52 protein-coding genes, 2 tRNA genes and 1 pseudogene (2 of these 55 running past the window's edge) are annotated in these 56,393 nt (G+C 59.9%); 26 read left to right on the top strand and 29 right to left on the bottom strand.

From position 1 onward, the window contains the following. The 3 genes from HALTADL_RS16885 to HALTADL_RS16875 all read right to left on the bottom strand — a co-directional run. Positions 1-817 carry the 5' portion of a carbohydrate ABC transporter permease gene (locus HALTADL_RS16885; RefSeq protein WP_089673764.1) on the bottom strand. The gene continues 182 nt to the left of window position 1, outside the view, so 817 of the gene's 999 nt are visible here — the first part of the coding sequence; its start codon is at positions 815-817; its stop codon lies off the left edge, out of view. A 46-nt stretch (positions 818-863) separates the two neighbouring features. After that, the gene (locus tag HALTADL_RS16880) at positions 864-2,294 is read right to left on the bottom strand and encodes an extracellular solute-binding protein (RefSeq protein WP_089673765.1); all 1,431 of its coding nucleotides are present in this window, start codon (positions 2,292-2,294) and stop codon (positions 864-866) included. 69 nt (positions 2,295-2,363) lie between these two features. After that, positions 2,364-3,302, bottom strand: a complete 939-nt coding sequence (locus HALTADL_RS16875; protein ID WP_015911568.1) for a transposase — start codon at positions 3,300-3,302, stop codon at positions 2,364-2,366. A gap of 437 nt (positions 3,303-3,739) precedes the next feature. On the opposite strand from HALTADL_RS16875, the gene HALTADL_RS17500 reads away from it, so the two are divergent. The 3 genes and pseudogenes from HALTADL_RS17500 (at position 3,740) to HALTADL_RS16865 (ending at position 5,991) form a co-directional block, all read left to right on the top strand. After that, a complete protein-coding gene (locus HALTADL_RS17500) occupies positions 3,740-4,075 on the top strand; it encodes a hypothetical protein (protein WP_089673343.1) in 336 nt (111 codons plus the stop codon). Between the two features lie 17 nt (positions 4,076-4,092). After that, positions 4,093-4,350, top strand: a pseudogene (locus tag HALTADL_RS18090) (PAS domain-containing protein); the annotation flags it as partial. 12 nt (positions 4,351-4,362) lie between these two features. Then, a complete protein-coding gene (locus HALTADL_RS16865) occupies positions 4,363-5,991 on the top strand; it encodes a bacterio-opsin activator domain-containing protein (RefSeq protein WP_143054178.1) in 1,629 nt (542 codons plus the stop codon). Positions 5,992-6,410: 419 nt separating this feature from the next. Here the strand turns inward: HALTADL_RS16865 and HALTADL_RS16860 are convergent. Beyond that, a tRNA-His gene (locus HALTADL_RS16860) sits at positions 6,411-6,483 on the bottom strand. Positions 6,484-6,626: 143 nt separating this feature from the next. Here HALTADL_RS16860 and HALTADL_RS16855 point away from each other — a divergent pair. Then, positions 6,627-7,085 (top strand): DUF5814 domain-containing protein, encoded by a 459-nt coding sequence (locus HALTADL_RS16855; RefSeq protein WP_089673345.1) that lies wholly within the window; start codon positions 6,627-6,629, stop codon positions 7,083-7,085. Between the two features lie 16 nt (positions 7,086-7,101). Here HALTADL_RS16855 and HALTADL_RS16850 read toward each other — a convergent pair whose 3' ends face one another. From HALTADL_RS16850 to HALTADL_RS16840, 3 genes are all read right to left on the bottom strand, one after another. Further along, positions 7,102-7,506, bottom strand: a complete 405-nt coding sequence (locus tag HALTADL_RS16850; RefSeq protein ID WP_089673346.1) for a ribbon-helix-helix protein, CopG family — start codon at positions 7,504-7,506, stop codon at positions 7,102-7,104. A 121-nt stretch (positions 7,507-7,627) separates the two neighbouring features. After that, a complete protein-coding gene (locus HALTADL_RS16845) occupies positions 7,628-8,302 on the bottom strand; it encodes an RPA family protein (RefSeq protein WP_089673347.1) in 675 nt (224 codons plus the stop codon). Then, positions 8,299-9,231: a replication factor A gene (locus HALTADL_RS16840; protein ID WP_089673348.1), complete on the bottom strand. Its 933-nt coding sequence runs from the start codon at positions 9,229-9,231 to the stop codon at positions 8,299-8,301. The genes HALTADL_RS16845 and HALTADL_RS16840 overlap by 4 nt, the downstream gene beginning before the upstream one ends. Before the next feature lie 202 nt (positions 9,232-9,433). On the opposite strand from HALTADL_RS16840, the gene HALTADL_RS16835 reads away from it, so the two are divergent. Continuing rightward, positions 9,434-9,730 (top strand): DUF7091 family protein, encoded by a 297-nt coding sequence (locus HALTADL_RS16835; RefSeq protein ID WP_089673349.1) that lies wholly within the window; start codon positions 9,434-9,436, stop codon positions 9,728-9,730. 64 nt (positions 9,731-9,794) lie between these two features. Here HALTADL_RS16835 and HALTADL_RS16830 read toward each other — a convergent pair whose 3' ends face one another. Beyond that, the gene (locus HALTADL_RS16830; protein ID WP_089673350.1) at positions 9,795-10,307 is read right to left on the bottom strand and encodes a Tfx family DNA-binding protein; all 513 of its coding nucleotides are present in this window, start codon (positions 10,305-10,307) and stop codon (positions 9,795-9,797) included. Between the two features lie 78 nt (positions 10,308-10,385). After that, on the bottom strand, positions 10,386-10,874 hold the full coding sequence (locus HALTADL_RS16825; RefSeq protein ID WP_089673351.1) for a TRAM domain-containing protein: 489 nt from the start codon (positions 10,872-10,874) through the stop codon (positions 10,386-10,388). Between the two features lie 90 nt (positions 10,875-10,964). Between HALTADL_RS16825 and HALTADL_RS16820 the strand changes: the two genes are divergently transcribed. Both HALTADL_RS16820 and HALTADL_RS16815 read left to right on the top strand, forming a co-directional pair. Continuing rightward, on the top strand, positions 10,965-11,642 hold the full coding sequence (locus HALTADL_RS16820) for a hypothetical protein (RefSeq protein WP_089673352.1): 678 nt from the start codon (positions 10,965-10,967) through the stop codon (positions 11,640-11,642). A gap of 61 nt (positions 11,643-11,703) precedes the next feature. After that, positions 11,704-12,063 carry a response regulator gene (locus HALTADL_RS16815; RefSeq protein WP_089673353.1) on the top strand — a complete coding sequence of 120 codons (360 nt, stop codon included), beginning with the start codon at positions 11,704-11,706 and terminating at the stop codon, positions 12,061-12,063. A gap of 42 nt (positions 12,064-12,105) precedes the next feature. Here HALTADL_RS16815 and HALTADL_RS16810 read toward each other — a convergent pair whose 3' ends face one another. Continuing rightward, a complete protein-coding gene (locus tag HALTADL_RS16810) occupies positions 12,106-12,453 on the bottom strand; it encodes a metal-binding protein (RefSeq protein ID WP_177171947.1) in 348 nt (115 codons plus the stop codon). A gap of 100 nt (positions 12,454-12,553) precedes the next feature. On the opposite strand from HALTADL_RS16810, the gene HALTADL_RS16805 reads away from it, so the two are divergent. The 3 genes from HALTADL_RS16805 to HALTADL_RS16795 all read left to right on the top strand — a co-directional run bounded on the left by HALTADL_RS16805 (position 12,554) and on the right by HALTADL_RS16795 (position 16,089). Further along, positions 12,554-13,681 carry a tRNA (guanine(26)-N(2))-dimethyltransferase gene (locus tag HALTADL_RS16805; RefSeq protein ID WP_089673355.1) on the top strand — a complete coding sequence of 376 codons (1,128 nt, stop codon included), beginning with the start codon at positions 12,554-12,556 and terminating at the stop codon, positions 13,679-13,681. 128 nt (positions 13,682-13,809) lie between these two features. Beyond that, positions 13,810-15,159 (top strand): YihY/virulence factor BrkB family protein, encoded by a 1,350-nt coding sequence (locus tag HALTADL_RS16800; RefSeq protein WP_089673356.1) that lies wholly within the window; start codon positions 13,810-13,812, stop codon positions 15,157-15,159. 45 nt (positions 15,160-15,204) lie between these two features. Next, entirely contained in the window at positions 15,205-16,089 is an 885-nt protein-coding gene (locus HALTADL_RS16795) for a phosphatase PAP2 family protein (protein ID WP_162551748.1), read from the top strand. Positions 16,090-16,116: 27 nt separating this feature from the next. On the opposite strand, the gene glnA is transcribed toward HALTADL_RS16795, so the two are convergent. Continuing rightward, on the bottom strand, positions 16,117-17,487 hold the full coding sequence (gene glnA, locus HALTADL_RS16790; RefSeq protein ID WP_089673358.1) for a type I glutamate--ammonia ligase: 1,371 nt from the start codon (positions 17,485-17,487) through the stop codon (positions 16,117-16,119). A gap of 125 nt (positions 17,488-17,612) precedes the next feature. Here glnA and lrp point away from each other — a divergent pair, with 125 nt between their 5' ends. The 4 genes from lrp to HALTADL_RS16770 all read left to right on the top strand — a co-directional run bounded on the left by lrp (position 17,613) and on the right by HALTADL_RS16770 (position 22,255). Then, on the top strand, positions 17,613-18,077 hold the full coding sequence (gene lrp, locus HALTADL_RS16785) for an HTH-type transcriptional regulator Lrp (protein ID WP_089673359.1): 465 nt from the start codon (positions 17,613-17,615) through the stop codon (positions 18,075-18,077). Positions 18,078-18,189: 112 nt separating this feature from the next. After that, on the top strand, positions 18,190-19,980 hold the full coding sequence (locus HALTADL_RS16780) for an acyl-CoA carboxylase subunit beta (protein WP_089673360.1): 1,791 nt from the start codon (positions 18,190-18,192) through the stop codon (positions 19,978-19,980). 123 nt (positions 19,981-20,103) lie between these two features. After that, the gene (locus HALTADL_RS16775) at positions 20,104-21,252 is read left to right on the top strand and encodes a mechanosensitive ion channel family protein (RefSeq protein WP_162551747.1); all 1,149 of its coding nucleotides are present in this window, start codon (positions 20,104-20,106) and stop codon (positions 21,250-21,252) included. 91 nt (positions 21,253-21,343) lie between these two features. After that, positions 21,344-22,255, top strand: a complete 912-nt coding sequence (locus tag HALTADL_RS16770) for a cation diffusion facilitator family transporter (RefSeq protein ID WP_089673362.1) — start codon at positions 21,344-21,346, stop codon at positions 22,253-22,255. A 14-nt stretch (positions 22,256-22,269) separates the two neighbouring features. Here the strand turns inward: HALTADL_RS16770 and HALTADL_RS16765 are convergent, their stop codons facing one another. The 4 genes from HALTADL_RS16765 to HALTADL_RS16750 all read right to left on the bottom strand — a co-directional run bounded on the left by HALTADL_RS16765 (position 22,270) and on the right by HALTADL_RS16750 (position 24,499). Then, complete coding sequence (locus HALTADL_RS16765; RefSeq protein WP_089673363.1) at positions 22,270-22,818, bottom strand: PH domain-containing protein; 549 nt, start codon at positions 22,816-22,818, stop codon at positions 22,270-22,272. After that, on the bottom strand, positions 22,815-23,519 hold the full coding sequence (locus HALTADL_RS16760) for a PH domain-containing protein (RefSeq protein WP_089673364.1): 705 nt from the start codon (positions 23,517-23,519) through the stop codon (positions 22,815-22,817). Before HALTADL_RS16760 ends, HALTADL_RS16765 begins: the two co-directional genes overlap by 4 nt. 63 nt (positions 23,520-23,582) lie before the next feature. Next, positions 23,583-24,056, bottom strand: coding sequence for a MaoC family dehydratase (locus HALTADL_RS16755; protein WP_343123817.1), 474 nt, complete (start codon positions 24,054-24,056; stop codon positions 23,583-23,585). A 14-nt stretch (positions 24,057-24,070) separates the two neighbouring features. Beyond that, positions 24,071-24,499, bottom strand: a complete 429-nt coding sequence (locus tag HALTADL_RS16750) for a DUF5518 domain-containing protein (protein ID WP_089673366.1) — start codon at positions 24,497-24,499, stop codon at positions 24,071-24,073. 147 nt (positions 24,500-24,646) lie between these two features. Here HALTADL_RS16750 and HALTADL_RS16745 point away from each other — a divergent pair, with 147 nt between their 5' ends. After that, positions 24,647-26,536, top strand: coding sequence for a hybrid sensor histidine kinase/response regulator (locus HALTADL_RS16745; protein WP_089673367.1), 1,890 nt, complete (start codon positions 24,647-24,649; stop codon positions 26,534-26,536). 6 nt (positions 26,537-26,542) lie between these two features. Here HALTADL_RS16745 and HALTADL_RS16740 read toward each other — a convergent pair whose 3' ends face one another. After that, positions 26,543-27,457, bottom strand: a complete 915-nt coding sequence (locus tag HALTADL_RS16740) for a 1,4-dihydroxy-2-naphthoyl-CoA synthase (RefSeq protein ID WP_089673368.1) — start codon at positions 27,455-27,457, stop codon at positions 26,543-26,545. A 148-nt stretch (positions 27,458-27,605) separates the two neighbouring features. On the opposite strand from HALTADL_RS16740, the gene HALTADL_RS16735 reads away from it, so the two are divergent. Then, positions 27,606-29,198 carry a sensor histidine kinase gene (locus HALTADL_RS16735; RefSeq protein WP_089673369.1) on the top strand — a complete coding sequence of 531 codons (1,593 nt, stop codon included), beginning with the start codon at positions 27,606-27,608 and terminating at the stop codon, positions 29,196-29,198. 121 nt (positions 29,199-29,319) lie between these two features. Here the strand turns inward: HALTADL_RS16735 and HALTADL_RS16730 are convergent, their stop codons facing one another. Beyond that, the gene (locus HALTADL_RS16730; RefSeq protein ID WP_089673370.1) at positions 29,320-29,640 is read right to left on the bottom strand and encodes a hypothetical protein; all 321 of its coding nucleotides are present in this window, start codon (positions 29,638-29,640) and stop codon (positions 29,320-29,322) included. Positions 29,641-29,789: 149 nt separating this feature from the next. After that, positions 29,790-34,127: an Eco57I restriction-modification methylase domain-containing protein gene (locus HALTADL_RS16725; protein WP_089673371.1), complete on the bottom strand. Its 4,338-nt coding sequence runs from the start codon at positions 34,125-34,127 to the stop codon at positions 29,790-29,792. Positions 34,128-34,229: 102 nt separating this feature from the next. On the opposite strand from HALTADL_RS16725, the gene HALTADL_RS16720 reads away from it, so the two are divergent. Next, entirely contained in the window at positions 34,230-34,607 is a 378-nt protein-coding gene (locus HALTADL_RS16720) for an SHOCT domain-containing protein (RefSeq protein ID WP_089673372.1), read from the top strand. A gap of 13 nt (positions 34,608-34,620) precedes the next feature. Here the strand turns inward: HALTADL_RS16720 and HALTADL_RS16715 are convergent, their stop codons facing one another. From HALTADL_RS16715 to menD, 3 genes are all read right to left on the bottom strand, one after another. Beyond that, positions 34,621-35,853, bottom strand: coding sequence for an MFS transporter (locus HALTADL_RS16715; RefSeq protein ID WP_089673373.1), 1,233 nt, complete (start codon positions 35,851-35,853; stop codon positions 34,621-34,623). A gap of 92 nt (positions 35,854-35,945) precedes the next feature. Continuing rightward, positions 35,946-36,215, bottom strand: a complete 270-nt coding sequence (locus HALTADL_RS16710; RefSeq protein WP_089673374.1) for a DUF7553 family protein — start codon at positions 36,213-36,215, stop codon at positions 35,946-35,948. Between the two features lie 107 nt (positions 36,216-36,322). After that, the gene (menD, locus tag HALTADL_RS16705; protein WP_089673375.1) at positions 36,323-38,077 is read right to left on the bottom strand and encodes a 2-succinyl-5-enolpyruvyl-6-hydroxy-3-cyclohexene-1-carboxylic-acid synthase; all 1,755 of its coding nucleotides are present in this window, start codon (positions 38,075-38,077) and stop codon (positions 36,323-36,325) included. 228 nt (positions 38,078-38,305) lie between these two features. Here menD and HALTADL_RS16700 point away from each other — a divergent pair, with 228 nt between their 5' ends. Beyond that, complete coding sequence (locus HALTADL_RS16700) at positions 38,306-39,244, top strand: transposase (RefSeq protein ID WP_015911568.1); 939 nt, start codon at positions 38,306-38,308, stop codon at positions 39,242-39,244. A gap of 33 nt (positions 39,245-39,277) precedes the next feature. Then, the gene (locus HALTADL_RS16695) at positions 39,278-39,895 is read left to right on the top strand and encodes an ArsR/SmtB family transcription factor (protein ID WP_089673988.1); all 618 of its coding nucleotides are present in this window, start codon (positions 39,278-39,280) and stop codon (positions 39,893-39,895) included. Between the two features lie 15 nt (positions 39,896-39,910). Here HALTADL_RS16695 and HALTADL_RS16690 read toward each other — a convergent pair whose 3' ends face one another. Beyond that, positions 39,911-41,098 (bottom strand): M50 family metallopeptidase, encoded by a 1,188-nt coding sequence (locus HALTADL_RS16690; RefSeq protein ID WP_089673987.1) that lies wholly within the window; start codon positions 41,096-41,098, stop codon positions 39,911-39,913. A gap of 112 nt (positions 41,099-41,210) precedes the next feature. Between HALTADL_RS16690 and HALTADL_RS16685 the strand changes: the two genes are divergently transcribed. The 3 genes from HALTADL_RS16685 (at position 41,211) to HALTADL_RS16675 (ending at position 45,399) form a co-directional block, all read left to right on the top strand. Further along, positions 41,211-43,271 (top strand): DEAD/DEAH box helicase, encoded by a 2,061-nt coding sequence (locus HALTADL_RS16685; RefSeq protein ID WP_089673986.1) that lies wholly within the window; start codon positions 41,211-41,213, stop codon positions 43,269-43,271. A gap of 497 nt (positions 43,272-43,768) precedes the next feature. Continuing rightward, entirely contained in the window at positions 43,769-44,539 is a 771-nt protein-coding gene (locus HALTADL_RS16680; protein ID WP_089673985.1) for a helix-turn-helix domain-containing protein, read from the top strand. After that, the gene (locus HALTADL_RS16675) at positions 44,539-45,399 is read left to right on the top strand and encodes a sulfurtransferase (RefSeq protein ID WP_089673984.1); all 861 of its coding nucleotides are present in this window, start codon (positions 44,539-44,541) and stop codon (positions 45,397-45,399) included. Before HALTADL_RS16680 ends, HALTADL_RS16675 begins: the two co-directional genes overlap by 1 nt. Before the next feature lie 17 nt (positions 45,400-45,416). On the opposite strand, the gene HALTADL_RS16670 is transcribed toward HALTADL_RS16675, so the two are convergent. The 3 genes from HALTADL_RS16670 to HALTADL_RS16660 all read right to left on the bottom strand — a co-directional run bounded on the left by HALTADL_RS16670 (position 45,417) and on the right by HALTADL_RS16660 (position 49,425). Next, positions 45,417-47,192, bottom strand: a complete 1,776-nt coding sequence (locus HALTADL_RS16670; protein WP_100190902.1) for a cbb3-type cytochrome c oxidase subunit I — start codon at positions 47,190-47,192, stop codon at positions 45,417-45,419. 382 nt (positions 47,193-47,574) lie between these two features. Next, positions 47,575-48,636, bottom strand: a complete 1,062-nt coding sequence (locus HALTADL_RS16665; RefSeq protein WP_089673474.1) for a Gfo/Idh/MocA family protein — start codon at positions 48,634-48,636, stop codon at positions 47,575-47,577. A gap of 198 nt (positions 48,637-48,834) precedes the next feature. After that, positions 48,835-49,425 (bottom strand): MogA/MoaB family molybdenum cofactor biosynthesis protein, encoded by a 591-nt coding sequence (locus HALTADL_RS16660; protein WP_089673475.1) that lies wholly within the window; start codon positions 49,423-49,425, stop codon positions 48,835-48,837. 504 nt (positions 49,426-49,929) lie between these two features. Here HALTADL_RS16660 and HALTADL_RS16655 point away from each other — a divergent pair. Together HALTADL_RS16655 and HALTADL_RS16650 are read left to right on the top strand one after the other, a co-directional pair. Then, positions 49,930-50,427, top strand: coding sequence for a J domain-containing protein (locus HALTADL_RS16655; RefSeq protein WP_089673476.1), 498 nt, complete (start codon positions 49,930-49,932; stop codon positions 50,425-50,427). A gap of 149 nt (positions 50,428-50,576) precedes the next feature. Further along, a complete protein-coding gene (locus tag HALTADL_RS16650; protein WP_089673477.1) occupies positions 50,577-52,181 on the top strand; it encodes a GTPBP1 family GTP-binding protein in 1,605 nt (534 codons plus the stop codon). Positions 52,182-52,230: 49 nt separating this feature from the next. On the opposite strand, the gene HALTADL_RS16645 is transcribed toward HALTADL_RS16650, so the two are convergent. Genes HALTADL_RS16645 through HALTADL_RS16635 form a run of 3 tightly spaced genes read right to left on the bottom strand, consistent with a single transcriptional unit; the run spans position 52,231 to position 54,030 of the window. After that, positions 52,231-52,725: a hypothetical protein gene (locus HALTADL_RS16645; RefSeq protein WP_089673478.1), complete on the bottom strand. Its 495-nt coding sequence runs from the start codon at positions 52,723-52,725 to the stop codon at positions 52,231-52,233. After that, complete coding sequence (mch, locus tag HALTADL_RS16640; RefSeq protein WP_089673479.1) at positions 52,726-53,661, bottom strand: methenyltetrahydromethanopterin cyclohydrolase; 936 nt, start codon at positions 53,659-53,661, stop codon at positions 52,726-52,728. A 60-nt stretch (positions 53,662-53,721) separates the two neighbouring features. Further along, entirely contained in the window at positions 53,722-54,030 is a 309-nt protein-coding gene (locus HALTADL_RS16635; RefSeq protein ID WP_089673480.1) for an MTH1187 family thiamine-binding protein, read from the bottom strand. Between the two features lie 116 nt (positions 54,031-54,146). On the opposite strand from HALTADL_RS16635, the gene HALTADL_RS16630 reads away from it, so the two are divergent. Beyond that, the gene (locus tag HALTADL_RS16630; RefSeq protein WP_089673481.1) at positions 54,147-54,545 is read left to right on the top strand and encodes a disulfide bond formation protein B; all 399 of its coding nucleotides are present in this window, start codon (positions 54,147-54,149) and stop codon (positions 54,543-54,545) included. 88 nt (positions 54,546-54,633) lie between these two features. On the opposite strand, the gene HALTADL_RS16625 is transcribed toward HALTADL_RS16630, so the two are convergent. Then, positions 54,634-54,704 (bottom strand) — tRNA-Gly (locus HALTADL_RS16625). A gap of 528 nt (positions 54,705-55,232) precedes the next feature. Here HALTADL_RS16625 and HALTADL_RS16620 point away from each other — a divergent pair. Then, positions 55,233-56,393 carry the 5' portion of a PGF-CTERM sorting domain-containing protein gene (locus HALTADL_RS16620; RefSeq protein WP_162551746.1) on the top strand. The gene runs 9 nt beyond the window's last position, so only the first 1,161 of its 1,170 coding nucleotides appear in the window; it begins with the start codon at positions 55,233-55,235; its stop codon lies beyond the right edge, outside the window.

The raw sequence follows: 56,393 nt of genomic DNA, 5'->3' as shown, positions 1-56,393 counted from the left end.
AGGCTTCGATGATCCCGTAGATTCGCATGGCGTCGATGGTCCGGAACAGCATCGCGACCATCAGCGCCGGGAAGATCAGGGGGAGTGTGATGTGACGGAACCGCTGCCACGGCGACGCACCGGCGACCTCGGCGACATCGTAGAGGCTTTTGTCGATACTTTGCATTCCCGCAAGAATCAGCAGCGCCATGAACGCCGATGTCTTCCAGATGTCGGCGACGGTGACGATCACGAACGCGTTCGTGCTGCTGGTCAGTGGGTTCGCGCCGAACAGTCCAATCGCTTGGAGTGGATCCGAGAGGAACCCAACTGAGGGGTTGAACAGCAGGAAGAACAACATCCCCTGAATCACGATGGGGATCGCCCACGGGAGGATAATCGAGACCCGAACCCAGCGTCGACCGCGGTACTCTTTGGACATGATGTAGGCCTGTCCGAAGCCGATCAGCGTCTCGAAGACGACGCTGATGACCGCAAATGCGAGGGTAACCAACAGTGCCTGGCGGAAAAACGGCGTGCCGCCGGTGAAGTCGATCAGGGGTCGTGACAGCAGTGGGTTCTGGTTGGTGAGGACGTCGACGTAGTTCGCGAGGCCGACGAACTCGCCGGTTTTGGCTGCGCCGAAGAGGTTGTCGGCGAACAGTGAGACTCTGAACGTTCGCCACAGCGGCCAGAGTGCGATTATCGTCAACACCAGAAACGCCGGTGCCAAGAGGAGATAGGCGTAGGCCTCCTCGCTTAAGTTCTCCATCCAGTTGAGAACGCGTGTGACTGGATTCCAGCCGTGGCCCTGTTGGCGTCGCTGTTCAGTTGCCATGTTCGCCTCCGTGTGCTTGTCTTGGGTGCATAGTTGTGGATTGTGTCTAGATGTTCTCCAAGTCGACGAGCGCACTTTCTAAGTCACCCATCGCTTCCGTCGGCTGTTTTCTGCCTTGGAGGGCGTCGTTGATCTCTTGGTAGGCCTGCTGGGACTGCTGTGACCACACCGGCGTCACCGGTCGCGCGACGGTGTTGTCGCCGGCGATCCGCAACGATTCGGAGTAGTCGCCGAACGCCGGATGGTCGCCAGCGAGACTCTCGACGAGATCGGGCTGGTGGGGGATGAAGCCGGGACCATTCAGCTGTGCGGCTTGGACTTCCTCCGAGTGGAACGCCTGGAGGACCTCCAGCGTCGACTCTAGATCGGTGGTGTTGGGATTAGCTGCTACCAGCCACCCACCCAGTGCCGCGGTCGTGCCACCGAGCCCCTCGTTGGCGGCCTCGCTTTCCGGGACACCGTAGGGCATCGGCATCACACCCAACTCTTGGCCGCCGGTGAACTGCTCGTCGGCCATCGGAATCGTGTAGGTCCAGTTGCGCATCGCCACCGCGTTGGTGTCGCCGACAAATGCGCCGTCGGTCTCCTGTTCGGTCCAGCCGAAGACGACGTTGGGTGAGCACTGGGCGATCTCTTGGCTGGCTGCACTGCTGCCGGTGACCATATCTCGGGCGACGTTGAGCGCCTCGATGACCGGTGGCTCCTCGACGGTGATCGGACGCTCACCGACGGGGCCGAAGAGGGTCTCAAGCCCGCCGAAGTACGCGCCGCCGTAGCTCGACATGAGTTCGTTGAACGTACAACACGAGAGGCCGGGATAGCTGTCGGCCTGCCAGACGTAGCCGTAGTCGACATCGGCGTTGTTGTGGACCTCCGCGACACTGGCGCTCCACTCGGCCCACGAGGGTGGGTCGGTCGACCACGTGTCGAACTCGCTGTCGGCGTAGCCAGCGTCCCGAAACAGATCCTTCCGGTACTGCATCGTCGGAAAGTCCGGGAAGAAGGGGATCGCCCACAGCTCGCCGGTGTCGGGATGGCTCCCCGTCTCGACGAGCATGTCGAAGCTCTCGGATTTGACCTCCTCGATGAACCCGTTGTCCATCTCTGCTTCGAGATTGACGACACTCTCTCGGACAATAAACGGGATCGTCCACCCGTTGTCCATCACCATGATGTCCGGGCTCTCCTGTTGGGCATCGAGCAACGTCACGAACTCCTCGGCCCGCGCGTCGGTATCCTCCGGCCCAGCGGTGATCTCGATCCCGATATCCTCCGAGACACCAGCGTCGTAAAACGCCTGGATATCCATGCTTTGGGCGAGGTTCTGGTTGCCCAGAATCTCGACTCCCTCGGAGCCACTGGCGCTGTAACAGCCCGCTATTGAGGCCATTCCGGTGACTCCCGCTACCTGAACGAACCGGCGTCTGGATACTGGCCCTGTAGCTGATTTTTGATTCTTTTTTCTTTCCTGTGCCATATGAACAGATGTTCCTCATGATTAATCATAAATATTTTTGCCATCAGTGAGGGTGTCATAGAATAGTTCTCATAGCGTGATGACGGTGCTTCCTGGATTGTCTCCGCGTTCGTCGTTGGTGATCGCAATAACGAGACGAAGGCACAGCGCGAGGAACACTTGTGCTCGTGCGTGGACGCGGCCTCGGGCGCGAACGTGCCCGAGGCCGCAGTCCTTGACGGCGTCGTTGGTTCGTTCGACTCCACTCCGGCGGTTGTACGTCTCGTCTAGCGTCGATTGCTTCAGCTGAACGTCCTCGCTGTGTTCGTCGATGCGGGCTTCGACCCTGTACTCGATGTCTTTCGGATCGTCGGTGTTTCGTGCGTTGTACGGAGCGACTGGCACGACCCCTGCGGCCAGCAGGTGGTCGTGCCAGCCGAGCGTGTCGTAGGCGCTGTCTCCAAGCATCCAGATCGGTTTCTCGACGGCGAGCGCGTCACACGTGACGCGCATCGCCGTCTCCTCTGGCGCTTGCTTGCTCTCGGTGAACTCCGCGGCAATCGGGATCTTTTGCCCGGTCGAGACGATCGTACAGCCGTAGCCGTGGTAGTACTCTTCGGCGGTTGGATCGTAGCCTTTCGACGCGTCTTGGTCGGCGGGCATCGTCCTCACGTCGGTGGAATCGATGGAGTAGGTCAAGTCGAGCAGGCCGCGGCAGGCGGCCTGCTCGACGAGGCGGTCGAAGACCTCGTCGACGACGTGTTCGAGGTCGGTGAGGAAGCGATCGACCGCGTCTCTCGACGGCGGTCGATCGAAGCCACAGCTGAGCCAGACGACCGTGTTCTGGAGTTCTCGCGTGACTGGACGGATGCCGTAGACGTTCTTGTAGTAGCAGTGCAGGAACGCTCGGAAGAGTGCTGGTGGGTGATGATCTCGTGTTCGCCCCCGGCGAGCGGGGGCGAACACATCGAATTCTTCGAGAAAGTCGAACTCAAGATGCTCGAACAACGCGAGCGTCTCGGTCGCCATTACATTGAAGAACTCGTCGATAGAAGTCTCCTCTTGCAGGATGCTGGCGCTCGTAGACACAGTTCCAACATCCTGCGTCTTCGTGTGTGACGCTTTCTATGACACCCTCGACGTATAGAGAACTATTAATCAACTGTGGTGAGTGTTGTGGTGAGTGAAACAGCGACTGTACCGGTGCTGTGTTTGCCAACTGTTGACACAATATCTACTCTCGTATGGTAGTGGTGCGGCCGCCACGGATGGTGGATCGAACACCGATGGCTGTCAACTGCGAGCCGAAGCCTCCAACGCAGTCAAGAGATCGTATCCAGATACACGTCGACAGCTAGTCTGTACGAACAGGTAGATGCATATAATCGACCGATAAGAGCCGAATACGGCCGGCTCACCCTCCACCGACGGAGAGTTGATACACCGCACCCCACCTATATCAGCCGATGTCCAGTGTACCGATCACGGAGTCGCTTCGGGAAACGCTCGCCGTGTTCACTGTTCGGGGTGAACCGCTGACGACACCGGAGGTGGCCCAACAGCTCGATCTCGGTCGACGGAGCACCTACGAACGACTCCAGCGACTCGTCGCCGCCGACTGGCTCGAAACCAAGAAGGTGGGAGCCAGCGCGCGGGTGTGGTGGCAGCCACCGTCGGCCTCAACCTCGGAGGCAGACAGCACTAATCAAAAAGATGGTCCCAGAGCCAGTACACGGAGTTCGAATCACTCGTCGAGGCCAAACAGCAGGCCCGACAGCTCGAACGCCAGCGCGACGAGCTAAAAAACGAACTCGAAGGGATCTTCGAGCGTGTCGACGACGGGTTCTATGCGCTCGACAGCAGCCGTCAGTTCACGTATGTCAACCAACGCGCAGGTGAGATTCTGGGAACTCCTGCCGGTGAACTCATCGGTGAGCACATCTGGGAGGCGTTCGAACTCTCACCGGAGGCCGAAGCGGCGTTCACAGAGGCCGAAACAACCCAGCGGTCGATCTCGTTTACGACTTTCTATAAGCCGTTTGAGACGTGGTACCAAAATCACGTTCATCCCTCCGAGGACGGTATCTCGGTGTACTGCCAAGACGTTACTGAACGGATCAAACGCGAACATCAGTTAGAGCAGTTCGAGCGGATGATCGAGACGGTCAACGACGGGGTTTATGCAACCGATGGCGAGGGATTGTTCGTCTTTGTCAACGATGCGTTCGTCTCGATGTCCGCCCATACACGGGCTGAGTTGCTCGGTGCTCACGGCTCGACGTTTTTCGGCGACGCCTTCGTCGACACTGATCAAGATGTGTGGCACGAATTGCTCGACGGTGAGCGCGACGTGGTTGAATTTGAAACGGATATCGTGGCCCCGGATGGGCAGACTCGAAACGTCCACAATCAGTTCGTCCTGTTGGATACCGAATCAGGGACCGGTCGTGTTGGCGTTACCCGAGATATCACCGAACGCAAGGCCCACCTGCGTGAACTCGAACGCCACCGCGAGCAGCTCGCGGCCCTCAACAGCCTCAACGAGGTCGTCAGTGAGATCACAAATGCCGTCATCAGCCAGTCGACCCGGGAAGAGATCGAGCAGACAGTCTGTGAGCACCTCGCGGCCGCCGACTCCTACCAGTTCGCGTGGATCGGTGAGGTAGATACGCACACGAACATGGTCTCGCTGCGGGCTGAAGCTGGCGTCGAGGGCTATCTCGACGAAATCACGATCTCGGTCGACCCGAAAGACGAGCGGAGCCATGGGCCGACTGGCAAAGCGTTCCGAACCGGCCGGATCCAGACGACTCAGGATCTCGATACGGACGCGCGCTACGAACCGTGGCGAGGGCGGGTCGAATCCTACGGCTGGCGCTCTTCGGCCGCGATCCCGATTGCGCACGACGGGACGATCTATGGTGTGTTGAATGTGTATGCAGATCGTCGCCAAGCGTTCGAACGGAAGGAACGGGACGTCATCGCACAGCTCGGGGAAGTAGTCGGCCACGCGATTGCGGCCACCGAGCGCAAGCAGGCACTCATGAGCGACGAGGTGACCGAACTGGCATTCAGTGTGCCGGCGATGCTGTCCTCGGTCGGTGTCGACCCGACTACTGACGGGCAAATTAGCTTCGACTATGCGGTGCCGACCGGCAACGAAGGGTTCCTCCAGTACGGCACGGTCGACACAGTCGCACTCCCCACGCTTGAGGCACTCGTCGAGCGACTCCCCCACTTCGAGTCAGTGCGAATCATCGACGATGCGGTCGATCCGGCCCGCTTCGAACTGCGGCTGTCAGCGCCGCCAGTCGTCTCCGCCGTGGCATCCCACGGTGGCTACGTACAACAGTCGACAATCGAAGGCGGCGAGTTTCGGATGACGATTCACCTCCCCACAACCGTCACCGCTCGCCGAGTCATCGATGCCGTTCGTGAGGCCTACCCGACAGCCCAACTCCTGCGGCGTCGACAGATCACGCGGAGCGACGACACACTCACTCGCGTCCATCGGGTGATGACCCATGAGCTGACCGACCGACAGCGGGCTGTGCTTGAGACAGCCGTCTATTCGGGCTTTTTCAACTGGCCACGCGACGCCTCCGGCGCGGAGATCGCCGCAACACTCGGTGTGTCGGCCCCGACGTTCCACCAGCATCTCCGGATCGCCCAGCGAAAACTGTTCGACTCGGTGTTTTCGGTTCCGGCGTCGACCTGACAGCACTGACTCTTGGAATTCAGTAGTGGCCGATCCGGAACAGTCTTGGCTGCATTGTTGGCGTGAGAAAGTGGGCTGCGGGGGACAGCCTCTCTGTGGATTTCACAGAGCGTGTGTGCCGTCGACGGGGGATCGGTGGGGGGCCGAGTCGACGGACAGCGGCGTGGGGGAGGGCCGACAGGACAGCCGAGGGGCGGGACGAGGGCAGAGTGACCAACAGCCAACACCACCGGCGGGGGATGGGTCGGTGATGCTGTACCGGTGTCTGCACTCTGAGGGAGGCAACGGAAACAGTAAAACAACTCCCCTAAGTCATTAGGTTAGTGCCTGTAGCTATGTTTTTTACAGAAGAGACATTCACAGGATGACGGTCACCAGACGAGATTTCAGCGCCTCACGTGAGTGTTCGTCGCAGAAAGGTCCAGGTGCGAGAATTGAACCCGCGTCTCAGCCTCCACAAGGCTGAAGGATAGTCCACTACCCCAACCCGGACACGCACTTGTGGCTTCTTTACTCGTAAAGAAATACGTTACGACTCGGGGTTCGCCGCGAGGAGCCCTGTCATACCCCACGTCGACCACCCACACGCCCGAACGCGACGTTTTTCAGGCCAGCACTGCTACGACCACGTAGCTGTGGCCATCACGGACAAGATCTACGTCAAAAACCACCGACAGCTCGCCTCCCAACTGGAGACGAGCTTTCCGAAGAGCGCCTTCGCCGGAGCGACCCTCGACCTACTGTTTACCGGCAACAGCCTCGCCAACCTCGATACGACGACTCAGGACCGCGTGCTGGATTTCGCCGAGGACTTCCTCGACTGTGACTGCAAGGCCCACCCCTACTGTGGCTGTGCCGAACGCAAGTTCATTTCCTATCTCTTGGAACTCCGCGCGGAGGGGTTCGGTCCCGACCAGATTGTCAACGTGATGGGCGACGACTACATGCTGTACGCCTACTCGGGCGACATACTATCCTTCCTCGATCAGTCAGTCCGAACACTGGAAGCCGCCGAGGCACTCGCTAAAACCGAAGCCGGGAGCGACCGAAGCCAAGAGCTCTACGACGCAAAACGCGAATTAACCAACGGCTAACGCCGAATAAAAGCCACTACCCGATCTGGAACGATGGCTCGTCGGCGTCGCTGTCGAGATCTTCGAGGAAAATAACCTCCTCGTCGCTGTCGGCGTCGACCTGCTCACGTAGATGGTTCAGATACTGTTTGTGTTCTTCCAACTGTTCGCGGAGATGGTCGGCTTCGAGTTCGAGCCGCTCGTGTTCCCGAATAAAGCTTTTCGGCACTTCGACGCTCGGCGGGAACTCCTCGGAGTCCTGCCGCTCGCCGCGTTCGTCCTCGGGAACGACGTCGACGCGCCCGTTGTGGTCGACCAGCATGTCGACGTAGTCGCGAAACACCGCCGACAGCGAGATGTCCCGCTGTTCGGCAATCTCCCGCAACGTCTCGAAGGCGTCCTCGTTGACCCGAAACGAGATCGTCTTGTTCTTATTTCCCATTGTGGGGCCTCTCTGGATGTCTCTGCACGCTCCGGTTACTTAATCGTTTGTCAGACAGCCCCACAGAGACGGGAGCAAGCGGGTTGCTCCGAAAAAATCCGCGTCGACTGCAGTGCTCGTGTTACGCGTCTGGACTGCCGTCGACTGGAGGGTCGGCCTGCCCGCTATCGTCGACGAACTCATCCGGAACTTCGTCGGCCGATTCGTCCGAGCTGTCACCGTCGCCATCCAGACTTTCGAGCGCCGAAATGACCGTCTCTTTGTGCGTCGAAAGGTCATCGCCGTACTGCTCGCTGGCCATTCTGGCGTACTCATTTGTCTCCTCGTCGAAGCCGTCGATCCGGTCGAGCGTTCGCTCGGCGGTCTCGCTCACCCACCGGTCCCGCGTGGCGGCGTCGACGGTCGTAATCGATTCCGGACGCACCGAGACCGCGACATCGCCGTCGTCAGTCTCGTAGGTCCGCGGTTTGCCAACCACTGCGACGTAGGCCGGTGACTCCAGTTCGCGGAGCATGCTGGCGGCCTCGGGCTGGTATTGGCCCGCGTAGACGAAAAACGTCCCCGTCGGGTCGACGATCCGGCCCTGCCAGTACTCGTTGTCGTTGCCGACGTCGTCGGTCTCGGTCAGCGTGCCGACGAAGAAGACGCGGTTGGCCTTCGCACCGCTCGGCAACAGGAGATAGACCGGCGCGCGGTCGTCGTCGGACTCCTTGAACGTGTAGCTGGCGTCGTTGAACTCGCCGGCGAACACGCGGTGGGCGACTTCTCGGGTTGGAACTGAATCGTCTGTGCTCATGAGAGGGACCTCGCTCTGCTCAGCAGACTATCTGTCTCGGTTGGTCGATCCAGCAGCTCAAACTCGTTTGCCAACACGTACCGGCCCAGCGTCGGGCCAGCCACGCGGTAGTAGCGGCCCACGATGTCCGTACGAATCCCATCGGCGACGACGGTCGTGTCGAGGGCGTCTTTGGCCTGCTGTTTGGCCCCTTCAAGCTCGATGCCGGTGAGTTCCTCGGTGGCCTCGCGGTTGAAGATCACGTCGTGGACCTCGTGGCCGTCGTCGATGACGGCCTTGATTCGGAGGTCGAACTCGCCGTCGACCTCGCCGTGTTCCGAACAGCGACCGTTCTGGAGCACGCGGGTACAGCCCTCCTCCGGACAGCGTTTGATCAGTCCGGAGCCGGACTGGACGTCGACCAGCGCGCCTTCGACAGTGGTCGAGTTGTCGCCGACCTCGATTTCCTCGTCAAGTTCGGTAATGGTCGTCGTTCGGTTGAGTTTGATCGAGTAGTCGCCCTGATACTCGTCGGTGACGACGTTGCCGAGCTTGTAGCTCGCGCCCTCCTCCAACTCGTCGAGTTCGGAGGTTTCGAAGGCAACGAACTTGATTCGGCCTGACTCGTCGCCGACGAGTCCGACCTGCGAGATCGAGTCACTGCGAGGTTCCCAGAGGTCGACGACCTTGACGGTCACGTCGACCCACTGCTCGTCCTGATCGATCTCATCGACGAGGACGGCGTCTGCGCCGCCGCGGCCCAACTCGTCGCGGTCGAGATCCGCCTCGTCGAGGTAGCTGTTGGTGACGCTGCGTTTGGCCTCGCTGACTGGGACTTTGTATTCGGTTACCAGTTGCTCAAGGCGTGCTTCGATCTCGTCGGTACTCACATCGATATGGTCCGAGAACTGTTCTGCAATCTCGGCTGCGTGGGTCTGCAACTCTGTCATGATTTCACTGTCTCCGCTCTGTTTTCAATGGGAGACATACGTCGGTTGGGACCCAATCGTATAAAAATTACCGGGAGCGGAGTGGATGTAAAATCGCACGACTGCGCCGGAGAGAGTGTAAGACAGGTCGACGCAGTCGGCCAGTGATGTATCGAGCGTGACGCCCAACGAACCTATACAGGCGGCGGCCCACAGAGCGAGTATGGACGAGCGTTTCGAGGAGTTCATGCGCGACCGACTCCGGGAACTCGGGAAGGGGTACGAACGCACGCGCCGTGCCTACAGCGAGGGGAAGGGCGACACCGACAGCCCGCCGGAGGCAGTCGAAGCGCTCCCGGTCGACGAGGCAGGCCGTGCAAAGCTTGTCTGTCGACGCTATGCCGAAAAGCGAGCGGTCGCGCTGGACAACGAGGGAAAGCCGGCTTGTTTTGATCCGGACCACACCGACTGTGTCGGCTGTGTCGAGGACATCCGAGATGGGATCGTCGAAACCTGGTAAGCAGCGGCTACGGACCAGTAGTGACGCCCTACTCAGTAGCAACGCGCTACTCGGTAGTGACACCCTACTCGGTCGACTGGCGGACGCGAACCTCGCCAGCGTCGGTGACGCCGATCAAGAGTCGTTCGTGAACAGCGCGGCCTTGGACCGCATCGCTGGCAGCATCACTAACGACAGTCATTAGCTCCGGGGCAGTGTGTTGGACCTTCACCTCAGCCTCGTCACAAGCGTCGTATACCAGTGTCGGCACGTCGAAAAGATCGGTTCCGGCTGGAATCTCGACCTGAACAGGGGACCCGACAGCCTCCGCAAAGGCGACCGTTTCGCGGGCGCTCGTGATGTTTTCCCGTGCGCTGGTCTCGACGTTCGAGACGTTGGCCCGTGAGGTGCCAAGCCGGTCGGCGATATCCCGCTGGCGCATCCCCCGCTCTCGGAGTGCCAACACCTCGGCTTGGCGGCGTGTCAACACGTTCGTCTCCGCATCGAACCCAGCCCGTTCGAGGAGTGCGTCGACATCGAACTCGTCGACCGTCTCGGGGGGTGACCGGTCGGTCTCGGTGTCGGTCCCGTCTGTCATAACTATCGGTTCGGAGGCGGTGCGGAAAAAGCTACAGTTCTGACTGTCCACCGGGTCAGACGCTGGCCTGTGGCGAGGTTAGCCGCCCCAGAAGTTCTCGCGGCTGCCGAGGTTTTCCCGATCCGTCCCGCGGTCGCGGGTTGGCTTGTCGCCGTCGTCGGCATCGCTTTCCTCGCCGTCAGCATCGCTGTCGGCCTCGTCGGGATCGATTTCCTCGCCGTCCTCGTCAACGAGGGGAAGTCGTTCGACGACCTCGTTGGCTTTGGCATGGTTCGACAGCACGCGGTCGATGCGGACTTTGGCCCGTGCCTCCGGAAGGAGACCGTCGACGAAGACGATAAAGCCGTCATCAGTGCGACCGACACCGGCACCGCTTTGGTGCATGTCGGTGACGTCGACGATGACTTCCTCGCCGGGTTTGATCGGCTGCTGTTTCAGCTCGCTGATCGGCATGTTGTAGTGTTGGCACCACTCAGCCCCGCCACGATCACCGTAATGCTGACAGCCCATGCCTTGGATTCGCTCGGAGAAGCTTGGGCAGTCATCCGCCAGTGGACAGTTCGGCATATCTCTCCGTAATCAGGGAGCCGTCTAAACGCTTCCGCCAGCGGGGAGACGAACCGAGATGCTCTTTGGCCGGCCGTCGCACAAATGCGTATGAACCGCTATGCACCCGAGCTTGCACTGGTCGCTGGGGGGCTGCTCGGCACTGTATTCGGCGGCTTCGTCCTGTTTTCGGTCGGCGAGTTCTATTCGGCGGTCATCGTTTGTGTCCTGTTTGGCTACCCGTTTGCGGCCTACGCGATCTACAACGACGACGAGCCGACGACGGTCCTGCCCCCGCGAGCGGTCACCGGCGTCGCTGGTCTCGCGGGGGTCGGCGTCGTCCTCGACGTGCTCCGGCTGTCGTCGACAACGCTTGGCTCGCTGCTGTTCGGGTTCCTGCTCGCGCTGGTCGTCTTCCTCCCCGTCGCGGCCTACGCCGCACAGTACGGAACGCCGCCGACGTGGCTCAAACCACGGCTGGTCGAACGCACTGGGACACTCCTCGCAGTGGGGCTGCTGGCCGCTGGGATCGCAAGCGGCGCGTCGACCGCGGGATCGATCAGCGCACTACTCGTCTTTCTCGCCGCAACCCTGTTTGCCGCCCGGTCGACCGGCGTGAGCCGCCGCCGTCGCAGCGTCGTACCAGTGGTGGGTCTGCTCACGGCGGCCGGACTCCTCGCGGTCGGCGTGGTCCGCAGTGGCTCGCTCGATCCATGGGTTACAGCCGCACTCGCGTCGGCTTTCGGGCCACTACTGTATATCGTGCTGGCGACGAGCGCGCAAACCTAATTATTTCCTAACAAATACGACATGGATAAGGTCTATATACAGTTCGATCCGATTGCCTCGTATGGCATTTCGGACGCTTGTCGTAGACGACTCGTCGTTTCAGCGGACCGTCGTCTCCGACACGCTCGATGATCGGTTCGAAATCGTCGACACGGCCGAAAACGGGAAGCAGGCCATCGAAAAGTTCGACGCACTCGATCCGGACGTAATTACGATGGATATCGTGATGCCGGAGATGACCGGCATCGAGGCACTCACCGAGATCAAAAACCGCTCTCCGGAGACGATTATCGTCATGTGTACGAGCGTCGAACAGGAAGAAAAGATGCGAGCGGCCGCCAAAGCCGGCGCTGACGGCTACGTGACCAAACCGATCTCTGAACCCAAACTCCACGAGGAGTTCGACTCGCTACTTGAGTAGTTGGTTCCTACCCCGTTTTTCTCGGCTGCCTTTTGTCCGCAATCACATGAATTCCCGCACGTCCGAGTACCACATATCGTGTTCGTCGACGACGCCCAGTCGGTCGGCAATATCCACGGCGAGCGCATGCCAACACCGCTGGTCCGGATCGGCCGGATCGAGGTTGTACTGGCTGTCCTTGCAGGAACAACCGCCATCTTCGATCACGTACTCTTCCTCGTAGCCAACGACGACAGTGAAATCCCGGTAGCGTTTCACCCGGCGTTCGGAAACCGCTTCGATGGCCCGGCTGCCGCGGTCGCCGTGGGCCGAGAGGATGGCGGTGACAATCTCCGGCTGTAGCTCGCCGGTCGCCGCGAGCGCCGACCGCCAGTTGTCTGTCTCGGCCACAGCGGCTCTACTCACAGCGGCATGAAAACAGGTTCGGTGTCCCAGTCGACGACAGTACGGGCTTCGCATCCTTTTTCGGCTCACCTACCCCACGCTCCGTATGCAACTTACCGAAGGCGACCTCACAATCGAGGTCGAACAGCCCCGTGACGGCACTAGCGAGGGCAGCGGCGACGGCGTCTTTTTCAACCCGACGATGGAGCTCAATCGGGATATTACGGTCGCAGTGCTGCGGGCCTATCAGGAGCGTGAACCCCGCGTCGACACCTATCTCGATGCGATGGCCGCCTCCGGAATCCGCGGCGTCCGGGCGGCCAACGAGGGGTACTCGGTCACCTGCTGTGATATCGACAGCGAATCCGCCGAGTTGGCTCGCGAGAACCTCGCGCGCAACGATCTCGACGGGGCGGTCGAAAATCGAAATGTCAACGCTCTGCTCCACGAGTCGATGTTCGATGTGGTCGACCTCGATCCGTTCGGCACCCCGATCCCCTTTGTTGACGCCGCGTTTGCGACCACCCGAAACATGGTCTGTGTCACCGCAACCGACACCGCACCGCTCTGTGGGGCCCACCTGAACAGCGGAATTAGAAAGTACAGCGCAGTGCCACAGAACACCGACTACCACCCCGAAATGGGGCTGCGAACCCTGCTGTCGGCGCTGGTCCGAACCGCCGCACGCTACGATGTGGCTGCCACGCCGATCTGTTCGCACGTCTCGCGACACTACGCCCGAACCTATCTGGAACTCGACCATCGGGCAACCTCGGCCGACAGTCTCCTCGAAAATTTGGGGTTCATTCACCACTGCGAGGAGTGTCTAGCCCGCGATTACGAGTACGGCCACTACCCCGAAACCGTCCCCGAGGAGTGTCCCGTCTGCGGCAGTAATCGAACCCTAACCGCCGGCCCGGTGTGGCTCGGCCCGGTTGCCGACAGCGAGTTTACCCGGTCGGTTATCGACCACCTAACGCCCGAAATGGGGACAGCTGCTCGCGCAGAGCGACTGCTGTCGACGGTCGCCGAAGAAATCGACACCCCAACCCACTACGACCAACACCGCCTCTGTAAACAGTGGGGCGTCCCCGCCAACTCGATGGACGAGTTCGTTGGAGATCTGCAAGAGGCCGGCTACGATGCCTCGAAAGCCCACTACAGCGGGACCGCGTTCAAAGCCGACGCGACGCTGGCTGAGATCCGCGAGGCCGCCGCTCCCGACGCCGACTGACCGTGATCGGTGTTCGTCGACTGAGTTATTAGATTCTGACAGAAACAGCCAGTACCTACCAGCTACTGGCGTTCTGTGTGATTGAAATACCCTTGATACTTTTGGGAGAGTCCCGGATATAACACACAATGACCTCTCCAACACGCTCCCGTCTGGCCACCGCGAAGGCAGTGGTCGACACGGCCCAAGAACAGCAGATCACGTTTCTGGCCGCCAGCGTCGCCTACTATGCGTTCGTCTCGCTGTTGCCTGCGCTTCTGCTGTTGTTGGTGTTGGCCTCAACAATCGGTGGCGAGGCGTTCGCCGAACAGATCGTCGGGGCTACACAGGAGTTTCTGACGCCCGCGGGCGAAGACGCCATTTCGGGCGCGATTGAGGATGCCCCCGGTCGTGGTGGGGCGACCATCGTCGGAGTCGGTGTCCTCATTTGGAGTACACTCAAAGTGTTTCGCGCACTGGACACCGCGTTCGTTGCCGTCTACGGGGATACGGAGACCCTCGGCTTCCTCAGTCAACTCAAAGACGCACTCATCGTCCTCGTCGGGATTAGTGTCGGTGTCGGCGTGATGATCGTAGCGGGGACGATCCTCGCTGCACTGCCGCTGGGTCCGGCGAGTCAGGTCGTCAGTATTCTAGCGCTGCCAGCCGTGCTGACGGTGGCGTTTCTGCCGATGTACTACTACTTTCCAAACCAGCCGATTTCGCTCGGAGAGGCCGTGCCCGGGGCAGTGTTTGCGGGTGTCGGGTGGACGCTGTTGCAGGCTGGCTTTCAGATCTACGCCGCCGGAGCCGCACAGTACGAGGCGTACGGGGTTATCGGCGGTATCTTGCTGCTGGTGACGTGGCTGTATTTCGCTGCGATCATTCTGATTCTCGGTGCGGTCCTCAACGCCGTCCGTGGCGTGAGTGAGCCTTCGTCCCCACCGTTTAGCACGGAGACCGATGGATCGGGTCGACGGGAGGCGTCAGCCGACCGGCAGTTACAACAGGCGGGCGGCCGTGATTCAGCACATAATATGGCGCGTGAGGGACGTGAGGCGTCGACAGACGCCGAAGAGCAGACGAGTGTTGGCGAGGACAACGACCGCGTCGAGCCACGGGGGGCCCCCGACATCGGCGAAATCGACGACCGGGTCGACGAACTCAGATCGGAGTTCGACGCCTTCGAGGCTGACGTTCGGGAGCGAACGGTCGACAAACCCAGCGTCGAATCCGAACTCAAAGGCTACGTCCGGTCGCGGATGCGACGGGGCCACGCCCGTGGCTGGGGCCCGTATCTCGTCTTGCTGTACGGAACGGGGCTGACGCTCGGGGCGTTTTATACGTTCCAGAGCGATCTGTTCGCCATCGTGGCAATGCTCATCATCTTCCTGTCGACCCTCGGCCTCTATGTCGTCTTCATGGTCGTCGGGGTCGGCCTGAACCTGTTGGGCGTGCCGGGGAAGGCCATCGATATGGCTCGCGACCGGCGGAACTGAAATCCAAGGGGCTTAGCGGGTCGACTGTCTACTGCCCGACGAATGATGACTCCTCCGTTGCAGACACTGCTGGTATCCGGTGGTGACCTGCTCGTTGTTCTTTTTGCACTGATTACGCTCGCAGGCGATGCCTGGTTCGTCCTCGTCGGGCTCGCCATGCTCTACTGGGTTGGTCCACGCTACATCGAGGATGCTCGTCCGGTTGCGGCTGTCTGTATCGGGCTTGCGACGCTGGGCTTGGCGGCAGTGTTGGCGATAAAAACTGCCACAGGGATTCCGCGGCCGGCGATGACGCCGGTCGACCCCACTGGACTCCCGTCGCTGATCGGCTCGTTTGTCGGCGGCGAGATCGAATCGGATGGGTTCACGTTCCCGAGTGGCCATGCGACCGCCGCAACCGTCGTCTACGGTGGCCTCGGGCTCTTGCTTTCAGTTGGTCGACGCCGAACGCGGTATCTGATCGCTGGGGGCTGTATAGCCCTGATCAGTCTCTCGCGGGTCGTCCTGCAGGTTCACTATCCGCGTGACGTCCTCGCCGGGATCGGCCTCGGTGCGGTGTTGGTGGCGATTGGGATCACTGTCGCCCGAGACGGAGATCGCCTGCGGCCCGAGCGACTGTTCGCGGTCAGCGGCATTGTCGCCGTCATTGGGTTCGGGGTCGCCGTCGACGCCGGTCATCCACGGGAAATTCTCCAAGGTGCTATTGGGATCGGCACCGCCATCGGTGCGGCGGCGGTCTGGTACCGACTGGGTGATCAGTTGGTGGCTGCGCCGCCGGTGTCGATCCCGCTGGCGGCTGTCGGGCTTGCGGTTGCTGGCGGGTTGTGGCTCGGCGCGTATGTCGGGGTTCTGCCGATTCTGGGTGCGATGGCGGCCAGCGCCGTCGCTGTCGGGATTATTCTGATGTTGCCACTCGCAGAGCAGCGTTAAAAAAAGAAAGTCGAATTCGGTCGCGACTTAGAACTTTTCGAGGTATTCGTCGAGTTCCCACTGGGAGACGTCGACGAGGTAGTCTTTGAACTCGGATTTCTTGGCTTCGACGAACTTTTCGCCGACGTGGTCGCCGAGACCGTTGTAGATGACTTCGTCGTTTTCGAGCTCTTCGATTGCTTCGCCGAGGTTGGTCGGCAGCGTCGAGATACCGTACTCGTCGCGTTTTGCCTCGTCGAACTCGTAGATGTTCTCTCGAACCGGGTCCGGGGCTTCGAGATCGCGCTCGATGCCGTCCATACCGGCGGTCAGCAGTGCTGCGAACGCGAGGTACGGGTTACACGACGGATCGGGGAAGCGGGCCTCGACACGTGAAGCAGCCGGGACGCGGGCGGCTGGCTTGCGGATGAGTGCTGAGCGGTTGCGGTCCGACCAGGCGACGTAGACAGGGGCCTCGTAGCCGGGCACGAGGCGTTTGTAGCTGTTGACCGTTGGGTTGGTAACAGCGGTAATCGCCTGTGCGTGATCGAGGATACCGGCGAGGAACGAGTGAGCGGTCTCGCTCAGGTCGAACTCGTCGCTGCTGTCGTGGAAGGCGTTCTCGCCATCTTCGAACAGCGAGATGTGGGTGTGCATCCCCGAGCCGTTAATTCGCGGGACGGGCTTCGGCATGAACGTCGCGTGCAGGTCGTGCTGTGCGGCGACCGCACGAACGACGGTACGGAACGTCGCAACGTTGTCGGCAGTGGTGAGTGCGTCGTCGTACTCGAAGTTGATCTCGTACTGACCCTCGGCGACCTCGTGGTGACTGGCTTCGATCTCGAAGCCCATGTCTTCGAGCGCGAAGATGATGTCACGTCGAACGTCGCTGGCGAGGTCCTTCGGTGCGAGGTCGAAGTAGCCACCCTGGTCTGCGAACTCGGTGGTTGCGTAGCCGTCTTCGTCGTGTTTGAACAGGAAGAACTCCGGTTCTGGGGCGACGTTGACGTCGTAGCCGTGTTCCTCGGCGCGGTCGATGGCCTGCTGGAGCACATAGCGTGGGTCGCCCTCGAAGGGCTCGTTGGTCGACGTGTTGATAATGTCACAGATGAGGCGCGCGGAGGCGCTTTCCTCGTCCTGTCTCCACGGAAGAATCGCGAACGTATCCGGATCGGGCTTGAGCCGCATATCCGACTCCTGAATGCGGACGAACCCTTCAATCGACGAGCCGTCGAAATAAATCCCGTCGGTGAAGGCTTTCTCGGCCTGTCGGGCCGGAACTGAAACGTTCTTCACAACACCGAGGATATCCGTGAACTGTAGCCGAAGGAAGTCGATTCCTTCTTCTTCAATTTCGTCAATAACTTCCTGTTCTTTTTCGGTCAATCCACCATCTGTGGCAACGTTTTCGTCCGTCATGTTGTAGACAGTTGGACCAATCACTGCCAGTATAAAGATCTTATCGCTTAGTGCAAGTACCCCGCGAAAACTGAGAAATTGGATATTCGTAAAATTCTAATGCCCCCGGTGAGTCGTGAACTGTAATGACGTACGAAAACTTGGACGCCAAGTTGATCAATGCATTACTCGGGAACGGTCGGGCCAGTCTGCGAAGCCTCGGCGAGGAACTCGACGTTTCCGTAACGACAGTTTCGAACCACCTTCGGGATCTGGAGGCCGAAGGGGTCGTCAACGGCTATACACCCATCGTCGACTACGATGCGCTGGGCTACGATGTCACCGCAGTGATTCACCTCAAAGTCGAGGGGAGTGCGCTCCCGGAGATCACAGACCGCCTGCGCGAGCAAAAGCAGATGGTCAGCGTCTACGAAGTCACCGGCGACTACGACATCATCGCAATCGGCAAGTTCACCGACACTGATGGCATGAACAGCCAGATCAAGGAACTGCTGACCGACGTCGACATCCGCGAATCCAACACGAGTGTCGTCCTCAACGCAGTGGCCGAAAACGAACAGTTCGAACTCGATCTCAACGACGAAGAGTAGTCGACTCGACGACCGTACTCTCTCGCCGAAACTCGTTTTTATACCCCGTGAGCCGCCCGGCTACGCTTATTTCATACTAAACCATTAACAATTCGGCAGTCCAACGCTATGTATGAAAGTCTATATCGGCGAGGGAGCCACGGCGGACGAAGCCTCGGCGATTGCGAGTGCGCTGTCGACCCATCTCGGGACCAATATCTCGGTGTATATCGGCGAGGACAGTGAGCCAGCGGCGACGGGCGAACCCGAGTATCCATTCGTCGACGATCTCGGCCCGACCGACCGCGAGGCGGCCATTCGGGCGGAGATCGAGGACATCCTGCAGGGCGGCCCGCAAAAGTACAAAGATCGACTCCCCGAACAGGGGAAACTGTTCGTTCGAGACCGGCTGAAACTGTGGTTTGGCGATGAGGCTCCCGACTCTCGGCTCCGATTCGAGGATGGCACATTCGCTGCCTTCGACGAGTGGCATCCCGAGAGTCCCGCGGTCGACGCGGATGATGAAGACGGCAAAGAAAGCGACGAGGAGGAGTCAGTCGACGACTCGGATCGCCTCCCCGCCGATGGGCTGATTACTGGTGCAGCGACGTTCGAAGGTCGGGACCTGCATTTCATGGCCAACGATTTTACCGTCAAGGCGGGGTCGATGGCCGAACGCGGCGTCGAAAAGTTCCTCCGGATGCAACAACGGGCACTCAAAACTGGCAAACCCGTGCTGTATCTGATGGACTCCTCCGGTGGACGAATCGACCAACAGACCGGGTTTTTCGCCAACCGCGAGGGAATCGGGAAATACTACTACAACCACTCGATGCTGTCGGGACGAGTGCCCCAGATCTGCGTGCTGTATGGACCGTGTATCGCCGGCGCGGCCTACACCCCGGTGTTCGCCGATTTCACGATCATGGTCGAGGGGATGGCCGCGTTGGCGATTGCCTCGCCCCGAATGGTGAAGATGGTCACCGGCGAGGATATCGGGATGAACGAACTTGGCGGCCCGGAGATTCACGCCAAACACTCCGGGTCGGCGGATCTGATCGCCCGTGATGAGGAACACGCACGCGAACTCGTGTCGACACTCATTGGCTACCTCCCCGACAAGGCGGGCGAAAAACCACCCAAAAGCCCACCCAAACCGCCAAAACGGGACCCCGAGGGGATCGACGAACTGATCCCGAGTGCGCCGAACAAAGCCTACGATGTCCACGACCTGATCGAACGCATCGCCGACGCCGGGTCGATCCTTGAACTCAAACCCGAATACGGCCCCGAAATCGTGACTGCCTTTGTCCGAATCGATGGTCGACCCACGGGCGTCGTCGCCAACCAGCCCAGCCATCGATCAGGGGCCATCTTCCCCGACTCGGCCCAGAAGGCCGCCTCCTTCATCTGGACCTGTGATGCCTACGAGATTCCCCTGCTCTACCTCTGTGACACACCGGGATTCATGGCTGGCTCGCAGGTCGAAAAGGAAGGGATTCTGGAGGCTGGCAAGAAGCTCATCTACGCGACCTCCTCGGCAACAGTGCCGAAACAGACCGTCATCGTTCGGAAGGCCTACGGCGCGGGGATTTACGCGATGGGTGGCCCAGCTTACGATCCCGAGAGCGTCATTGGGCTTCCCTCCGGCGAGATCGCTATCATGGGTCCGGAGGCCGCGATCAATGCCGTGTATGCCAGACAGTTGGCCGAGATCGACGACCCCGAAAAACGGGCCGAACGCGAGGCCGAACTGCGCGAGCAGTACCGCCAACAGATCGACATCCACCGAATGGCCAGCGAGGTCGTCATCGACGAGATCGTGCCACCAAGCCAGCTTCGACAGGAACTGGTCGACCGCTTTGCGTTCTACGCGGATGTCGAGAAATCGCTTCCCGAGAAAAAACACGGAACAGTGCTGTAGGCCACTGTCTGGGCGGTGATTGATGGGCCAGTGTATCAGTATTATTTTGAGTCTATAGTGAAAATCGGAGGTATGCAGATTTCTGCAGTTGTAACACAACTGGAGTCCATGTTGGGGGACTTCGTGTCGACGGAAATTCAGATCGCGGTCAGTCTGGCGGTTCTAATCGTCGCAGTGAGCGCTGCTGGGGTCGCACTTCCGAGGCTTGTCAATCAGAGTCGACGACTAACTGCCGACTGGACCCGCAAGAAGTTCGGTGACAGGGTCGCCGACGGTGTCGAACTCGTTGAGGACGTGGTGCCGCTGCCACAAATCCTCACGGTGGTGGTCAAGACTGTCCAACTCCTGTTGTTCCTCATAACCATTATCGCGCTACTGATCGTGTGGGGGCTGGTCGACGTAGCGTGGTGGCTGATCGGGGTGTTGGAGACAGCGATTCCGACCGCAACCCGGATCGTCATTACAGCGGTTCTTTTCATCTTGGCTGCGCTTGGCAACAACGTCCTTCAGGACGTCATCAGCGAGTTCACTACCGACACGAGCCACATCTCGGCCCATCAAGAGCAGATCCTCACCCGTGTTGGACAGGTCGCGCTGATCGTGGTCATCAGCATCGGGGTGCTCAGCGTGTGGGATATCCAGATCGGTGGGGTTCTGGTTGGCGCAGGGTTCCTCGGTATCGTCGTCGGGATGGCCGCCAGACAGACCCTCGGCTCGCTGATCGCCGGCTTTGTCCTGATGTTTTCGCGGCCGTTCGAGATCGGTGACTGGGTCCAAGTTGGCGACAACCAAGGAATCGTTACCCAGATCACGATCATGAACACCCACCTCCGGAACTTCGACGGTGAACACGTCGTCATTCCGAACGACAACGTCGGCGAGCAGGCAGTCATCAACCGGAGCCGTGATGGCAAGCTTCGTATTCACGTCGAGGTCGGCGTCGACTACGAGGCTGATCCGAATCGGGCCGCCGAGATCGCCCGCGAGGCCGTCGAGGAATCAACATTCGTCGACGGGAATCCGAACCCACAGGTGTTTCCGGTCAGCTTCGGCGGCTCGGCGGTCGATCTCGACATCCGGTTTTGGATCTCGCCGCCAACCCCACAGAAACGCTGGCGGGCGACCGCCTCGGTCGTCGAGAACGTCAAAGCACGGTTCGACACCGAATCGATCTCGATTCCGTTCCCACAGCGCACGGTCGGTCACCGAACGGTCGACGACGATTCGGTGGTCGACCGCGAGGCAACGATGGAGTCAACCGAGAAGAATTAGATCGGATCGAAAACAGCGATAGACACCACAAAGAACCCGCTTTGAGTCGGGAAATCCGAACAGTGAAGTGTTGTTTTCCGCAAGGGAGGATATGGATGTCGACGACGCCAAAAAGCGGTTTTCGCGTGCGTCGTGGGCAAACGTGCTTGGCAATGCGATCAAAATCGTTGTCGAAGGTGCTGCCGGGGTTACGTTCGGCTCGGTGGCCCTCGTGGCCGACGCGGCCCACTCGGTAGCAGACCTCGTTGCCAGCGTCGTCGTCCTCGTCTGGGGCAGCAGTTCCTACGACAATCCCGACGACAGTCACCCACACGGTCACGAGCGAATCGAGCCACTGACCGCGCTGTTCGTGGGGGCGGTGATCGTTCTTCTGGGTTTGAACCTGCTCTACGAGTCCACACAGGGGATCATCGAGGGCGGGACCGGCGTGCGGTTCAGCTACCTCTTGCTGGGCGCGTTGGCGTTTGCGCTGGTCGACATGTATCTGGTCTACTGGTACACCATGCGCCAAAACGAGAGCCTTGGATCGACGGCACTGGCGGCGCTAGCGGCGGACTGTCTCAATGACCTCTACACCACGGTCGCCGCGATCATCGGCGTCCTCGGCGTGCTCATCGGCTACCCGATTTTGGATTCCATCGCCGGGGGACTGGTGAGCCTGCTGGTCGTCTATCAGGGCGTCGACATCGGCCGGGAGAACCTCGACTATCTGGTCGGGGCCGCACCCACGGGAGCGAAACGCGACGAGATTCGAGAGCGAATCAAATCCCACCCCGGTGTCGAGGGACTCCACGATCTGACGGTGTTTTACGATGGGACCGTCCTCGAAGTTGAGGTCCACGTCGAGGTCGACGGCGAGATGACGATCCGCGAGGCCCACGATTTGGAGAGTGAACTGGTCGACAGTCTCAGAGCGGTCAAGGAGGTCGGTGATGCCCACATTCATCTTGACCCGTCGGGTCTCGGCGAGTGGAAAGAGGCCGTCGAAGGCGATTCACTGTAGTCAGGGCCTCACAGTTAGGTCCTCGCTCGCTTGTCGAACCGCTCGCGGACCTCACGCACCGTCGACAGCACGGCCTGCCACTGGTCGGGGCTGCCGGGCAGCGTCGACTCGCCGTCGTCTTTTCGCTGGTCGTTGATCGCCTCTTGGACCATCCGCGGGTCTGAGATGCGCCGGAAGTAGATATCGTCGCCACCAGCCACCTCGACAGTGACCGTGCCGTAGCCGAACAGCGAGCCACGGACCGACTGCTGGTAGGCCGTGTTTTGGACTTTCGAGAGCGATGTTCGCCGGACTGACCGTCCCAGCACGCCGGTTTTGACCCAGATCCCCCGGCTCGTCACCAGATAAGTGGTGTGTTGGACGCGGAGATACGCCCAAATCGGGATCGGAACCGCCAGCAGACCGAGGGGGGCCAATCGTGTGTCGACGGTCGCCGCGAGGACGACCGCCGCCGCAAGCACGACGAGGCCAGCACCAACGCTGCCGAGGATCGTCGTCAGCCGCGGTCGACCCTCCCAGACGACGGTTTCGGACTCCCCAAGCCAGCGCCAGTCGTCGCTCATTGGTCGTCGGCTGGCTCGGTGATCGCTGGCTCGATGGGGTCGCTGTCGTCCCCGTCGACTGCGTCGACCGGTGGGTGGCTGTCCTCGGTTTCGGGCGTTCCACTGGCCGTCTCTGTGCCGATGGCCGGTGGAGCCTCGGTGTCGGGCTGCTGGTCGAGTGCCTGGCGAATGCCCTGAAGTTCGGCCAGAATCTCGTCGAGGACGGCGTCGACGTCGCCGTCTTCGTCTCGGCTGGAGCCCTCGCGGCGCTCGATCTCTCGGGAGATGAGCTCTTGGACCCCGGATGGGTTCGGAATGTTCTGGAATCGGAGTTCGACACCCGAACTGCCGGCGGTGCTGATCTCGACCGAGCCGTATCCCAGTCGAGCGCCGACCGCCGTCTGGCTGTAGGAGATGTTCTGAACTTTATCAAAACCGATCTGTTTGACGTCGCGGGAGAGGATTCCCTGCTTCCGGTAGAGGCCGCGCGTGGTCACGACGAAGTTGGAGTTCTTGTAGGTCAGATATGAGCCGACAAGGATCGGAATCCCGATCAGGACCAGCGAGAGCGGAACTCCGATGAGGAGCGCCGGGACGAGGCTGCTTTTGTGTGGCGTGCTCGCCCAGAGGACCTCCTCGCCATCGTCGAGGGTCAGCCAGTCGAGATCGACCGCAGTTTCCGCGGCGGAGTCGTCGACGGGTGGGGATTGTTCAGTGCTCATACGGGTCAGTTCGAGTGAACTGGGAAAATAGTACCGCAGACTGTACTCGGCGTTGAACCGTCCTCACTCCGGTCGCATCAGCGACAGCACCGTGCGGTCGAACGAACAAACCAGTTCCTCGTCGCCAACCCGAAACACCTCGACTCTCATTGTGACGACGCCGCGGTCGCCGTCACTCGTCTCGCGTTTCTCGGTGACCGTCGACTGCGCCCGGAGCGTATCGCCGTGAAATACCGGCGCAGGATGGTCGACATTGTCGTAGGAGAGATTGGCGACGATGGTTCCGTCGGTCGTTTCCGGGATCGTGAGTCCGACCGCCAGCGAGAGGGTGTAGAGGCCGTTGACGACGCGTTCGCCGAACTCGGAGTCCGCGGCGAAGGCGGCATCCAAATGAAGCGGCTGTTGGTTCATCGTCAGATCACAGAACCGCTGGTTGTCGCTTTCCGAGATCGTCCGGCGCTTTTCGTGGTGGATCGTCTCGCCCTCCGTGAATGCCTCGTAGTAGCGACCGGTCATAGCTAACTGTACGAGAGCCAATATAAATGTGTTTGTCAGGACGCCTCGGTCGACGGGGCATCTCGGCCGATTTGAATCCCCATGACCGTCCCGGCCAGTCCCATGACGGTCGAAATCCCGATAGCGAGCAAAAAGAAGCCCAGAATTTGGACTGTTTCGACGAGCGACGCCACGGTCAGCCCCGACCCGATTCCGCTCGTGAGCGGGTCGAGAAAGCCACCGTACAGCCACAGCACCGGCAGCGAGCCGACGAGTCCCATTCGGGTGCCGACGCGGATTCCCAGCGTCGACCGATCACGGTAGTAGTAGCCGACGGCCAGTCCGACAAGCGAAACGGCACCGTAGGAGAACGTCGACAGCTGCGAGTGAAGCCCGACAGTCACCGGCATTGAGACGACCCCTGCGAGAATCGCGGGGAGCCACACACTGTCAGTGTCAGTCGACAGTCCCTCTCGGAAACCCATACTATCGTACTGTAGTCGAGAAAACATGAACTATCCGATGTTCGGAGCTGGTTCGAGAGTAACTCACAGACTCAAACGGCACGATGGTGTTACATAACTGATGGCTAAGCCGTCTAGTTTATCCCTCTGGTACGAGTGGGTGGATATATGTCAGAGGCTGTGAAGCCAGTTCGAGTCCTCCACGTTACCGATGGCTCCAGCCTCGCCGAGTTGATTCGGGCGGCCGCCGAATCGGACCCGCCTATCGAGATACAGACAGCCACGAGCAGTGCCGAGGGCCACCAACAGCTGGTCGACGGCGACGTCGACTGTATCGTCGTCGATCACGACCTGCCGAACATTGATGGGATCGAGCTGCTCGAAACCGTCCGCGAGGACTACCCCTCGCTGCCGTTCATCCTCCGGACTGATGGCGGCAGCGAGAAGCTCGCTAAGGACGCGATCTCGGCGGATGTCTCGGAGTATCTGCATACGGACCAAAAACAGGCGCTCCTCGACCGGATCGTCGACCTCGTCGAGCAGTACCGGGCCGACCACAAGCGGGAACGCGAACTCCAACGTACCACGGATCTGCTCGCCAAAACCGAGCGCATCGCCGACGTCGGCGGCTGGGAGATCGACACCGAAACAAGAGAGGTGTTTTGGACCGACCACCTGTTCGACATCCTCGGCGTCAAGGGCGACGAAGAGCCACCGCTGGAGGAGGCTCTCGACTTCTATCACGAGGCGGATCGACCGATCATTGCGAGCGCAGTCGACGAGGCACTCACCGACGGCGAGCCGTTCGACGTCGACGTTCGGTTTGTGCGGCCCAACGGCGAGGTTCGCTGGCTCCGCGTCCAAGGCGTGCCCGCCGTCGAAAACGGGACCGTCGAGACGCTTCGCGGCGCTGTTCAGGACGTCACCGAACGACACAACCGCGAGCGCGTCCTGCGGGAGATGCACGACATCATTTCGGATCGAGACCACTCGTTCGACCAGCAAGTCCGGAAATTGCTTGAACTCGGGCGACGGGAACTCGACACCCAGTACGGCACGCTGTCGGAGATCGACGGCGACGACTACACCTTCGAGATCGTCGCATCGGACGACGACAGTATTCAGGAGGGTGACGTCGTACCGGTGTCGGCCACCAACTGCGAGATCGCCGCCAGCACCGAACGGACGGTCGTATTGGGAGATGTCGAACGCGATGCCCCCGACGAGACCGACCGCGCTGGGTTCGCCGAGTGGGGAATCGGATGTTATCTCGGCGCGCCAGTCTTCGTCGACGACGAGGTGTACGGGACGTTCTGTTTCTACGGCACCGAGACGAAAAACGGCCAGTTCTCCGATTGGGAAGAAACCTTAGTCGACCTGATGAGTCGGTGGGTGAGCTACGAACTCCAGCGCCGACAGGTGACCGAACAGCTCCACGAACAAAACGAGCAGTTGGAGCGGTTTGCCTCCATCGTCTCCCACGACCTGCGGAACCCACTCGGCATTATCGAGGGTTACGTCGACATAGCTGTCGAAACTGGCGATGTCTCCGAACTCCACCGCGTACAGGCCGCGGTCGAACGGATGGATACGCTGATCGACGACGTCCTCCTGCTGAGTCGGACCGAAAACGCCATCAGCGAACGCTCGACCATCGACCTCCGGACGCTCGTCGAGCAGTGTTGGGAGACCGTCCCGACCGAGAAGGCGACCGTGTCGGTCCAAACCGACCGAAGGGTCGACGCAGACAAAACGCGACTCCGACAACTGTTCGAGAACCTCATCCGCAATGCTGTCGAGCACGGCGGGGAGAACGTTCAGGTCACGTTCGGCGATCTCGACGACGGCTTTTATATCGAAGACGACGGGCCCGGCATCCCTGAGGACGTCCGCAAGACCGTGTTCGAGGGGGGTTACTCGACATCCCACGATGGTACCGGCCTCGGACTGAGTATCGTCGACGAGATCGTCGCAGCACACGGCTGGGAGATTCGGATTACGACGGGTACCGAAGGCGGGGCGCGGTTCGAGATCACCGGTGTCGAGGCCGTCGACTGAGGTCGCCTAATAGTGCCACGGGAACTCGTCGAAATCGGGCTCGCGGCCTTCGAGAAACGCATCCCGACCCTCTTTGGCCTCATCGGTCATGTAGGCAAGCCGGGTCGCCTCGCCGGCGAACACCTGCTGGCCCATCATCCCGTCGTCGGTCGCATTAAACGCGTATTTGAGCATCCGCATCGCGGTCGGGCTCTTTTGAGTCATCTCGTCGGCCCACTCTAAGGCGACGTCTTCGAGATCCTCGTGGGCGATTGCTTCGTTGACCATCCCCATATCGGCTGCCTCCTCGGCGGAGTAGGTTTTTCCCCGGAAGAACACTTCTCGGGCCTTCTTCTGGCCGATCTGTTTGGCGAGATACGCCGAGCCGAAGCCGCCGTCGAAGGAGGCGACATCAGGGTCAGTCTGGAGGAATTTGGCGTGTTCGTCGGAGGCGAGTGTGAGGTCACAGATCACGTGCAGCGAATGGCCGCCACCGACTGCCCAGCCCGGCACGACGGCGACGACTGGTTTGGGCATCGTCCGAATCAGGCGCTGGACTTCCAGAATGTGGAGTCGACCGGCCTTGGCTTCCTGTACTGCTGGATCGTCGTCCGCGGCGGCCTCGTCGTCGTCGCGGTACTCGTAGCCCGAGCCACCCCGGACCGACTGGTCGCCGCCCGAGCAGAAGGCCCAGCCGCCGTCCTTCTCGGAGGGGCCGTTGCCCGTCAGAAGCACGCAGCCAATCGAGGCCTGTTTGCGGGCGTGATCGAGGGCTGTGTACAGTTCGTCGACCGTGCCCGGGCGGAACGCATTCCGAACTTCTGGGCGGTCAAAGGCGATGCGGACGGCCGGGACGTCGACCCCGCGGTGGTAGGTGATGTCGTCGAACGCGAAGGCGTCGACGGTCTCCCAGCGGTCGGGATCAAAGAGTTCCGAAACCATACGGTAGGGAGGGACGGCGGCACTAAAAAGCCAGCCGAAACCGGGGTCGACCGTCTGCACTATCGGGATCTGCGGTGTCACCGTACGGAGTTTATAATAGGACGTATCCCCAATAGATAAGTATGAGCGAGAGCCGGGGGCAAGCAGTATGAGTGGGATCCAAGCAGGGTTTGATCGCCAGACGGCATACTCACGACTCTACGAGGTGATGCAAACCGACCGCCCACTTGAAGAGCGGCTCCGAGACGCCCTCGATGTCGGTGTCTCACAGTTCGGCGTCGACATGGGAATCGTCACCACGATCGATCAGGAGACCGACCACTGGGAAGTCCTCATCAGTACCGATCCGGGCGAGCAACCCGATCCGACTGGGCTCAAGCGAGATCTCAACACCACCTACTGTTTGCGGACGATTCGCGAAGAGGAGATCGTCGCGTTTTCCGACGTCACCGACGTGGGACTCGAAGATAGTGTGGATGCTGTCGAATACGGCATTCACTGTTACCACGGTGCACCGATTTTGGTCGACGGCGAACCGTACGGAACAGTCTGTTTTACCGCCCAAAACGCACGTGCTGAGCCGTTTTCCGAGGCCGAAAAATCGTTCAGCCATCTGGTGGCACAGATGGCTGGCTACGAGATCGAACAACAGCAGTACGAACAGGAACTCACGGCGTGGGAAACCCAGCTCAACGAACGCAGTGAGATCTATCGCGCAGTCATCGACGCCAGTTTCGATCACGTCTTTCGGCTCGATCTCAACGGACAGTTCACCTACAACAGCCCGTCCGTCGTCGAGTTGCTGGGCTACGAGCCCGAAGAACTCACCGGCTCGTCGATGCAGCTGGTCTTTCCCGACGAGGAGGCCGCAGAACGCGCCATGGAGCTTCTCGAACAGATTCTGTCGGGCGAGACAGTCGAGGAGCGGTATCTCCCCTTGGAGACGAAGGCAGGTGACGTCATTTACGCCGATGTTCGCGGGACGCCGATCTACGACAGCGAGGTGCCCGAAAGCGAGCGCACTACCGAAGATATCGTTGCCGTCCAAGGGATGACTCGGAACGTCACCGAGCGGAAGCGTCGGGACGGACTGATCAGCGTCATCAACCGTGTGCTTCGTCACAATCTGCGCAACGATGTCGGCGTTATCAACGGCTACGCCGAGATGCTCGAAGACCAGTTGGTGGGCCAACAGCAGACGCTGGCCAAGCGCGTGCGGACGACCTCGGATCGGTTGCTCGATCTGAGTGAGACGGCCCAAAAGCTCGAACAAACGCTCGACGGGCCTATCGAGCGGAAGCCTATCGATCTCCGCCCGCTCGTCGACCGCGTGGTCGACCAACTCGGCGACCAGTATCCCGAGGCATCGATTGCCGCCTCGGGACTCGAAACATGCGTGGTCGACACGGCCCCACGGCTGGAAACGGCCGTCTGGGAACTGGTCGACAACGCCGCCAAACACACAGGTGAGACTCCCACCGTCGGGATCGAACTGGCCGAGACCGACACACACGTCGCGATTCGGGTGCGGGACGAGGGACCGGGGCTCCCCGAGTTGGAGCGGTCGGTCCTCGAATCCGGCGAGGAGACGCCGCTGGCCCACGGTCGCGGCCTCGGGCTGTGGCTCGTCTACTGGATTGTCACCGGTGTCGGTGGCACAGTCAGTGTCATCGAGCCACAACAGCTTGGGTCGACTGTCGAACTTCGGCTTCCCAAACCACCTGTTTCTGCGTCGGAGTAGACTCCCACCTTTTTACGGTTCGGGTGGCCTCACTCCGTTCGGCCACCGCTCACCGCAAAAATGTGGATCAAAAAGGCTGCCTCACTCCGTTCGGCAGTGAACCGCTTGCTTCTCTCGTGGACTACTTCTCGTCGGGTGCGTCGACCAGCGACGTTTCACCCTGTGCGGCGACCATTGCCTCCTCGAATACCTCGTCATTGTCGCGGTCGGTGCCGTCGACGCGGTGGTCGACGGTCCATCCCTCGCCGTCATTGTAGACGACGACAATGGCGACTGAGTCGGTTTGGATCACCGCGTGTTTGGAGAGTTCCTTTGCGCCGCGAGCCTCCGAGATGAGCGGGATCGCCGTCAGAATATCGTCGTGATTTTCGAGCTCCGAGAGTGCGGCCGTGGTCACTGGACTGTCCGGAAACGTATCGAGGACTGTATCTTCGCTTACCATACCTCACTGTGAGAGACCCTACACTCAAAACCACCTTTTTCTGCGTTGGGTTGGCTCACTGCGTTCGCCAACCACGCCTTGAAAAATCTGGACCAAAAAGACTGCCTCACTGTGTTCGGCAGAGAACCGCTCGCTTTCGCTCGCGGATACTACTCCCCGACAGCCTCCTCAACAATCTCGATTTCTTCGTCAGTCAAGCCATACAGCTCATATACAATCTCGTCAATCAGCGCGTCAGTCGACTCGATTTTCGCCTCTAACTCCTCGGCTCGCTCGACGGTCTGCATATACCCCGTCAACTCAGCTTCCACGTCATCCACAGCCGGAAGCGTCAACTTCCGAAGCCGGTCGACCAGCGAGTTCGTTTTCGTCGCCGTCTCACGGAAGCCCGCAAACCCACCGGCTTCGTCGACGGCCACCGGAACAAAGGCCGCGATCAGATCGGCCTCCGCCTTGGTGAGATCGGTGATCCGTAAGGCGGGCTGGGGGTCGGTTTCGGTGTATCCCCACTGGTCGACTTCGAAATCGCTCTCGTCGAGGGCATCGTCCTCGCTCCCTCCACGGGCGTCGCCCGTTCCGGTTCGAGACCCTCCCTCCGGTCGCGTCTCGCTCGGTTTATACCGCGCCGTCAATCGGATTTCGACGGTGTTGTCGGACTCCCGAACCACGCTGGCCTCACCGACCCGGAGGTTCGGCTTCTCCGCGGCGGTCTGCTGGAGGATCGACTCCGCCGCGCCGCGTGGGGGTTGGGTCAGGCCGATGTCTGAGAGGGTCGGGCCATCGGAGTAGGAGCCGAGGTGGTCTAGAAGAGAGAGGTTAAGTGATTTTAATTTCTTCGTCAAATCACTTCTAGACTCTGTAATTGGAACCAAAACTTCCTGAGAGCCCTCTTGTCCAATGATTTCAATAGTGTCCGTATTCTGACTCCCCTCTACGATATTTTCGGCCAGTTCTGTACCTATATCTCTGAATTGTTCTCGTTTATTTTCACGGATATCAATCTTCAAGTCTGGAATAGGGAATGGATTCAGATACGCTGTTTTCATACGGAAATAGCCACCACGAAGATCAGTGCCTGAAAGCTGTAGATAGCTTGTTAACAGATCAGAATTCAATATTGCTGTTAAATATCGCTCATCATGGTTGTCAGACACAATCCCATATGCCGTGTCAAGAATATACCATCCTTCAGAATCATAGGCCATTTCAGCCTCATTTACAACATCTGGCAACACAATCTTTTCATTTCCTAACTTATTCATACTACGTGGATAGCCATAGACATACCACAGCTCTTCGTCAACAAATTTTCCACCTTCTCTTTGCTCAAGTTCTTCTCTATTTTTATTGAGATATTCCCAGCACTTTGGGTAAGACGTTTGGAGTTCCTTCGGTTGAATTGGTTCACACTTATTATCTCCAATATTGTACGGGAATATTAATCTTCGATTGCGTTCAAAACTATAATTCTCAATATCGCTTCCTTTTAAACCCGGACGAAGTAATTCCTCTTCAATTGAAACTGTTTCTTCAAGTGCTGGGGAATATAATTCAGAACCATCTTGTTCAAGTAGAAATACAGAATCTGCTCTCGTACCTGTTCCCATAAATACATTCGCTTCATCGCCAAGTGAAGGGAGTGTAGCGAGCTTATCAAAGAGATTGCCGATAGGACCTAGGTTGAATGACCAAGGATCTGAGGTAAGTGACTCTGTTTCAACGGTCCCATTTTGCCAAAACTGATCTGTTTTAATATCTGGATGATCGGAAGTATCCTCTTCGATCAATTCCTGAATATAAACCTCAGAATTATTTTGTTTATTAAGGAACAGTAGGGAAGAGTATGTGGTTATTCCTTCGAAAAGTTGGTGTGAACCGAAATCTATTATAGATTTGGCATATTTGCCACACGAAAGGATATCTCGCAGATTTGAACCGACCTGTGATGTTATCCATTTATTTGGTGTTATATATCCAAACTCACCGTCAGAGTTTATTAGAGAAATACCTTTTTCAATAAAGCAGAGGTATATATCATATTCACCACTACTAGCTGATTGATAGGAATTTCTATAATATCTCCAACTGCTCATATCTGATGATTTCAAGTTGATACTACGCACCCACGGTGGATTCCCGATTAATGCATCAAACCCAGCATCGTCTTGCTTCTCCCCATCCTCACTAAAGAACACTTCAGGATACTCTAATTCCCAGTGGAAAAACGACTGCTCGCCAGCCAGTGCTTGCGCCGATGTAAACCAATCCTCCTCCCGAATCTCTGCCCACTTATCAGTGTCATCAATCGCCCCGGCCATCTTCTCATATACACCCTCGGGCACGTCGACACCGAACTGTGCGGCGGTATGCACATTGGCCACCTCGAACAGCCGTTTATAAAGCGGATCGGCGCGGATCTCGTCGTACAGCTCCTCCATCGACTTGATGTCGGCCAGCCCGTCGTTGTCGATGGCCAGCAAGTCCTGCATGAGATCCATCACGTGGCCGAGCGTCTGCTGCCGCGCCCGCGCCAACGCCTGCCCGAGCGTCAACTGGCCATCCTCCGTCTCACCATCCTCGGCCAGCACGTCGGTAATATCCGAGCCAACCAGCGAGTTGCCCGCTTTGAGGTGGTGGTCCAGAAACGCCAGCGGCTTGTCGGCGGCCAGCGTTTCGAGCCACATCGACAGTTTGCCAAGTTCGACCGCCATCCCGTTGATGTCGACGCCGTAGATGCACTCCTTGGCGATCTGCCGCCGCAAGTCCTGCTCGTCGTAGCTCTGAATCTCCTGCTCGCGGACGACCTCCATCACCTGCTCGGTGAGATACGCGGTCGCACTCGTCAGGAAATGCCCACTCCCCATCGCCGGATCGAGCACCGTGAGTTCCTTGACCTGCTCGAAAAACGGCGCGAAATACCCCTTGTCGCCGGGTTCCAGCCCCTCGGCTGCGAGATCGGCTTTGATCTCGGCGATGAGGGGGTCGACTGTCTCCTCGACGATGTAGGAGACCACGTAGTCGGGCGTGTAGTACGCCCCCGTCGCCTTTCGCTCGCCGTCGTCGTTGACCACATAGAGATGCCCCTCGTCGACGGTCTCGACGGCGTCGGCCACGCTGACCTCCGTGGCTGACCTCCAGACCTCGCCGCCGTCTTCGGCGACCGCGGCGTACTGCTCCGGCGCGATGCGGAACTCGTGTTCCAGCAGACCCTCGTAAATACTCCCCAAATGCCGCGTATCGAGATCGGCGTAGTCGGCCAACACCGGCGACCCATCCTCGCCCTCGGTCGTCCCGAGCCGGTGGATCACCTCCGCGAGATACCGATCTGCCACCTCGTTGTCTGCCAGAAACGCGTGGGAAGCGTCATCGAACAGCCCACCGTTGTACGGCGGAATACCGAGATCCTCCTCGCCCTTGTCGATCAGGCCGAACAGGTCCTGCAACTGGCTCCAGATCCCCGTCGAATACCCGCTGAAATCCTCGTAGGAGTCGCCGTCCTCGATCCGGTCGTGGATCTCGGTCCGGCGCTGGGTGAGGCTGAAGTTCTCCTCGTACTCGGTCTGCATCTTCGGATCGTCGGGATGGATCAACCCACGCGATTCGGCATACAGCACGAACATCAGCCGGTAGAGCAACACCAACGATTGTTCTTTCAGTTCGGCCCGCGCCTCGCTGTCGGCGGGGTCGATACTGAGATCGTTCGTCTGAATGAACCCCTCGCCAAGCACCCGCAGGGCCGTAAAGACGTTATCCTGTAAGTCCTCGCCGAGTTCTTGGGCCGCGGTCTCGCTTTCGGACCAGACCGTATCGAGAAACGACGAACCCGCCGTCTCGCGGAATGCCGCCGACCGAAAGAAGGCGAAAAAGTATTTGAACTGCTCCAGATTTCCGGCTTCGAGCAGTTCCGGCAGGTCGACCTCGTAATAAATTTCAGTCGCATAATCCTTGGTGCCGTACAGCCGCCATTTCCGCCCATTGGTCAGAATCCCCCACTGGAGTCGTTCAGGGGTGTGTTCGAGATAGTATTTGATCTGGTGAGAGGCATCCCGATAAGACCGCTGTTCGGCAAACCGCTTCGTGAAATCCGCATCCCACTGTTTGGCCTCCAAGACGACCGAGGCCAGCCCGAACATGGCCTCACGGTCGCCGTCTTTCTTCCGCGCGGCGGCGTCCCGGCGAGTCTCGGGGGTATCGAACAGGAGTCGATCAGTGTACCCACCACCATCCGGCAGTGTCGTCTCCGAGAGCCTATCGAACCCCAACACCTCAGTGACCTTGTCGATCCACGCCGTGAGCAGTTCGTCCTCCTCGTAGGAGTCGACAAGCCCACCCTCCAACTCCCAGAGGTTCTGGAGTCGCTCGAATGCGTCTCGGGCCTCGTCGTCGCACTCCCACTCGTCGAGATCATCGATCCGGTCGGACAAATAGTAGCTAGAGAAGAGATTCGAGTTCTGGTAGGGATCAGTGCCGAGCGTTGCCTGACTCATAAGACATCAGTACGTTCAGCAAGGAGTGACTAAAGAACTATTGGAGTCGACAGCCCGCGACCCTGACAAGTAATACATCCGGAGACCAAACCTCTCGATACCATGCCAGTCGACCCCGAGGAGGGCCTCGTCACCGATCTTATGCTCGGCATGATGGTCGTGTTCGGTGCGGACATCATCGCCCTCGTTGGCTTCATGTGGGTCGCCAACTACACCTCAGCAACCGTTTTTATTGCTGTCACCGCCAGCATCCTCGCGGCCTTCGGCCTCTGGATCGGCTGGCGCTGGAACGAGATCAGAAAACTCCAGTCGACCGACGACCCCGAGCGCACGGCCCTCGACGAGCTCAAACACCAGTATGCCGCTGGCGAACTCGGCGAGGCGGAGTTTGAGCAGAAACTCGACCGACTCGTCGAGGTCGAAGAACAGGTCGACAGCGACGAAATCGAGGTCGACGAAGCAATCGACCGAGCCGAATAATCCACCCCCTCAGTTACGACGACGCAGTCGACCCCGTCTTCCCTACTGCCAGTGCCGCCCCCAACACGACAAGCCCGACAGCAGCGGCGGCGGTCGCCGCCCCGAAGACACCCCGCACCCCGAACAGCGGGATCAGCGGGCCGAAGATCACCGGCGAGAGGAACTGGCCGGTATAGCCTGCCGAGGCGAGATAGGAGCTAAACTGGCCCTGCCGGTCGACTGGCGCAAGCGATTCGATCCAGCCGAACGCCGAGGGAAACACCAATCCCAACCCCAACCCGAACGCGACGACAGCCGGCACTGCGGTCAGCGCCGACTGGGCCGCGGTCGCCGCTGCAAACGCCGCCACCCAGAGGCCCAGCGCGATCAGCACCAGCCATCGTCGCTCGATTCGCGCCACAAGTCGACCGTAGAGTGCCGCCGAAATCCCGCCAGCCAGCCCGTTGGCCGCGAGATAAAGGCTGATCGACAGCGAAGAGGTGATCCCCAACTGGGCCAACAACTGCGGATAGAAGACAACGATACTGTACAGCAACGCGTTGGCGGCGAAATACAGCAGATACACCGCCAGCAGCGCCGGTCGTTCCCGGAAAACAGCAGCAATACCGGCGATTCCACCTGCTGACGTGCTCCTATCCGTCGACTGACCCCTATCCGTCGACTCGCTCTGGGCGGATCGATTCTCGCCGCCGGTTTCGGGGATCGTCACGACTGCGAGCAATCCCAGCGGGATCGCAACCAGATAGACGCCGAAGGGGGCCTGCCACGAGAGCGTGCCGAGCGCGCCGCCGACCAGCGGCCAGATCACCGCGCCGACGCTGTTGGCGCTGCTCCGCAGCCCGAGGACCTCGTTCATCCGCTGGCCCTCATAGAGATCATAAATCAACACGGTCACACCGGTATAGACAAAGGCCACCCCGACACCCAACACGGCCCGCGAGGCGAGCAACGGGCCGAACGAATCGATCCCGAGTCCGGCCCCGCCGCCGATGCCGTACAAAACGAGCCCACCGATAAAGGGTCGACGCGGGCCGAAGCGGTCGATGAGCGCGCCCGCAATCGGACTGAAGACGACGATGAGCGCGCCGTGAGTCGTAATGATGAGGCCCGCATTCGATTCGGAGACGCCGAGCGTCGACTGGATCGCCGGGACGATAGGGCCGAGGATCGCTCCGGCCATCACTGTCAGCGTTGCCGAGGCCAAAATAATCCACAGCGTCCCACGCAGCCGCGTCGACTCAGTCATCGCCCGAAACTTACCACAGCGTCACTATATGGTTGTGATTGTCTCCTCACTACCCCCAAACTGTCCGACCGATGTCGCTCGGTGTACTCTATTCAAACACCATCAACCGTTTTTCGGTACTCCTTGATGTGTGTGAGTGCGTCGTCGATTAGGTCAGCCCCTTCGTCGCTAGCCGACTCCTTCAGCGAGCGAAGCGAGTGTTCGATTTTGGCCAGTCGACCGTGGTCGGGCCCCTTCTCGCGGTCGGCGAGGGTCGCAAGGGTGTCGGCCTGCTCGGAGAGTTTGGCCGTGAGATCGTCGCTGGCCCCCTCGGCGGCGTGTTCGAGCGATTCACTGGCGGCGATGAGTTCAGCTCTGGTCATGCGTGACAGTTGCTACCCAATCAGCCACTATAGCTGATTTGGTTTTGAGAAACAGTTAGTCCCCACCAACGAGTCGACCAGCCAGCGGTCAGTCACCAAGCCAACGATCAGTCGACCAGTCGGTCGACTGTCTCGGCCTGCAACTCATCCCGAACTGCGTGACTCGCCTCGGCATCGCTTTCGACCTCGATAACGTGCGAGCCATCGGTCGACACCGCCTCGCTATAGGCCTCGCGGAACGCCGAGCGACCCTCAACACGGCTGTAGTCGAACCCGTACAGATCCCCAGTTGGTTCGAAATCCATCCCGTGGGGCGTCTTGAACTGGTCGGTGAACGGCGGCTCGAACTCCTCGATAGGCAGCATGTGAAAAATCCCGCCGCCGTCGTTGTTGAGCAGGACAATCGTCGCATCAACGTTGGCACGCTGGAGTGCGAGCAGGCCGTTCATATCGTGGTAGTAGGCCAGATCACCGATCACGAGTGTGACGTCGTCGGTCGTCCCGTGAGCCGCCCCCAGCGCGGTCGACACGATGCCATCGATTCCGGAGGCCCCGCGGTTGCCGACCGTGGTAATGGATTTGGTTCCCGGCTCCCCGAAGCGGTCGAGGTCACGGACCGGCATGCTGTTGGAGACCACAAGCGTCGACGGATCGGCGAGTCCAGCGACGACATCCGCGAGAATCCCGCCCTCGAAGGCTGTGTCAGCGTGGTCGTCGACCGTCTCACTGTGGACCGCCTCGGCGTTCGTCCAGCGGTTTCGCCACTCGGCGCTGCCACCGCTGCGGATGACCTGCGAGAGGTGGCCACAGAGTCGGTCCGGATCGGCGACGACCAGATCAGTCGCCGCAAACTCCGCCTCGCGCCACGCGCCCGTGGGGTCGACGACTAACTGTCGTGCCCCCGTTTTGGCCAAATACTTTCGCAGCGGTTTCGAAGTCGGCGAGGCCCCGAGTCGGACGACGACCTCGGGATCGGGCCACGACTCGGTGACGGCGGTGTCGACGTAGCTGTCGTACCCCCCAATGACGGGTGCGGTACGAGTATGGCCCCCAAACCGGAGTCCCGAGAGCGGATCGGCGAGAATCGGGAACCCGGTGGCATGCGAGAAGGCAGTGACCGATTCGGCAGTGAGCCCCGGCGGATCAGCCGGTCCAGCGACAATGAGTCCACGGTCGACGCTGAGTTCCTCGGCCAGTTTACGGAGGTCCTGATCGTCCAACTGCGGGTGGCCGACAGTGCGGCTGACGAACGGCTCCTCGGAGCCGCGACCCATGGCGGCCAACTCCGGTAGGTCGGCGGGCACATCGCCGTCGACCCGCGTCGGCTCTAACGGTTTTTTAAATGGGACGTTGAGATGCACTGGCCCGGAGGGCGTCCCCTCAGCGGTTCCGACCGCCCGCGAGATGTCGGTTCGCAGCGAGCGAAGCGTCCGGTCTTCGGCGGCTGGCTCGGGGAGGTCCTTGTACCACCGGACGGCGTCGCCATAGAGCTTCTCTTGGTCGACGGTCTGGTTGGCTCCCGAATCTCGGAGCTCCGGCGGTCGGTCGGCAGTCAGCAACAATAGCGGGACCCGACCCTCGCTGGCCTCGATCACGGCGGGATGGTAGTTGGCGGCAGCGGTGCCCGAGGTCGAGATAAGTGGAGTGACCTCGCCCGTCCGGCGAGCCCGACCCAGTGCGAAGTAGGCCGCCGAGCGTTCATCGAGTGCCGAGACGGTCTGCAGATCGTCGTGTTCGTCGCAGGCGACAGTGAGTGGCGTCGACCGACTCCCCGGCGAGATACAGACGGTGCGGACACCGCTACGGGCGAGTTCACTTGCGATGGCCCGCCCCCAGAGCGTGTTCCGGTTCGGTGCAGTCATTGAGTCCATTCTGGTCGTGGTCGTTGATAGGTCCGGCGGGTTGGGATGCGGGTGGGCAGCGAGTCGACACGGGAGGAACTGTCACCGATAATATAGATATATACAATATTGAAACTGATGAGGGTGTCATAGAAAGCGTCACACACGAAGACGCAGGATGTTGGAACTGTGTCTACGAGCGCCAGCATCCTGCAAGAGGAGACTTCTATCGACGAGTTCTTCAATGTAATGGCGACCGAGACGCTCGCGTTGTTCGAGCATCTTGAGTTCGACTTTCTCGAAGAATTCGATGTGTTCGCCCCCGCTCGCCGGGGGCGAACACGAGATCATCACCCACCAGCACTCTTCCGAGCGTTCCTGCACTGCTACTACAAGAACGTCTACGGCATCCGTCCAGTCACGCGAGAACTCCAGAACACGGTCGTCTGGCTCAGCTGTGGCTTCGATCGACCGCCGTCGAGAGACGCGGTCGATCGCTTCCTCACCGACCTCGAACACGTCGTCGACGAGGTCTTCGACCGCCTCGTCGAGCAGGCCGCCTGCCGCGGCCTGCTCGACTTGACCTACTCCATCGATTCCACCGACGTGAGGACGATGCCCGCCGACCAAGACGCGTCGAAAGGCTACGATCCAACCGCCGAAGAGTACTACCACGGCTACGGCTGTACGATCGTCTCGACCGGGCAAAAGATCCCGATTGCCGCGGAGTTCACCGAGAGCAAGCAAGCGCCAGAGGAGACGGCGATGCGCGTCACGTGTGACGCGCTCGCCGTCGAGAAACCGATCTGGATGCTTGGAGACAGCGCCTACGACACGCTCGGCTGGCACGACCACCTGCTGGCCGCAGGGGTCGTGCCAGTCGCTCCGTACAACGCACGAAACACCGACGATCCGAAAGACATCGAGTACAGGGTCGAAGCCCGCATCGACGAACACAGCGAGGACGTTCAGCTGAAGCAATCGACGCTAGACGAGACGTACAACCGCCGGAGTGGAGTCGAACGAACCAACGACGCCGTCAAGGACTGCGGCCTCGGGCACGTTCGCGCCCGAGGCCGCGTCCACGCACGAGCACAAGTGTTCCTCGCGCTGTGCCTTCGTCTCGTTATTGCGATCACCAACGACGAACGCGGAGACAATCCAGGAAGCACCGTCATCACGCTATGAGAACTATTCTATGACACCCTCTATACGTCGCCTATGAAGAGTCTTCTCCCACTCACGTCCCGCGTTGAGCCGGCCAATGACGGTGCGAACGTTATTTCGATCTCCGAGGAGGCTGCCGACGAGGTTTTTAAAACGCTCTCGTCGTCGACCGCCAGACAGATTCTCACCCTACTGTACGAAGAGCCACGCCCCGCGTCCGAACTCGCCGAGGAGACCGACACGAGCGTCCAGAACATCCGGTACCATCTCACGAATCTCAGTGATGCGAACCTGATCTCGGTCGCCGATACCTGGTACTCCGAGAAGGGAACTGAGATGAAAATCTATGCGCCGACTGAATCGGCACTCGTCGTCTGTGCAGGCCGGCAGTCGACCGTCGACCGGCTCAAATCGGCGATCAGAGAGCTGCTTGGCGCGATTGGGATCTTTGGGCTCGCCAGCCTGCTCGTGCAGTATCTCGCAACCTCAATCGGGTCGGCACCGGAAGCGGCCACCGAGTCCGGTGGGATGACGGCTGCCGATGCGACTGCGACGGCCGCCGAGTCGACCAGCGGTGGCCTCAGTGCGCTGCTGACCGAGCCGGGAGTCGTCTTCTTCGTTGGCTGTCTACTCGCACTTGCGGTTGTCGTCGTCTGGTCGACGCGGCAGTAATCCTCTCGTCGCTGGTTATTGAACAGGGGGTAGATCCGACGTCGACCCACCGGACTGGATGATCGAGCTGTTGTCGCCGCGGCTCTGGATCACGTTGAAGGCGGTCATCAGGTCGGTTCTGGAAATAATTCCCGTGAGATTCCCCTGTTCGTCGATGACGGGGAGTCGACCGACGTCGTGTTCCTGCATCGTTCGGAGGGCAGTGATCGCGTCCACATCCGGACCGATGCCTTGGACGTCGCGTTCCATCACCTCTTCGACCCGGTAGGCGTCGCGTTCGACCTCCTTGATCGTCCGGGCATCGTCGAGGGTGACCATCCCGACGAGGTCGCCGCGGGAGTCGACGACCGGGTATCCGGTGTGACGCTCGGTGAACATCCGATTCAGCAGTTCGGCAATCGTCGCCTCCTCCTCGATAACGTGGAGCTCCGCACCGGGCGTCATGATGTCGCGGACGGTGATGCCCTCGAAGGCGGCTTTGACCGTCGACTGCTGGGCCTCTCCCGAGGCGGCGATGTAGATGAAAAAGGCAAGCAGGATGAACAATGGGCTAAAGGCGAACAGCCCCAGCAGCCCGAGCATGAACGCGAATATCTTCCCGACCTCCGCGGCCATCTGGGTCGCTTGGGCGTGCGGTCGCTTGCGTGCCAGCAGGGCTCGAAGCACCCGACCACCGTCCATCGGGAACCCCGGCAGCATGTTGAAGATCGCGAGGCCGATGTTCATCACCGCGAGATAGCCGAGGACGAACTGGACCGCGCTGAGATTCGCAGGTGTCAGCATGAACGCGATGAATGACACTACACCGACCAACACGCTCACCACGGGGCCAGCGATGGCGATATTGAACTCCTTGTGCCAGTCTTCGGGGATTTCTTTGAAGCTTGCCACGCCACCCAGCAGCCAGAGGGTAATCGACTCGATTTCGAGTCCGTACCGCATGGCGACCAGCGAGTGGCCGAACTCGTGGAGTAGCACGCCGAAAAACAGCCCGCCGGCGGCTGCAAAGCCGAGTATCCAGGGCATCGAGCCGGCAGTCAGTGGCTCGGTCGAAATCGAGCCACCGAGGACGTTGTTGACGAGTTCGGTCAGTTGGACGATATCCGAGCCGATAATCCATGCAAAAATCGGCAAAATGAACAGAAACGTCCAGTTGAGTTGGATCGGGATGCCGAAGGCGCTCCCGAGACGAATACCACGCATACGTGTGGGTTGTCGGGGCGGCGGTATTAATGTGGCCTTGGCTATCTCGTCTCACTATCGACGTCGATGCTGAGCCGAACGCCTGATATACCCCGATTGCCTACCATTGGCCGTGTCGCAGCAGGTCCCACAGGTCGGAACGCTGTTTCTCCACGAAACCGGAGACAGCTACCGTGTCGTCGCCCGGAAAAACGGTTCTCGGGTGTTTCAGGGCACGCTCGACCCCAAGCAGACGAGTGCCGGCCCGCGACCGGGCCGGTTCCGAGCGAAACGCGGCTCCAGTGAGGAGCCACGGGACCCGACTGAGTTCGTCGACCTCGCTCGTAACGCCTCCCGGATCCGGATCTCACAACAAACCTCCAACGATGGCCGCGAGGAGCTACGGGAGCTCCTCGATGGCTATCAGCTCGAAGCCCAAGTCGTCCGCACCTGCCGCTACTGCGCTAACGACGGTCGCTACTCGCCGATCACCGACGAAACGGCGATCAAAACCGACCGCGAACATATCTGTCCCGACTGCGCGGTCGAGGAGCTCGAACGCGAGCTCTCGTATAAGGGTCAGTTCACCGGCTCCGCACAGGACCGGCTTGAGGATCTGCTGCTCGAAGTCCAAGATCTCGACCGAATCGTCGACCTCCTGTCGGGCGAACTCGATCCAGATCTGACGAAGTTCGACGTGATTAGTGCCACTGTCGACGACGTCGACCCGGTCAAAACGGCCGATCTCGACCTACATCCCCGGCTGAAGGAAATGACCGAATCCCGGTTCGAAAACCTCCTCCCAGTCCAGAGCCTCTCGGTCCGAAATGGGCTCTTAGATGGCGAGGACCAGCTCGTCGTGAGCGCGACCGCGACCGGGAAGACGCTGGTCGGCGAGATCGCTGGCATCGACCGCGCCCTCAAAGGCAAGGGCAAGATGCTGTTTTTAGTCCCACTCGTCGCCCTTGCGAATCAGAAACACGAGGATTTCAAAGAGCGGTACGGCGAACTCGGCCTCGACGTGACGATTCGCGTCGGCGCGAGTCGAATCGCGGACTCTGGCAGCCAGTTCGATCCCAATGCGGATGTCATCGTTGGGACGTATGAAGGAATTGACCACGCCCTCAGAACCGGCAAAAACCTCGGCGACATCGGCTCGGTCGTCATCGACGAGGTTCACACACTCAAAGAAGAAGAGCGGGGCCACCGCCTCGATGGGTTGATTTCGCGTCTTAAATACTACTGTGAGAAGCGGGCTGAAACCCAGAGCGGCGGCTACGATGGCGCACAGTGGATCTACCTCTCGGCCACGGTCGGCAACCCCGAATGGTTGGCCGGTCGACTCGGTGCGCGCCTCATCGAGTTCGAGGAGCGACCGATCCCTATCGAGCGCCACGTCACCTTTGCCGACGAACAGGAAAAGCTCCGGCTCGAAGACCGGCTCGTCAAGCGGGCTTTCGACCAGAAATCCTCGAAGGGGTATCGGGGCCAGACGATCATTTTCACCAACTCCCGTCGACGGTGCCATACGATCAGCCGGAAACTCCAGTACGATTCGGCACCCTACCACGCCGGGCTCGATTATAAAAAGCGAAAGAAGGTCGAAAAGCAGTTCCTGGATCAGGATCTCTCGGCGGTCGTCACCACCGCCGCACTCGCGGCGGGTGTCGACTTCCCGGCCTCGCAGGTGATTTTTGACACGCTCGCCATGGGCATCGAGTGGCTCTCAGTCCAGGAGTTCAGCCAGATGCTCGGGCGTGCGGGTCGACCCGACTACCACGACCGCGGGACGGTCTACATGCTGATCGAACCCGACGTCACCTATCACAACTCGATGGAGATGACCGAAGACGAGGTAGCGTTCAAACTCTTAAAAGGCGAGATGGAGGACGTCCGAAACGTCTACGATCAGGACGCCGCCGTCGAGGAGACGCTGGCCAATGTTACGGTTGGAGGCAAAAGCGCAAAACGGCTCAACGACCGAATGCTCGGCGAGATCGATACGACGCGATCCATCGGCAAACTGCTTGAATGGGAGTTCATCGATGGACTGGAACCGACACCGCTCGGTCGGGTCGTTACACGGCATTTCCTCTCGCCAGACGACGCCTTCCGGCTGTTGGATGGCATTAGGGAGGGCCTAACGCCGTACGAAATCGTCGCCGAGCAGGAACTCGCCGACGAAGAGATGTAGCAGATCGTAGTCGACGAAGAACGGTAACAGATGGTAACAGGTGGTAATAGATAGTAACAGAGGGTAACAGATGGAGACAAACGTCAGTGATTCTAAGTGGGGATCGCGGAACAGTCCTCTCTGAATTTTGTTAGGACGTGCCGTGCAAGATGGGCGCATATGCAGCATCTACATCTGATAGAAATCTCCATTTCAATCGATCATCTACAACAAGCCATTCAGAGAAGACACTCTCGCTACAATCGGCTCTATATGATCAACAGAAACACACTCACGATTGTGAGTCCGCCGATCCACCGAAGCATCCGATCAAACGCGAGTAACTGTGCAGCGACCAGTGAAACGAACGCGCATTGGTGAGAGCAAACCGCCCCGTTCCCTTCGTTACAATGTATAATATTCCAGAACGCTCTTGTGGCGTAGATTGGTGACCCGTCTACGGCAACCGCAACGACAGGAACTTACATTGAGACTATCTACTAACTGACGGTACAGATATGCGAGAGTTCGTTTTCGACCTCGTCTACGAGGAGACAGCGGGGCCACTACAGCAGTTGCTTACCGACCCTACTGGAGTCTCTTCAAGGGGGGTCGGTGGCAGTATCGATGCCGAGGAGTTCTGGCGGCTCGAACGATTCGAGGGGCCAGCAGACGCGCTCAGCGAACTCACAAACGCTGGGCAACGGGAGCTGCTTGCTGTCGAGCAAATCACCCCAGCCGGCTGTGAGGGAGCGGTTCACAGAGAGGTGCTGAAACGGACCGACTCCGAGTGTGAACTGTACTACCACCTGCGGGATATCGGGAACTGCGAGTCTGTCCCAACACTGGCTGTCGAGTATATCGGTCCGGACGTCCTGTTCGAGCTCGAACGGAGTCAGAACCGCGAGACGTGGACCGTGATGATGGACACCGATGACGGTGTCGGACTGTTTTACGACGCCTTACAGGTGTCGTTGCAGGAAGGGATTCGCTTCGAGTTCGACCATATCGGACAGGCCTCCAACCGGCGAACGGGACTGTTCGCACGCAAGAATCTCCCGCCGGAACAGCGCGAGGCACTCGTCGAGGCGGTCGGGCGCGGCTACTACGAAAAACCCAGACAGATAACGCTCGAAGAGTTGTCGACGGAACTGGACTGTCCCCGGTCGACGTTGTCGTATCGACTCCGGAGTGCCGAATCGAGACTCGCTAAGAGCTTTGCGACCACCGACCAGTCGAGGGAGTTCAAGAGCTTTCCACAGACAGCCGATCAGCGGGGAGGCACCTAATGGTCGACGCGACCGGGCCACTCGTCAGCGCGGAGACGGTGGCTGCTAATCTGGAGCAGATTCAAACGACCGACGCCGACTACCGACTGATAGAAGTGAACATCCAGCAGGGCACCTACGAGTCGTCGCATATCCCGGGGGCGGTTAGTCTCGACTGGCAGCGTGACCTCCGCGACACGGAGACGTTCGACGTGCTCTCCCCGGCGGCACTGTCAGGCCTGCTCGGCGACTGCGGCGTGACCCGTGAGACGACGATTATCCTCTATGGAGACTTCTTCAACTGGTTCGCCGCACACGCCTACTGGCTGCTGCGATACTACCGCCATGAGAACGTGGTGTTGCTTGATGGGGGACGGAACTACTGGGTCGAAAACGAGTATCCAATGACCAACGAAGTTCCGTCGGTTCCCAGCCGCGAGTACCACGCCCCCGAACCCGACGAGTCCATTCGCGCGCGCCGCGGAGATGTCGAAGCGGCCGTCGAGTCCGGCGGCTGTCTGCTTGACGCCCGCGCACCGCCGGAGTACCGCGGCGACATTCTCGCACCCCCGGGCTGGAACGAGGGCGTACAGCGCGGCGGTCACATCCCCGGCGCAGTGAACACACCCTGCCGGGACACCATCCAGACAGACCGCCGCTTCCGCTCCCGCGAGGAGCTGGCAGCACTGTTCGATGAGTACGCCACAGACGAGCAAATCATCGTCTACTGTCGCGTCGGCGAGCGATCGGCACTCGTCTGGACGGCTCTCGCAGAGATACTCGGCTACGAGAACGTCTCCTACTATTACGGTTCGTTCGTCGAGTGGGGGAACAGTGTCGGGCTCCCGGTCGAGAACGCAACCAGTGCCGACCTTCGGTGACCAACTTGCGTACTAACTCAAGCGTCAGTTTTGTCAGCATCACCTGAATCGGTGTCGACCATCTCGTCGACCGTTTCGCCACCGTCGGGTACAACATCTTCTTCGCCACCGTCAGCCGCCAGTTGGGTGTCGAGTTTGTGTTCGAACCACTGCCATTCGATGGTTCGCACGTCGTCTTGATTAAGATTCCAAGGATCGCCATCCTCGACGCGTTTGCCCTCGAACCACGAGGTGACCATGTTGTACAGCCAGATAATCTGGCCGATCAGCAGAATCAGAGCACCGAGCGTTGCGACCTGATGGAGCGTCGCGAACTCAGGCAGGTAGGTCGCGTACCGTCGCGGCATGCCGCCGTAGCCCAGCAGGATCATCGCGAGGAAGGTGATGTTTGTTCCGACCATCGTTAGCCAGAAATGGGCCTTGCCGAGGCTGGCCTGGTACATCCGCTTGGTGACAAGCGGGAACCAGTAGTAGATGCCAGCAAAGCCGGCGAACGCGATGGCCCCCATCACGATGTAGTGGAAGTGACCCACGACGTAGTAGGTGTCATGCAGCACAAGGTTAACCGGGATCGATGCGAGGAAGACACCGGTTACACCGCCGATGATGAAGTTCGAGATGAAGCCGATACAGAACAGCATCGGCGTTGTCAGCCGAACCCGGCCGTTCCACAGGGTGGTCACCCAGTTGAATGTCTTCACGGCTGATGGTATCGAAATTGCTATCGAGACCGCCATAAACGAGGTTCGGAGTCGTGGGTCCATCCCCGTCGTGAACATGTGGTGGGCCCAGACGCCAAAGGAGAGCACACCGATTGCGAGCGTGGAGTAGACGACGAATTTGAAGCCGAAGAGCTGTCTGCCTGCGAACCGCGGGAGGACGTAGCTCACGATGCCCATCATCGGCAACACGAGGACGTACACCTCGGGATGACCGAAGAACCAAAACAGGTGCTGGTATAGTATATTGCCGCCATCCGAGAGGAAGAAAGTCGTGCCGAAGTTCCGGTCAGCCAGCAACATCACCAGCGCGCTGCCCAGGAGGGGAAAGGCAAACAGGATGAGCCCCGACTGAGTGAGGACTGTCCACGAAAAGATATCGAGGTTCGCCCACGTCACCTTCTCGCCGCGCTGGGTGAAGATGGTCGCGATGAAGTTGATCGCACCCATCGTCGCGGCGACCCCTGAGAGGTGCAATCCGAGTAACAGCAGGTCGACGCCAGCCCCGCCGACCATATCACCGCTCCCACCAGCCGCCCCCAGCGACAGCGGCGTGTACATTGTCCACGCCGTCTGTGCGGGTCCGAACAGGCCGAGCGGCTTGGCGAAGAAGCCCGCCCAGATCAGGAGTGCCGCGGGCGGCAACAGCCAGAAGGCGATGGCGTTGATTCGCGGGAACGCCATGTCGTCGGCACCGATGAGTATCGGGATCAGGTAGTTTGCGAAGGCTGCGATAATCGGTGTTCCGAAGAGGAACAGCATCGTGATTCCGTGGCTCGTCAGGAGACCGTTGTAGGTTGCAGTTCCGAGAATCGATTCGGTCGTGATGAGATCCAACCGCATCACGGTGACCATGAGCCCGCCGACCGCGAAGGCAAATATCCCGTAGAGTCCGTAGAGGATGCCGATGTCCTTGTGGTCGACAGTTGTGAGCCAGCGAACGATGCCAGCGGGTTTCTCCTCGTCGACGTAGCCCGAGTTGTCGATGAACGAGCCACCGCCGACTGGCGTGTAGGATCGCCAGTTTTCGACCCGTGTGAGCCACGTGGCGACAGCGACGAGGAACACCCCCATCAGCACGGTCACTGCGATCTGCGCGTTAATCGACATACCGTTTCACCTGCTCCGTGTCAGATGAGGTGGCATACTGGGTTAACTCCGTCATAGATTAGTTGTGCTCTACCTGCTCGTTTGGAGGCCGGGTCAATCAGTATTCAGTTGGCGAGTGCCAACTTTTTAACTACCCCCAGGTCCTCGGCGAAGGAGTAGTCAAGTCATATGGGTCCACTTGAGATAGTCTGGCGTCCAGAAGCCGATCAAAAGTTCTTGTGATAGATTCACGCTCTATCTCTTGGACGTCAACTGGTAGCAATGTCTACATACTGTGTGTTGTGTCACCAGGGTAGGCAAGAGCCACGTCAGTAACTGAGAATAGATGCCATCGACCGAAAACTGCTCAGTCCAGTGAGATCGCCCGTCCCTCCTCGGAGGACCGGTAGATCGCGTCGATGACACGCTGGACGGCCAACCCTTCGTCGACGGTGTTTCGCGGTGGGGCAGTCCCGCCGCCAACGTGTTCGAGGAAATATTTTTGTTCGGTTTTGTGGGTATCACTGGCGCGTGTTTCGATCTCGGCGTCGGTGAGGTGGTCCCGACCGGCTTTGCTGTCCTCGTAGATCGTGAGCTCGTGGCTCGACCGGTCGAACTTCGCGCCGGCCTCGGTACCTCGGAGCACGAACTCGTCGTTGGTCGGGCGGTTGGCTGCCCACGCGACGTCCAACGAGATCGTCTGGCCCTTTGCGGTTCTAATGAAGGCGCTGACCGAGTCGTCGACGTCGAACCCCTGTGGCCCGATGTCGTCGCCCCACATCTCGACGAAAGCATAATCCTCGCGGGTGCCGAACTGCGAGCGAGCGGTTCCGGACACTTCGGCAATCTGTGGAAAGTCGAGGAAGTAGAGCGCAAGGTCGATGGCGTGGACGCCGATATCGATCAGCGAGCCGCCGCCGGCGACCTCCTTGGAGGTAAACCACGAACCACGACCGGGAATCCCCCGCCGCCGGACGTAGTTGGCCTCGATATGCGAAAAGTCGCCGAACCGGCCGTTGGCCTGATACTGTTTGATTACTTCGACGGGTGCCGAAAACCGGTTGTTGAAGCCGACCATACAGAACCCATCGGCGGCGTGGGCAGCCTCGACGATTCGCTCGGCGCTTTCGAGAGTGTGGGCCAGCGGCTTTTCGAGGAGGACATCGAGTCCTGCGTCGAGTGCCTTGACCGTATACTCCTCGTGGAACCGATTGGGTGTTGTGACGAACAGCGCGTCGGCAACCTCCAACAGGTCGTCGACCTGCTCGTAGGTCGAAACGTTGTATTTCTCACTGAACGCGCGTCTCGCGTCGCCCGAGATGTCGACGCCGCCGACGAGGTCGGCCGTCTGATCGCCGAGGAGGTCGGCATGATAATGCCCGATACCGCCGAGACCAACGATTCCGATCTGTGGTGGGGTGGACTGCATTGCTGTATTTGACTTACTCCTGTTTATAAACGCCACGCTGTGGTGTCCCCCAGTCGTCGGCCGTGAGAGACCACCGACATCGACAGCATGAGAGACGCAACGCTCTTAGACGTGTTGAAACTGAACCTTCAGTGTCAATAAACCCTATGACGAGTCAGATTTCCGTACTGTCCGTCTTGGGGTTGTGGTCCCGGTCAGCTACTCACTGTTCGGTCCGACGAGGTGACGGGTCGACAGCCCGACGAGATGGGGGGCCTCGTCGAGGATGATCGCCTCAGTCGCCAACTCGACGGCATTTCGACTCCCCGGCAGCACGAACACCGGCGTATCGCGGGCGATTCCCGCGGTCGCCCGGGAGGCAATCGTTCTGGGACCGATCTCCTCGTAGGATAGTTGGCGGAACAGCTCGCCAAACCCCGGTAACTCGCGGTCGAACCGCTCCGACACCGCATCCGGCGTTACGTCATCGATTGTCGCCCCAGTCCCGCCGGTCGCAATAACGAAGTCGACTGTTGGATCGTCGAGCAACTCGTCGAGGGCTCGCTGGATGGGTCCGATCCCGTCGGGCACCAGTCGACGGTCGACGACTCGGTGGTCGGCGGCCTCTAGCAGCGACTCGATCCTGTCGCCGCCGGGGTCTTCGGGGTCCGTCGCGTTGGCCCGCGAGGTCGAGACGGTGATGATCGCCGCCTGAAGCGGCGAAACGATGTCGTGGCCGTGGTCGTCGGTGGTCCGTCTAGCGGAATCGGTCGTTGCGGTTCGATCCGGATCGGATGGCGTCTCTGGCATCTCGGTCCCAACTGGTCGACACCGGATTATAAAACGGCTGTTTGAGCGTGTGAATATCTCACAAATGATCAACCGGGTAAATGTGGCTGGAGGCTGATATCCGAATGCGGCTCCACGGGGGCGGGACACGGTTCCGACCGGAGTCGCACTCCGGAGTTGCCAGCCGACCGAGAGACCGACCCGATTAACAAACATACGTCTGGGTGAAACCCACTGTCACTGAGAACTGGTGGCGGTGATGTCATGGGCACCGACGTCGGTCGACTGACTGGACACACCACCACGGTATCCCGCCAACCACCCTAGCGCCAACCAAGCACCCCACGTCTTCGGTCTCTGCGCCCATTTTTGATATGCACCTCAACTGGTGAGCCATGGGCGTCGACAGCGTCGACTGTGAGTGGGTTGTGTCGAGAGGTCGGTCGACTCCCAACCAGTGTACTGTGAGCGACCGAGACACGAATCCCGAGAGAGTTACATTGGTGCAACACGTTGTCTCCTGCAGTGGACAGAAACGGACTCATCCTCGGCGTATCGGCAGTGCTGTTCGGCATCACTGCCCTCATGCTGATCGTCGGGGTCGTGGTGAATCCGTTTTTCCTGTTAGCCGCCATTCCGTTCGGTGCCTCGGCGTATCTACTGTGGTATCAGGCCAGTGGGAAACTCGCCGACCGGATCCGGTCGAATCCCGACTCCTACGCCCGCTCGCCGGGCGGCGACGCCGGCCCCGGCTCGTTCGATGCTGGTCCCTTCGAGGGCCGATTTTCGGATGAGCGAACCCGACGGAACCGCCGGCGCTCCCGGTCGACCGCAGGAGCCGAGCAAAGCGATTTTTCCCCGTCCAAAGCCCGCCAAATCCTCGATGTCGACGCAACCGCCGACGAGACCGATATAAAGACTGCCTACCGCCGGAAAGCAAAGGAGCACCATCCCGACACTGACTCCGGCGACGAGGAGATGTTTAAAAAGGTAAGCCAAGCCTACGAGACGCTCAGCGAGTAGGTTCGGTCTTCTCCGCGGTCGACACAGTTGGTTGCCAGTCACGCCCTCGGAATGTCACTGTAGCACACACTATGTCACACCTCACCAACCATGCCATGGATAGACACGGCATGAAAAGCGTTTTACTACCCCCTCACGAACGGCTTTCTATGAGCGCGGATCGGGCCGCTTTACAGCAGGCCCTCAAGCGCGGTGAACAGGACGGCGGCCACATCGAGTTCAAAGAACGACTCACACGGGAACTCCATCTGGCCGACGGCCGGATGGAGAGTCTAGCGGCCCAACTCCGTCACCGAGTTCTCTCGGGTGACGGCGAGGCCACCTATGTCGTCGGCGTCACCGACAACGGCGGCATCGCGGGCATCGCACCCGAGGAGTTCTCCGAGACGATGGATGTGCTTTCGTTGCTCGCCGAGGAGGCGGGTGCCCATATCGAAAACGTCGACACTTGGAGCGCCGGCGATGACGGACTAGTTGGCATGGCGACGATCCGCGAGGGATCGATGCTGACCGCCGACAACGGCCACATCGTCATCGGGACGGCGGGGCACGTCGACCACGGAAAATCCACGCTCGTCGGTTCTCTGGTCACTGGCGAACCTGACGACGGCGACGGCTTCACGCGGAGCTTTCTCGATGTCCAGCCCCACGAGGTCGAACGCGGTCTCTCGGCTGATCTCTCGTATGCCGTCTACGGCTTCGACGAGACGGGCGATCCAGTTCGGATGGATAACCCACACCGGAAAACTGATCGCGCACGTGTGGTCCAAGAGGCCGACCGACTCGTTTCGTTCGTCGACACTGTCGGTCACGAGCCATGGCTTCGGACGACGATCCGCGGCCTCGTCGGCCAGAAACTCGATTACGGATTGTTGGCTGTTGCGGCCGACGACGGCCCGACGAAGACGACCCGCGAGCATCTTGGCATTCTGTTGGCGACCGATCTACCGACGATTGTGGCAGTGACGAAAGTCGACGCCGTCTCACCGGAGCGCGTCGTCGAGGTCGAAAAGGAGATCGAGACGCTGCTGCGGGACGTCCAAAAGACACCCCTTCGCGTCGAGCGCTACGGCGTCGAGACCGCTGCAGGCGAACTCAACGAGACGGTCGTGCCAATCATTCGAACGAGTGCGGTTCGCGGCGATGGGATGGATGACCTCGACCGGCTGTTCGAGACCCTCCCCAAGCGGTCGACCGACGAACACAGCGAGTTCCAGATGTACATCGACCGCACCTACAACGTCACCGGCGTCGGCGCGGTCGCCTCCGGCACGATCAACGCTGGCACCGTCTCCGAGGGCGACGAACTCCTGTTGGGACCGATGTCGGATGGGAGTTTCCGCGAGGTCGAGGTGCGGTCTATCGAGATGCATTACCACCGGGTCGACACGGCCAAAGCCGGGCGGATCGTCGGCATTGCGCTCAAGGGTGTCGACGAAAGCGAGGTCAAACGCGGGATGGCACTGCTCCCGCGCGAGGCTGACCCGGATCCGGTTCGCTCGTTTGAGGCGGAGGTGATGGTCCTTAATCATCCGACTCGAATCACCGAGGGGTACGAACCCGTCATCCATCTGGAGACACTCAGCGAGACCGCGGTCTTCTCGCCGGAGGGTGGCAAACTGCTCCCCGGCGACACAGGCACAACGACAGTCGAGTTCAAATTTCGGCCCTACTTCGTCGAGGAGGGCCAGCGGTTCGTCTTCCGTGAAGGCTCCAGTAAAGGTGTGGGAACCGTGGTTTCAGTCGACGATTAAGACTGTTTAGGTGTCGACTACTATCCGAGTTGATGGCAGTAGCCACTAGTTACGTGATGCGATAGCCACCGGCGGTCCGCTCTGCGGCGTCACACAGTACGAACCACTCTGCCAGCCGTCGCAGTCGACGCCGTCGCACCCGCTTGTGGTCGGTGCCGTGGTGGTGTCGCTCCCACGTCGGTAGGTCGACCGCCCGTCTGTCGAGATCGTCGAGCGACAGTGGTTCCTCGGTGGCTTCAAGCGCGGCATACAGTTCACGCGCCCCATAGACGTTGTCGAGCAGTCGGTCGACCAGCCTGCTTCCGGTCACTTCCTCTCGCTGCCGTCGGTAGCCACTCGGCGTTTGGTCGACTACGCCGAGTGCTCGCAGAAACGTAAGCCACTCTCGTGCGTCGTCCTGATCGTCGATTCCGATCTCCTCAGTACGGTCGACGAGTCGCCGGAGGGAGTCGGATTCGCTGGCCGGGACGAGCGGAATCGCCCGCTGGGCGTCGATGACCGCTTCAACGGTGGCTGGCGGCTCAGGCACCCACTTGAATCGCATCTACTGGATGCCGAACGACTCGGCGACGAGTTCCTCGTCGGTTTCGCCAAGGACGTAGGTCGCGCCGTCGACCACGTCGATAGTGACCTTGGCTGGCGCGAAGATGCTCTCGTCGACGTCGTAGAAGTCCCAGTCGGCGTCCTCGAAGATGCGCTCGAAGGGGACGCCGTACTCTTCTCTCGCGTTGGAGGGGACCTGATCGAAGACGTTCGATTCTTTGCGGACCTGGAGGTAGACCTCGCCGCCGTAGGCCAGCGCGTCGTTGGTTCGGCCCATGGCGACCGACTCGTTGTAACTCACTGGGGCAACTGGGGCGCGACCCGTTGCCGAGAGGATCTCCGACGGCGGATAGCCGAGTTCCGAGAGGCGGAACACCGCGAGTTCGGCCGCACGGGCGGCCATCGAGACGCTACCTGCGGTCGACCCGGCGGCGTAGGTCGGCAGAAAGACGCTGGTCGGCTCGACGTTACTGAGGTCGGCGACGTGTTCGGCGATCCGGTCGTTCGGCAGATCGATACTCTCGACGGTTAACACGGCGAAATCGAACTCGTCGTAGTAACCCATGCGTTCGAAATCGGTTTCTTGGCCGACCAGCGCACGGGCGGGACCGGAGCCGAGGCCGTTGTACTCCTCGAAATCCAGCTCCCAGCCTGCCTTCTGCGAGCAGAGCAGGGCAATGCCGGGATGGTCGGTCGTCAGTTCGACGTAGGGAATCGGCGCGCCGCCGATCTGGTCCATCTGCGTATAGATCGTTGCCAGGCCAGCAGTCTGAATATCGGCCAGCATGAGACCGGCTTCGATGCCGCCGTCGGCGGCCACACCGAAGTCGATCACCGTTGCGCCGCAGTCGAGTTCAGTGGGGACGACACCGAGTTCCTCGGCGAAGTCGAGTGCCTCGTCGACGAGCTCGACTGCCGAGCGATTGATGCTCTCCATACCCCACGGTTGGCCGTCGTCTCCTAAAGGGATTCGCAGTTGTCCCGCGGTTCTGACTGGCTAGTCGTTCCGTGGCTCACGGCCGAGAACCTCCTCGACGGCGTCGACTTTCTCGGCGGCGGTTTCGTCGCTGGCCCGCTTGTCGTCGATCTTGAGAACCGTGCTCACTCGGTCGGCGTCGACCGCTTTGTGGGCGTCGCCGACCGCCGCCAGCAGCGTGTCGATATCATCGGCTTCGATGACGGTTCCCATCGGGTTGGTCTCATAGCTGATGTCGTGGCCATCGAGGGCGTCGACGGCTGCAGCAACCTCTTCGGCCATGCTATCTTCGATGACGGGGGCAACACTCAGGAGTGCGATGACAGTCATGGGTCGACTGTCGAGGGTGAGGCCCCTAACTCCCGTGGTTAGGGTTTCGTATTGTCGACGGGGCCGAGAGGTCGGTCCAGCGGAAGCTTCAAACAGTCGTCGGAAAGAGGATCGGTATGCGTCGTCGACTGCTTGCGGGCTGTACGCTCGTCGCTATTGTAGCGACTGTAGGGAGTCTCTACTTTAGCGAGATTGCCAACCTTTCGCCATGCCCACTCTGCTGGTACCAGCGCATCCTGATGTATCCGCTCGTCGTGATTTTCGGCGTGGCGACCTTTGAAAATCGGCCTGCGGTCTGGAAGACGGCTCTCCCGCTGTCCGGACTGGGAATCGGCGTTTCGGCCTACCACACGGTACTCCAGCTTACGCCAACTGCTCAGTGTTCGGTCGGCATCGGCTGCGGCACGATCCAATGGCAGGGCCTCGCTGTCTTCACCATCCCACGGCTCGCGCTGCTGGCGTTCGTCCTTATTACCGCAGGGAGTGTCGTCCTCGTAGTCCGTGATCGGCAATAGGGTGAGCTGTCGACGGCTGTCTTGGTGAGTGATTCCACCCATGAGTAGTCGACAGCCGTTGCTCGCAGATGTTGTGTTCGGGAAAAGATGCGTCGGCCGAGATTTGAACTCGGGTTGTAACCATGGCAAGGTTACGTGATACCACTACACTACCGACGCGTGCTGCGGTTCTTCGCATTTACTTCTAACTGGAGGTAGGTGTATAAGGGTTGCGAAACAGCGGTCCTGTGAGTGTGAAAACCACACGACAGAGGTGGAATTCACGACACTCTCTGGAATCCCGATCCGACCTCGTGAAACTCCACGTAGTAAGAACGGCACCCCGTTGGACTTCGAACCCCGGTATGCTCTAGTTGACCGCTAGAAGAACGTACAGAGAGCTGCCATCACGGTGATTGGCTGTCGTATTCGAGTCGGGAGAGACCACTCGATTGCGGTGTCGACCGGGTGGTAAATGTTATTTTAACATCTAATTGAAACGTGTAGGATTAGGTTAGCACCGTTTATCTATCCATAACAAACCCACAGCAGTCGGAGTACGAGACGAAAGCCGACCGGAAACAATCGGTGATACAGAGGAAGTAGCCATCGAGCCAGCAGTGGCTCGGTTGCTTCCTTATCCTACGAACACACAACATGAATTCAACACGATACACAGCAGTGCTCAGTGGATTCGTCGCTCTTCTCATGATAACATCACTGTTCGCCCCGGTAGCGTACGCACAGAGTCAACAGGATGACACCCAATCAGAAGACGACAGTATCTCGTACCGTATTGTCCAGGGCGATCAGGAGGTCTCGGTCGAACCAATCGAGGGAGATGTCCCGGTCGAAGAGTTCTATGACTATCGGTACCCCTACCAGAGCCGAGACAACCTCTCTTGGGGACGGGCGTTCAGCTCACAAGGGACAACCCAGTACCAACAGGAAGACACGAGTATCCTCATGCTGTACGAGGGGCCCAACGGCGTCAGTCTCGTTGCGGTTCACGACAAGTACTACGAGAACGCCGAGAACGGAACGCCGGGTAGCTCGGTGAGTTGGGAGATTACTGGCCTGCCGGACGACGGTGAGTGGGCTGTTATTGACGACGATTACGATTGGCGGAACGAGACAACCGAAAAAGACGATATCCATCAGCTCGCCGAGGATCATCAAGCCGGGGCCGCCGGAAACGATGGTGAGCCGCCGGAGGACGTCGACGCCCGACTGAGTTGGGTCTGGACGACCGGCCGAAACGACGGGATGGCCTACCGTGGCCTCGGCCAAGACGACGTGTCGATAACGATTGACCCGGCGTTCAACGAAGAATCCTACCATCGATACGGCGATACCCGCCGGCCTGACGAGGATCCCGACGATCCAACTGAGGGGCCGGAGTACAACGGCACGATAGACGACTGGCAGGTGATCACCGCAACTGACGACGGAGACGACTTCAGGCGCGTCTGGTTCGACAGTCTCGAACAGGATGTCACGATTGAAACCGTCGACGAGCCCCCCGAACCGACGGTTTCGGTCGCCGGACCCGAGACTGCAACTGTTGGCGAGGAGGTAACGTTCAATACCAGTAACACAACCGACAACGTCGAGAGCTACGAGTGGACTGTCAACGGCACTACTGTGGAGTCGACCAATGAATCAACGCTAACCCATCCGTTCAACGAGACGGGGACAGCCGAAGTCGAAGTGACAGTGTCGACCGCCGACGATCAGACAGCCACCAACTCGACAACAGTCGAGGTTGTCGAAAGTGAGGGGACGTCGACCGGTCAGACGCCAGGCTTTGGCCCGATCCTTGCGTTGGTCGCGTTGGTTGCTGCGATGCTCTTCGCAGTGCGACGGTCA

Origin of the sequence: Halohasta litchfieldiae (genome assembly GCF_002788215.1) — an archaeon.
GTDB lineage: Archaea > Halobacteriota > Halobacteria > Halobacteriales > Haloferacaceae > Halohasta > Halohasta litchfieldiae.
The sequence above is the reverse complement of the archived record's forward strand: the minus strand, read 5'-3'. Positions and strand labels throughout refer to the sequence as shown.

What these genes read in the sequence shown, in the direction of transcription:
- HALTADL_RS16880 (WP_089673765.1), bottom strand. Translation starts at nt 2,294, where the DNA reads ATGGCACAGGAAAGAAAAAAGAATCAAAAATCAGCTACAGGGCCAGTA.
- HALTADL_RS16875 (WP_015911568.1), bottom strand. Translation starts at nt 3,302, where the DNA reads ATGGCGACCGAGACGCTCGCGTTGTTCGAGCATCTTGAGTTCGACTTT.
- HALTADL_RS17500 (WP_089673343.1), top strand. Translation starts at nt 3,740, where the DNA reads ATGTCCAGTGTACCGATCACGGAGTCGCTTCGGGAAACGCTCGCCGTG.
- HALTADL_RS16850 (WP_089673346.1), bottom strand. Translation starts at nt 7,506, where the DNA reads ATGGGAAATAAGAACAAGACGATCTCGTTTCGGGTCAACGAGGACGCC.
- HALTADL_RS16845 (WP_089673347.1), bottom strand. Translation starts at nt 8,302, where the DNA reads ATGAGCACAGACGATTCAGTTCCAACCCGAGAAGTCGCCCACCGCGTG.
- HALTADL_RS16840 (WP_089673348.1), bottom strand. Translation starts at nt 9,231, where the DNA reads ATGACAGAGTTGCAGACCCACGCAGCCGAGATTGCAGAACAGTTCTCG.
- HALTADL_RS16835 (WP_089673349.1), top strand. Translation starts at nt 9,434, where the DNA reads ATGGACGAGCGTTTCGAGGAGTTCATGCGCGACCGACTCCGGGAACTC.
- HALTADL_RS16830 (WP_089673350.1), bottom strand. Translation starts at nt 10,307, where the DNA reads ATGACAGACGGGACCGACACCGAGACCGACCGGTCACCCCCCGAGACG.
- HALTADL_RS16825 (WP_089673351.1), bottom strand. Translation starts at nt 10,874, where the DNA reads ATGCCGAACTGTCCACTGGCGGATGACTGCCCAAGCTTCTCCGAGCGA.
- HALTADL_RS16820 (WP_089673352.1), top strand. Translation starts at nt 10,965, where the DNA reads ATGAACCGCTATGCACCCGAGCTTGCACTGGTCGCTGGGGGGCTGCTC.
- HALTADL_RS16815 (WP_089673353.1), top strand. Translation starts at nt 11,704, where the DNA reads ATGGCATTTCGGACGCTTGTCGTAGACGACTCGTCGTTTCAGCGGACC.
- HALTADL_RS16805 (WP_089673355.1), top strand. Translation starts at nt 12,554, where the DNA reads ATGCAACTTACCGAAGGCGACCTCACAATCGAGGTCGAACAGCCCCGT.
- HALTADL_RS16800 (WP_089673356.1), top strand. Translation starts at nt 13,810, where the DNA reads ATGACCTCTCCAACACGCTCCCGTCTGGCCACCGCGAAGGCAGTGGTC.
- HALTADL_RS16795 (WP_162551748.1), top strand. Translation starts at nt 15,205, where the DNA reads ATGACTCCTCCGTTGCAGACACTGCTGGTATCCGGTGGTGACCTGCTC.
- glnA (WP_089673358.1), bottom strand. Translation starts at nt 17,487, where the DNA reads ATGACGGACGAAAACGTTGCCACAGATGGTGGATTGACCGAAAAAGAA.
- lrp (WP_089673359.1), top strand. Translation starts at nt 17,613, where the DNA reads ATGACGTACGAAAACTTGGACGCCAAGTTGATCAATGCATTACTCGGG.
- HALTADL_RS16780 (WP_089673360.1), top strand. Translation starts at nt 18,190, where the DNA reads ATGAAAGTCTATATCGGCGAGGGAGCCACGGCGGACGAAGCCTCGGCG.
- HALTADL_RS16770 (WP_089673362.1), top strand. Translation starts at nt 21,344, where the DNA reads ATGGATGTCGACGACGCCAAAAAGCGGTTTTCGCGTGCGTCGTGGGCA.
- HALTADL_RS16765 (WP_089673363.1), bottom strand. Translation starts at nt 22,818, where the DNA reads ATGAGCGACGACTGGCGCTGGCTTGGGGAGTCCGAAACCGTCGTCTGG.
- HALTADL_RS16760 (WP_089673364.1), bottom strand. Translation starts at nt 23,519, where the DNA reads ATGAGCACTGAACAATCCCCACCCGTCGACGACTCCGCCGCGGAAACT.
- HALTADL_RS16750 (WP_089673366.1), bottom strand. Translation starts at nt 24,499, where the DNA reads ATGGGTTTCCGAGAGGGACTGTCGACTGACACTGACAGTGTGTGGCTC.
- HALTADL_RS16745 (WP_089673367.1), top strand. Translation starts at nt 24,647, where the DNA reads ATGTCAGAGGCTGTGAAGCCAGTTCGAGTCCTCCACGTTACCGATGGC.
- HALTADL_RS16740 (WP_089673368.1), bottom strand. Translation starts at nt 27,457, where the DNA reads ATGGTTTCGGAACTCTTTGATCCCGACCGCTGGGAGACCGTCGACGCC.
- HALTADL_RS16735 (WP_089673369.1), top strand. Translation starts at nt 27,606, where the DNA reads ATGAGTGGGATCCAAGCAGGGTTTGATCGCCAGACGGCATACTCACGA.
- HALTADL_RS16730 (WP_089673370.1), bottom strand. Translation starts at nt 29,640, where the DNA reads ATGGTAAGCGAAGATACAGTCCTCGATACGTTTCCGGACAGTCCAGTG.
- HALTADL_RS16725 (WP_089673371.1), bottom strand. Translation starts at nt 34,127, where the DNA reads ATGAGTCAGGCAACGCTCGGCACTGATCCCTACCAGAACTCGAATCTC.
- HALTADL_RS16720 (WP_089673372.1), top strand. Translation starts at nt 34,230, where the DNA reads ATGCCAGTCGACCCCGAGGAGGGCCTCGTCACCGATCTTATGCTCGGC.
- HALTADL_RS16715 (WP_089673373.1), bottom strand. Translation starts at nt 35,853, where the DNA reads ATGACTGAGTCGACGCGGCTGCGTGGGACGCTGTGGATTATTTTGGCC.
- HALTADL_RS16710 (WP_089673374.1), bottom strand. Translation starts at nt 36,215, where the DNA reads ATGACCAGAGCTGAACTCATCGCCGCCAGTGAATCGCTCGAACACGCC.
- menD (WP_089673375.1), bottom strand. Translation starts at nt 38,077, where the DNA reads ATGACTGCACCGAACCGGAACACGCTCTGGGGGCGGGCCATCGCAAGT.
- HALTADL_RS16700 (WP_015911568.1), top strand. Translation starts at nt 38,306, where the DNA reads ATGGCGACCGAGACGCTCGCGTTGTTCGAGCATCTTGAGTTCGACTTT.
- HALTADL_RS16695 (WP_089673988.1), top strand. Translation starts at nt 39,278, where the DNA reads ATGAAGAGTCTTCTCCCACTCACGTCCCGCGTTGAGCCGGCCAATGAC.
- HALTADL_RS16690 (WP_089673987.1), bottom strand. Translation starts at nt 41,098, where the DNA reads ATGCGTGGTATTCGTCTCGGGAGCGCCTTCGGCATCCCGATCCAACTC.
- HALTADL_RS16680 (WP_089673985.1), top strand. Translation starts at nt 43,769, where the DNA reads ATGCGAGAGTTCGTTTTCGACCTCGTCTACGAGGAGACAGCGGGGCCA.
- HALTADL_RS16675 (WP_089673984.1), top strand. Translation starts at nt 44,539, where the DNA reads ATGGTCGACGCGACCGGGCCACTCGTCAGCGCGGAGACGGTGGCTGCT.
- HALTADL_RS16670 (WP_100190902.1), bottom strand. Translation starts at nt 47,192, where the DNA reads ATGGGGGTGTTCCTCGTCGCTGTCGCCACGTGGCTCACACGGGTCGAA.
- HALTADL_RS16665 (WP_089673474.1), bottom strand. Translation starts at nt 48,636, where the DNA reads ATGCAGTCCACCCCACCACAGATCGGAATCGTTGGTCTCGGCGGTATC.
- HALTADL_RS16660 (WP_089673475.1), bottom strand. Translation starts at nt 49,425, where the DNA reads ATGCCAGAGACGCCATCCGATCCGGATCGAACCGCAACGACCGATTCC.
- HALTADL_RS16650 (WP_089673477.1), top strand. Translation starts at nt 50,577, where the DNA reads ATGAGCGCGGATCGGGCCGCTTTACAGCAGGCCCTCAAGCGCGGTGAA.
- HALTADL_RS16645 (WP_089673478.1), bottom strand. Translation starts at nt 52,725, where the DNA reads ATGCGATTCAAGTGGGTGCCTGAGCCGCCAGCCACCGTTGAAGCGGTC.
- mch (WP_089673479.1), bottom strand. Translation starts at nt 53,661, where the DNA reads ATGGAGAGCATCAATCGCTCGGCAGTCGAGCTCGTCGACGAGGCACTC.
- HALTADL_RS16635 (WP_089673480.1), bottom strand. Translation starts at nt 54,030, where the DNA reads ATGACTGTCATCGCACTCCTGAGTGTTGCCCCCGTCATCGAAGATAGC.
- HALTADL_RS16630 (WP_089673481.1), top strand. Translation starts at nt 54,147, where the DNA reads ATGCGTCGTCGACTGCTTGCGGGCTGTACGCTCGTCGCTATTGTAGCG.